The 57671-nt window shown below is 40.1% G+C and carries 52 protein-coding genes (2 of these 52 cut by a window edge); 28 read left to right on the forward strand and 24 right to left on the reverse strand.

Translation table 11 applies throughout. The features are described 5' to 3' along the window. The 3 genes in view from GFH32_RS09830 to GFH32_RS09840 are tightly spaced (at most 17 nt apart) and all read right to left on the reverse strand, a layout consistent with a single transcriptional unit that may run on beyond the window. Window positions 1–258 carry the beginning of a precorrin-2 dehydrogenase/sirohydrochlorin ferrochelatase family protein gene (locus GFH32_RS09830; RefSeq protein WP_153511446.1) on the reverse strand. 336 nt of this gene lie to the left of the window's left edge, so 258 of the gene's 594 nt are visible here — the first part of the coding sequence; the start codon lies at window positions 256–258; its stop codon lies beyond the left edge, outside the window. Window positions 259–260: 2 nt separating this feature from the next. Further along, a complete protein-coding gene (cobA, locus tag GFH32_RS09835) occupies window positions 261–1034 on the reverse strand; it encodes a uroporphyrinogen-III C-methyltransferase (protein WP_153511447.1) in 774 nt (257 codons plus the stop codon). A gap of 17 nt (window positions 1035–1051) precedes the next feature. Continuing rightward, window positions 1052–3157: a HEPN domain-containing protein gene (locus tag GFH32_RS09840; protein WP_153511448.1), complete on the reverse strand. Its 2106-nt coding sequence runs from the start codon at window positions 3155–3157 to the stop codon at window positions 1052–1054. 171 nt (window positions 3158–3328) lie between these two features. On the opposite strand from GFH32_RS09840, the gene GFH32_RS09845 reads away from it, so the two are divergent. From GFH32_RS09845 to GFH32_RS09860, 4 genes are read left to right on the forward strand one after another with little or no spacing between them, the layout of a single operon-like run. Further along, complete coding sequence (locus GFH32_RS09845) at window positions 3329–4324, forward strand: PstS family phosphate ABC transporter substrate-binding protein (RefSeq protein ID WP_153511449.1); 996 nt, start codon at window positions 3329–3331, stop codon at window positions 4322–4324. After that, window positions 4299–5186: a phosphate ABC transporter permease subunit PstC gene (gene pstC, locus GFH32_RS09850; RefSeq protein WP_153511450.1), complete on the forward strand. Its 888-nt coding sequence runs from the start codon at window positions 4299–4301 to the stop codon at window positions 5184–5186. The genes GFH32_RS09845 and pstC overlap by 26 nt, the downstream gene beginning before the upstream one ends. A 1-nt stretch (window position 5187) precedes the next feature. Further along, complete coding sequence (locus tag GFH32_RS09855) at window positions 5188–6042, forward strand: PstA family ABC transporter permease (protein WP_153511451.1); 855 nt, start codon at window positions 5188–5190, stop codon at window positions 6040–6042. Beyond that, entirely contained in the window at window positions 5997–6806 is an 810-nt protein-coding gene (locus GFH32_RS09860; RefSeq protein ID WP_153511452.1) for a phosphate ABC transporter ATP-binding protein, read from the forward strand. Before GFH32_RS09855 ends, GFH32_RS09860 begins: the two co-directional genes overlap by 46 nt. A gap of 70 nt (window positions 6807–6876) precedes the next feature. Here the strand turns inward: GFH32_RS09860 and GFH32_RS09865 are convergent, their stop codons facing one another. Beyond that, window positions 6877–8373, reverse strand: coding sequence for a dicarboxylate/amino acid:cation symporter (locus GFH32_RS09865; protein ID WP_153511453.1), 1497 nt, complete (start codon window positions 8371–8373; stop codon window positions 6877–6879). Window positions 8374–8916: 543 nt separating this feature from the next. Here GFH32_RS09865 and GFH32_RS09870 point away from each other — a divergent pair. After that, the gene (locus tag GFH32_RS09870; protein WP_228384104.1) at window positions 8917–9993 is read left to right on the forward strand and encodes an IS110 family RNA-guided transposase; all 1077 of its coding nucleotides are present in this window, start codon (window positions 8917–8919) and stop codon (window positions 9991–9993) included. Between the two features lie 306 nt (window positions 9994–10299). Here the strand turns inward: GFH32_RS09870 and GFH32_RS09875 are convergent, their stop codons facing one another. Continuing rightward, window positions 10300–10650, reverse strand: a complete 351-nt coding sequence (locus GFH32_RS09875; RefSeq protein ID WP_153511454.1) for a 4Fe-4S dicluster domain-containing protein — start codon at window positions 10648–10650, stop codon at window positions 10300–10302. Window positions 10651–10810: 160 nt separating this feature from the next. Here GFH32_RS09875 and GFH32_RS09880 point away from each other — a divergent pair, with 160 nt between their 5' ends. The 5 genes from GFH32_RS09880 to dnaJ all read left to right on the forward strand — a co-directional run bounded on the left by GFH32_RS09880 (window position 10811) and on the right by dnaJ (window position 14605). Then, entirely contained in the window at window positions 10811–11824 is a 1014-nt protein-coding gene (locus GFH32_RS09880; RefSeq protein ID WP_153511455.1) for an acyl-CoA reductase, read from the forward strand. A gap of 59 nt (window positions 11825–11883) precedes the next feature. Beyond that, complete coding sequence (locus GFH32_RS09885; protein ID WP_153511456.1) at window positions 11884–12087, forward strand: fructose-6-phosphate aldolase; 204 nt, start codon at window positions 11884–11886, stop codon at window positions 12085–12087. 6 nt (window positions 12088–12093) lie between these two features. Further along, the gene (locus GFH32_RS09890) at window positions 12094–12774 is read left to right on the forward strand and encodes a cell division ATP-binding protein FtsE (protein ID WP_153511457.1); all 681 of its coding nucleotides are present in this window, start codon (window positions 12094–12096) and stop codon (window positions 12772–12774) included. A 129-nt stretch (window positions 12775–12903) separates the two neighbouring features. Then, the gene (locus GFH32_RS09895) at window positions 12904–13440 is read left to right on the forward strand and encodes a nucleotide exchange factor GrpE (RefSeq protein ID WP_228384105.1); all 537 of its coding nucleotides are present in this window, start codon (window positions 12904–12906) and stop codon (window positions 13438–13440) included. 10 nt (window positions 13441–13450) lie between these two features. Further along, window positions 13451–14605, forward strand: coding sequence for a molecular chaperone DnaJ (gene dnaJ / locus GFH32_RS09900; protein WP_153511458.1), 1155 nt, complete (start codon window positions 13451–13453; stop codon window positions 14603–14605). Between the two features lie 117 nt (window positions 14606–14722). Here dnaJ and kdsA read toward each other — a convergent pair whose 3' ends face one another. Together kdsA and recQ are read right to left on the reverse strand one after the other, a co-directional pair. Then, window positions 14723–15538, reverse strand: coding sequence for a 3-deoxy-8-phosphooctulonate synthase (gene kdsA / locus GFH32_RS09905; RefSeq protein ID WP_153511459.1), 816 nt, complete (start codon window positions 15536–15538; stop codon window positions 14723–14725). 9 nt (window positions 15539–15547) lie between these two features. Further along, the gene (gene recQ, locus GFH32_RS09910; RefSeq protein WP_153511460.1) at window positions 15548–17737 is read right to left on the reverse strand and encodes a DNA helicase RecQ; all 2190 of its coding nucleotides are present in this window, start codon (window positions 17735–17737) and stop codon (window positions 15548–15550) included. A 104-nt stretch (window positions 17738–17841) separates the two neighbouring features. On the opposite strand from recQ, the gene GFH32_RS09915 reads away from it, so the two are divergent. The 4 genes from GFH32_RS09915 to GFH32_RS09930 all read left to right on the forward strand — a co-directional run bounded on the left by GFH32_RS09915 (window position 17842) and on the right by GFH32_RS09930 (window position 21452). Further along, the gene (locus tag GFH32_RS09915) at window positions 17842–18807 is read left to right on the forward strand and encodes a KpsF/GutQ family sugar-phosphate isomerase (RefSeq protein ID WP_153511461.1); all 966 of its coding nucleotides are present in this window, start codon (window positions 17842–17844) and stop codon (window positions 18805–18807) included. Window positions 18808–18927: 120 nt separating this feature from the next. Further along, window positions 18928–19302, forward strand: a complete 375-nt coding sequence (locus GFH32_RS09920) for a DUF1573 domain-containing protein (protein ID WP_153511462.1) — start codon at window positions 18928–18930, stop codon at window positions 19300–19302. Between the two features lie 120 nt (window positions 19303–19422). After that, on the forward strand, window positions 19423–20616 hold the full coding sequence (locus tag GFH32_RS09925) for a pyridoxal phosphate-dependent aminotransferase (protein ID WP_153511463.1): 1194 nt from the start codon (window positions 19423–19425) through the stop codon (window positions 20614–20616). 542 nt (window positions 20617–21158) lie between these two features. Continuing rightward, on the forward strand, window positions 21159–21452 hold the full coding sequence (locus tag GFH32_RS09930) for a hypothetical protein (RefSeq protein WP_153511464.1): 294 nt from the start codon (window positions 21159–21161) through the stop codon (window positions 21450–21452). A 183-nt stretch (window positions 21453–21635) separates the two neighbouring features. Here the strand turns inward: GFH32_RS09930 and GFH32_RS09935 are convergent, their stop codons facing one another. The 7 genes from GFH32_RS09935 to yihA form a co-directional block, all read right to left on the reverse strand. Next, entirely contained in the window at window positions 21636–24224 is a 2589-nt protein-coding gene (locus tag GFH32_RS09935; protein WP_160366892.1) for a TonB-dependent receptor, read from the reverse strand. A 59-nt stretch (window positions 24225–24283) separates the two neighbouring features. Next, window positions 24284–25102 (reverse strand): GLPGLI family protein, encoded by an 819-nt coding sequence (locus tag GFH32_RS09940; protein WP_160366891.1) that lies wholly within the window; start codon window positions 25100–25102, stop codon window positions 24284–24286. Window positions 25103–25986: 884 nt separating this feature from the next. Further along, on the reverse strand, window positions 25987–26670 hold the full coding sequence (gene cmk, locus GFH32_RS09945; protein WP_153511467.1) for a (d)CMP kinase: 684 nt from the start codon (window positions 26668–26670) through the stop codon (window positions 25987–25989). Next, on the reverse strand, window positions 26670–27083 hold the full coding sequence (locus tag GFH32_RS09950) for a hypothetical protein (protein ID WP_153511468.1): 414 nt from the start codon (window positions 27081–27083) through the stop codon (window positions 26670–26672). The genes cmk and GFH32_RS09950 overlap by 1 nt, the downstream gene beginning before the upstream one ends. Window positions 27084–27086: 3 nt before the next feature. Continuing rightward, window positions 27087–29468 (reverse strand): type I DNA topoisomerase, encoded by a 2382-nt coding sequence (topA, locus tag GFH32_RS09955; RefSeq protein ID WP_153511469.1) that lies wholly within the window; start codon window positions 29466–29468, stop codon window positions 27087–27089. A gap of 96 nt (window positions 29469–29564) precedes the next feature. Then, complete coding sequence (locus tag GFH32_RS09960) at window positions 29565–30416, reverse strand: UbiA-like polyprenyltransferase (RefSeq protein WP_153511470.1); 852 nt, start codon at window positions 30414–30416, stop codon at window positions 29565–29567. A gap of 3 nt (window positions 30417–30419) precedes the next feature. Then, window positions 30420–31031: a ribosome biogenesis GTP-binding protein YihA/YsxC gene (gene yihA / locus GFH32_RS09965; protein WP_153511471.1), complete on the reverse strand. Its 612-nt coding sequence runs from the start codon at window positions 31029–31031 to the stop codon at window positions 30420–30422. A 113-nt stretch (window positions 31032–31144) separates the two neighbouring features. On the opposite strand from yihA, the gene GFH32_RS09970 reads away from it, so the two are divergent. The 3 genes from GFH32_RS09970 to nhaA all read left to right on the forward strand — a co-directional run bounded on the left by GFH32_RS09970 (window position 31145) and on the right by nhaA (window position 34765). Beyond that, on the forward strand, window positions 31145–32053 hold the full coding sequence (locus GFH32_RS09970) for an ABC transporter ATP-binding protein (RefSeq protein ID WP_153511472.1): 909 nt from the start codon (window positions 31145–31147) through the stop codon (window positions 32051–32053). A 15-nt stretch (window positions 32054–32068) separates the two neighbouring features. Beyond that, complete coding sequence (locus GFH32_RS09975; protein WP_153511473.1) at window positions 32069–33385, forward strand: ABC transporter permease; 1317 nt, start codon at window positions 32069–32071, stop codon at window positions 33383–33385. 201 nt (window positions 33386–33586) lie between these two features. Continuing rightward, window positions 33587–34765, forward strand: coding sequence for a Na+/H+ antiporter NhaA (nhaA, locus tag GFH32_RS09980; protein WP_153511474.1), 1179 nt, complete (start codon window positions 33587–33589; stop codon window positions 34763–34765). Window positions 34766–34873: 108 nt separating this feature from the next. Here nhaA and GFH32_RS09985 read toward each other — a convergent pair whose 3' ends face one another. Together GFH32_RS09985 and GFH32_RS09990 are read right to left on the reverse strand one after the other, a co-directional pair. Beyond that, the gene (locus GFH32_RS09985) at window positions 34874–35233 is read right to left on the reverse strand and encodes a hypothetical protein (protein WP_153511475.1); all 360 of its coding nucleotides are present in this window, start codon (window positions 35231–35233) and stop codon (window positions 34874–34876) included. Between the two features lie 55 nt (window positions 35234–35288). Further along, a complete protein-coding gene (locus GFH32_RS09990) occupies window positions 35289–35432 on the reverse strand; it encodes a hypothetical protein (protein WP_153511476.1) in 144 nt (47 codons plus the stop codon). A gap of 128 nt (window positions 35433–35560) precedes the next feature. Between GFH32_RS09990 and GFH32_RS09995 the strand changes: the two genes are divergently transcribed. Further along, window positions 35561–37705: a right-handed parallel beta-helix repeat-containing protein gene (locus tag GFH32_RS09995; RefSeq protein WP_153511477.1), complete on the forward strand. Its 2145-nt coding sequence runs from the start codon at window positions 35561–35563 to the stop codon at window positions 37703–37705. 31 nt (window positions 37706–37736) lie between these two features. Here the strand turns inward: GFH32_RS09995 and GFH32_RS10000 are convergent, their stop codons facing one another. The 3 genes from GFH32_RS10000 to GFH32_RS10010 all read right to left on the reverse strand — a co-directional run bounded on the left by GFH32_RS10000 (window position 37737) and on the right by GFH32_RS10010 (window position 39782). Beyond that, window positions 37737–38354 carry an alpha/beta hydrolase gene (locus GFH32_RS10000; protein ID WP_153511478.1) on the reverse strand — a complete coding sequence of 206 codons (618 nt, stop codon included), beginning with the start codon at window positions 38352–38354 and terminating at the stop codon, window positions 37737–37739. A gap of 15 nt (window positions 38355–38369) precedes the next feature. After that, the gene (locus GFH32_RS10005) at window positions 38370–39308 is read right to left on the reverse strand and encodes a ring-cleaving dioxygenase (protein WP_153511479.1); all 939 of its coding nucleotides are present in this window, start codon (window positions 39306–39308) and stop codon (window positions 38370–38372) included. Between the two features lie 138 nt (window positions 39309–39446). Then, a complete protein-coding gene (locus GFH32_RS10010; RefSeq protein ID WP_153511480.1) occupies window positions 39447–39782 on the reverse strand; it encodes a LytR/AlgR family response regulator transcription factor in 336 nt (111 codons plus the stop codon). Window positions 39783–40232: 450 nt separating this feature from the next. Here GFH32_RS10010 and GFH32_RS10015 point away from each other — a divergent pair, with 450 nt between their 5' ends. After that, window positions 40233–41015, forward strand: coding sequence for a GLPGLI family protein (locus GFH32_RS10015; protein ID WP_153511481.1), 783 nt, complete (start codon window positions 40233–40235; stop codon window positions 41013–41015). A gap of 67 nt (window positions 41016–41082) precedes the next feature. Beyond that, window positions 41083–43701 (forward strand): hypothetical protein, encoded by a 2619-nt coding sequence (locus GFH32_RS10020; protein WP_153511482.1) that lies wholly within the window; start codon window positions 41083–41085, stop codon window positions 43699–43701. Window positions 43702–43705: 4 nt separating this feature from the next. On the opposite strand, the gene GFH32_RS10025 is transcribed toward GFH32_RS10020, so the two are convergent. The 3 genes from GFH32_RS10025 to metA all read right to left on the reverse strand — a co-directional run bounded on the left by GFH32_RS10025 (window position 43706) and on the right by metA (window position 46765). Further along, a complete protein-coding gene (locus tag GFH32_RS10025; protein WP_153511483.1) occupies window positions 43706–44365 on the reverse strand; it encodes a DUF6266 family protein in 660 nt (219 codons plus the stop codon). 227 nt (window positions 44366–44592) lie between these two features. Beyond that, window positions 44593–45411 carry a class I SAM-dependent methyltransferase gene (locus tag GFH32_RS10030; protein ID WP_153511484.1) on the reverse strand — a complete coding sequence of 273 codons (819 nt, stop codon included), beginning with the start codon at window positions 45409–45411 and terminating at the stop codon, window positions 44593–44595. A 409-nt stretch (window positions 45412–45820) separates the two neighbouring features. Then, on the reverse strand, window positions 45821–46765 hold the full coding sequence (gene metA / locus GFH32_RS10035; protein ID WP_153511485.1) for a homoserine O-acetyltransferase MetA: 945 nt from the start codon (window positions 46763–46765) through the stop codon (window positions 45821–45823). A 177-nt stretch (window positions 46766–46942) separates the two neighbouring features. Between metA and gdhA the strand changes: the two genes are divergently transcribed. Together gdhA and GFH32_RS10045 are read left to right on the forward strand one after the other, a co-directional pair. Next, on the forward strand, window positions 46943–48277 hold the full coding sequence (gene gdhA / locus GFH32_RS10040) for an NADP-specific glutamate dehydrogenase (protein ID WP_153511486.1): 1335 nt from the start codon (window positions 46943–46945) through the stop codon (window positions 48275–48277). A 74-nt stretch (window positions 48278–48351) separates the two neighbouring features. Next, entirely contained in the window at window positions 48352–48597 is a 246-nt protein-coding gene (locus GFH32_RS10045; RefSeq protein WP_153511487.1) for a hypothetical protein, read from the forward strand. A 187-nt stretch (window positions 48598–48784) separates the two neighbouring features. Here the strand turns inward: GFH32_RS10045 and GFH32_RS10050 are convergent, their stop codons facing one another. Both GFH32_RS10050 and GFH32_RS10055 read right to left on the reverse strand, forming a co-directional pair. Further along, window positions 48785–49468: an SIR2 family NAD-dependent protein deacylase gene (locus tag GFH32_RS10050; protein ID WP_153511488.1), complete on the reverse strand. Its 684-nt coding sequence runs from the start codon at window positions 49466–49468 to the stop codon at window positions 48785–48787. Between the two features lie 96 nt (window positions 49469–49564). Next, window positions 49565–49858 (reverse strand): YgaP family membrane protein, encoded by a 294-nt coding sequence (locus tag GFH32_RS10055; protein WP_153511489.1) that lies wholly within the window; start codon window positions 49856–49858, stop codon window positions 49565–49567. A gap of 122 nt (window positions 49859–49980) precedes the next feature. On the opposite strand from GFH32_RS10055, the gene GFH32_RS10060 reads away from it, so the two are divergent. The 6 genes from GFH32_RS10060 to bglX form a co-directional block, all read left to right on the forward strand. Further along, entirely contained in the window at window positions 49981–50826 is an 846-nt protein-coding gene (locus tag GFH32_RS10060) for an ATP cone domain-containing protein (RefSeq protein ID WP_153511490.1), read from the forward strand. Next, the gene (locus tag GFH32_RS10065) at window positions 50816–51550 is read left to right on the forward strand and encodes an LOG family protein (protein ID WP_153511491.1); all 735 of its coding nucleotides are present in this window, start codon (window positions 50816–50818) and stop codon (window positions 51548–51550) included. The genes GFH32_RS10060 and GFH32_RS10065 overlap by 11 nt, the downstream gene beginning before the upstream one ends. Before the next feature lie 328 nt (window positions 51551–51878). Further along, window positions 51879–52685 (forward strand): 4-(cytidine 5'-diphospho)-2-C-methyl-D-erythritol kinase, encoded by an 807-nt coding sequence (gene ispE / locus GFH32_RS10070; protein WP_153511492.1) that lies wholly within the window; start codon window positions 51879–51881, stop codon window positions 52683–52685. Window positions 52686–52729: 44 nt separating this feature from the next. Continuing rightward, complete coding sequence (locus tag GFH32_RS10075) at window positions 52730–55588, forward strand: triple tyrosine motif-containing protein (RefSeq protein ID WP_153511493.1); 2859 nt, start codon at window positions 52730–52732, stop codon at window positions 55586–55588. Between the two features lie 317 nt (window positions 55589–55905). Further along, complete coding sequence (locus tag GFH32_RS10080; RefSeq protein WP_153511494.1) at window positions 55906–57279, forward strand: glucoamylase family protein; 1374 nt, start codon at window positions 55906–55908, stop codon at window positions 57277–57279. A gap of 7 nt (window positions 57280–57286) precedes the next feature. Continuing rightward, window positions 57287–57671 carry the beginning of a beta-glucosidase BglX gene (gene bglX / locus GFH32_RS10085; protein ID WP_153511495.1) on the forward strand. Its footprint extends 1898 nt past the window's final position, so 385 of the gene's 2283 nt are visible here — the first part of the coding sequence; the start codon lies at window positions 57287–57289; its stop codon lies off the right edge, out of view.

Below are 57671 nucleotides of genomic sequence, written 5' to 3' on the forward strand. Positions count from 1 at the left end.
GTTATTGGTAGCCATAATCAGCAAATCAATGCCCGTTAAATCAGACTCTACAAAGCTTCTGACTTCCAAGGATAAGCGTGAATTCGTATCAACGAGCGCCACAATTGCATCAGACACCTCTCGCGCAACAATCTTAATATTCGCCTTCGGTGAGTTATTTAGCATGGCTTGTAACTTTTCCAAACCAACAGCTCCCCCGCCAATCAACAAGGTGTTGATCTGGTCAAGTTTGACGTATATTGGGAATAAAGTATTCATGCTTAATATGCGGTATTTAACGTGGCAACTTCTTGTTTAACAGCTTCAAATTCGAGATGTTTGGCAACGACTTCACCTAGTACAATAATTGCTGGCACCCCAACCAAACTACGCTCAGCCTCTTGAATAATATTATCAATTCGACCTAATACCACACGCTCGTTCGGCAATGAACCATTCTGAATCAATGCAATTGGTAACTCAGACTTTCCATACGATTGGTATAGTGCAACAATTTCACGAAGCTTCGAGAAGCCCATTAATACGACGACAGTCGCATTGGTTTCTACAGCCTTATACAAGTCATTTGATAAATTTCCATCGCTTGTCGAGCCAGTAATCACCCAAAATGATTCAGAGATACCACGATAAGTCAATGGAATCTGTTGCAAGCCTGTTAAACCTACCGACGATGAAATACCCGGCACAACGGCTGTAGGTATATCAAATTGTCTAACGAAGTCTAACTCTTCACCACCTCGCCCAAAAACAAAAGGATCTCCACCTTTTAATCGTACAACATGACCATGTGTTAAAGCATAATCAACCAGTAGCTGATTAATATGATCTTGTGAAGTCGACAAGCGTTCTGCACGCTTTCCAACGTATATCTTTGTGCAATCTTGGCTAGCATAGTCTAGTAAACTTTCGTTAACTAGCGCGTCGTATAAAATAACGTCTGCTGCTTCAATTGCTTTAATTCCTTTTAGTGTAATGAGGTCAGGATCTCCAGGTCCTGCACCAACTAGCGTCACTTTCGGTCTAATTTCTTTCATTCTTTTCCCCTCCCTAATTATTGATTTACCGATTTTAGTTCTTCACGACGTTCAGCACCTTCTAAACTAAATGCAGTCGCTTGGATTAAAAAAGTCTCGGCGAATTCCTTCGACGGTTCGTATTTATTGATTTGCAACACGCGATCAGCGAAGCTTGTCGGGAAAGTAAATAATCCTTCATTCACATAATGATTATCAAATTCCTGAATCACGCCAGATTGCGTAGATGAATTAATGCCTTTATCCAACAATAAAGCTTTTGCGGTCCATACAAATGAACTGTATGCATGATAGATTGAATCCGCATATTGTCCGTTCTCTAAAGCTAAACGCGCTAAGTCCAATTTCTCTTCAGCTTCCAATAATAAAGTTGCTACAAGGTCAATCACAACACCAGCACATTCACCAACACCAATTGCTGTCGCAAAGGTCTCTTCATGCCCCCAGTCGATATGCTCATCTGCCGTTAAAGTTGTTAAATCCGCAAGCGGCTTTAATAAGCGGTAGAAATAGTCTTTTGTTTGTTGATCATAATAGTCATGGAAGTTCTGATCAGCCGTCTTATTCGCCTTAAAATCAGTAAAAAGAACATCGACTACTTGTAACACGCGTTTTGTAGGAACTTTAATCACACGCTCAGCCACACGACCCTTACCGTCTCCGATCGTTCCGCCTGCTAACATCACTTGCGCCGCTGGAACAACTGCTCCACCCGCTTTTACTGAGCTACCATGGAACCCGATATGTGCCAAACCATGCTGACCACATGAGTTCATACATCCTGATATCTTAATCTTCAACTGTTGTTCGAATACAAAATCCGTATGGAATTCATGGATATAGTTTTCCAATACTCGCGCCATTTCCGTTGAGTTGGAAATACCAAGATTACAGGTATCCGTACCAGGACAAGTGGTGATATCTGCTGTACTGTTATGTCCAGGTTTTGAAAAACCTAAAGAATCTAACACATTGTAAATATGAGCGATCGACTCTTCTCTCACGTATTTGAACAGTAAATTCTGATCTTGAGTAATACGAATATCGTCAGCAATATGACCACGCAAGCCTTCAACTAAAACTCTCGCTTTTTCGGTAGCAATATCACCTGTTTGAATATTCGCGTATACACCGTAGAAGCCAGCTTGCTTTTGTTCAAAGACATTCGTCTGTTTCCAGATTTCAAAAGCAACAGCATTTATAGGTTCTTCAGGAAGCACATCCGCAGTCGGCGCTGCCGGTTGTTGAATCAGGTTACGATCAACGATTACCTTCTTGGTTTTAATCGCAATCTTCTCTTCTTCAATTAATGCTAATACAGATTCTAAACCAAGTTTTTGAATCAAATATTTGAAACGAGCCTTATTACGGTTATTTCTTTCGCCATGGCGATCAAAGACACGAAGTGTAGCTTCGATATACGGTATGAAGTCATCTTCACCCAAGAAATCAAAGATCTCATAAGCTAAAATTGGTTGAGCGCCAAGACCACCACCTAACATCACTTTAAAACCGCGTTGCTCGACGTTATCAACGATTTTTACTTTGGGAATAAAACCAAAGTCATGGATATATGAAAATGCAGAATCCTTCTCACTTGAAGAGAAAGACATCTTAATTTTACGGCCCATTTCTGCACAAACAGGATTTCGCAGAAAGTATTCAAATGTTTTCTGTGCATAAGGCGAAACATCGAACAACTCGTCTGGATCGATACCCGCAGTCGCTGAAGCCGTCACATTACGAACGGTATTTCCACAAGCCTCGCGCAAGGTAATATCATCCTCTGCTAATTTTGCCCATAATTCAGGCGTTTTATCGAGGCTCACAAAGTGAATCTGAATATCTTGACGTGTTGTTAAATGCAGGTTCTTGCTCGCATACTCATCGGAGATATCCGCAATCTTTAGCAATTGTTTAAAAGTAACTTTCCCAAAAGGTAATTTAATGCGCACCATCTGCACTCCAGGCTGACGCTGACCATAAACTCCCCTTGCCAATCTTAATGAGCGAAACTTTTCATCAGGGATCTCCCCTTTCCGATAACTCCTAATCTTTCTCTCCAGCTCGATTATCTCTTGTTCTACGACTGGATTCTCTAATTCCGTGCGAAAACTCTGCATGTTACAACTCTCTTAGTATTATAAATAATTCAATATACCCGATCTTATTTTATTGTATTGTTAAGATTCAATGGACAAATGTATAAATTTTCTGTATAAATAATATATAATATCTAGTGATTTAGTATATATTTGTAGAAATATTACAAATACAAAGCATAACACAAGTCCATGAAACAAGGTAAATCCGTATTATTCAGTCTTTTAGCTATACTTTCTTTGCAAGGTTGTGCGCCAAAGGTTTCTGAAGGGTACGATGCAGAGCGCGGATATATTGGTAATATTTCAATTTCTGGAGCCTTTGCGCTCTATCCATTAGCTGTATTATGGAGTGAGGATTTCAAAAAAGAGAATCCCGATGTACGCTTCAACATTTCGGCAGGTGGCGCGGGAAAAGGAATCGCAGACGTGTTAACAAATATGGTAGATATCGGTTTGGTATCACGCGATTTACACCCGCAGGAATTAGAGAAAGGTGCATTTCCAATTCTCGTAGCGAATGATGCTGTGATTGGAACCATCAATACAGAGCACCCAAACTTTAAGTTAATTCGAGAGCGTGGTCTTACGCAGGACGAGCTTAAAGGTATTTTCCTCGGCGGGAAGTACAAGTTATGGTCGGATATAGATCCCCGCTTTGTGAAGAAATCAATAGAAGTCTATGTCCGTTCGGATGCTGCCGGTGCAGCAGAAACTTGGGCTAAGTTCTTTAAATCAAACCAAGAAGACCTGAAAGGTATCGGGATATTTGGCGACCCTGGACTTGCGCAAGCCATTAAAGATAATGAACTCGCTATAGGTTTCAATAATATCAACTATGTCTACGATCTAAAGACAAAGAAAACAAGCGCGAACATTGCGGCCTTGCCGATAGATCTTAATAAGAACGGTAAAATTGATGCGGATGAGAACTTTTACGACAATATCGATCAACTAACGTCGGCAGTAGCGCAACAAAAATATCCATCACCTCCCGCACGTGAGCTGATGTTTGTAGTACGAAACGATAAACAAACCAAACTCTTAAAAGCATTTATTGAGTTTGTATTGGAAGAAAAACAACAAGCCTACCTATTAGAAAATGGCTATGTTCCCTTGGAGAAAAATATAATTGCAGAACAACTACAAAAATTAAGTAGCAGTGATAAACAGATTAGTAAAAGATAAAATAGCGCAGAGGCTATCGCAGGGCTTATTGGGGATTACTAGCTTAGTCATTGTACTGATTGTCGTTGGCTTAGTATGGAAAGCCTTACCACTATTGTCGGAGTTTTCCATTGGATCCATTCTGACAGAAAGTGTGTGGGCACCTTTAAAAGGAAAATTCGGCTTTCTATCTTTTATTTTGGGAACCATATGGGTGACGTTATTGTCCCTCATTATCGCTGTTCCCCTATGTATTCTCGCGTCGGTCTACCTTGTAGAATACGCTTCTGATCGTTTACGCAATATGGTATTGCCTTTGGTCAATGTGCTCGCGGCAATCCCACCTGTACTTTACGGTGTTTGGGGCGTACTATTCGTTGTTCCGTTATTAGGCACCTATATAGCGCCAATATTTGGCATCAGCAGCACCGGTTACTCAGTATTCGCTGGCGGAATAGTCTTGGCGGTAATGATCTTTCCAATTATGGTGAGCATCATGGTAGAAGTGTTGAATACAATTCCCTATGAACTACGCGCCGTATCGTTAAGTTTAGGAGCTACTCGTTGGGAAACCATCAAACATGTGATTCTTAAAAAGGCAAAGCCTGGCATCTTTGCTGCCGTTGTTCTTGCGATTTCTAGAGCATTCGGAGAAACTGTCGCCGTCTTAATGGTCTGCGGTAATATTCCCCAGATCCCGAAATCTATATTCGACGCAGGCTATCCTATTCCTGCACTGATTGCAAATAACTTCGGCGAAATGATGTCAATACCATTATACGACTCGGCTTTAATGTTCGCCGCATTACTACTATTCGTAATCATTTTCGGATTTAACTTGATATCCCGATTGATCTTAAACAAACTGGAGGCAAAATATTAATATGAGAAGTGTTAAATCAAGATTATTGCAGGAAAAAATAGCGAAGTTGCTGATGCAGTTGTCGGGAATTATTATCACCGGCTCGCTATTCTTTATTGTCGGCACCATTCTATATAAGGGCTTACCATACCTTAGCTGGGATATGATCAGTAAAGTCCCTCAAGGCGGATTCTATATCGGAAAAGAAGGCGGTATTCTCAATGCTATTCTAGGGTCACTATACCTAGCATCGGCATCGACCTTGCTAGCAACCCTAATTGGGATTCCCATTGCACTATACTTGAATATCTACGTCAAGAAAGGCTCTTCCTTAGCGCGCAGTGCTAAGTTATTGTTCGATGTTTTGTTCGGGATTCCATCCATTGTTTATGGCGCAATAGCCTTCAGTATCATGGTATTCCTGGGTATTAGAGCCTCACTATTGGGTGGTATAATTACGATTACTCTGTTAACTATCCCTATCGTAGTCAGAACCTTAGACGAACTGATCTCTACTATTCCTCAAGATCTAAGACATGTTACGGCATCACTTGGCGCAACGCGCTGGGAAACTGCACGTGTCATGATAAAATATATTAAACCCGGACTCTTTACAGCGATTCTATTGGCTTTTGGTCGTGCAATCGGTGATGTTGCAGGCGTCTTATTGACAACTGGATTTAGTGACAATCTGCCTAAATACATTGATGAACCTACAGCAACCCTGCCATTAGCCATCTTTTTTCAGCTGAGTAGTCCTATTCCAGAAGTTCAAGGCCGTGCTTATGCCTCTGCCTTAGTTTTAACAAGTATTATCTTAATTATCGTTTTATGCTCACATATCCTAGCGTCGAAGCAGAAAAAGCACAAGATCTAAGCTCCATTGTACTGCCCAAGATTCAAATTAAAGATTTGAATGTAACAGTCGATGGTAAACAGATTTTGAAAAATATTAGTTTAGACATCCCCAATAACTCGATTACTTCGATTATCGGGCCTTCGGGATGTGGCAAAACGACCTTATTGAAAACCTTAAATAGGCTTCTCGACGACCAGAAAGATGTAGAAGTTAGCGGATCGGTCTTAGTAAACAATGAGGATATCTATGCACCAGGTGCTGAAGTAACGCATATCCGCAAGAAAATGGGACTGCTGTCGCAAAAACCATTTCCCTTACCGATGTCTATCTTCGACAATATAGCCTACGGTCCAAAGATTCATGGCATACGCGATAAAAAGACCTTACGTGCGATTGTGGAGCAGCAACTAGTCAATGTCGGACTATGGGAAGAAGTGAAAGATCGTTTAGACTCGTCTGCGACACGCTTATCAATTGGACAACAACAACGCCTATGTCTTGCGCGTGGGCTCGCTGTAGAGCCTGAAATTATCCTTGGTGACGAATCTACTTCCGCATTGGATCCGATATCGACACAAACCATCGAAAACCTACTCGTGCAGCTTAAAGAAGACTATACAATTGTGCTGGTTACTCATATTCTACGTCAAGCGAGACGCGTATCCGACTATATTCTCTTTTTATACAATGGGGAGATTGTTGAGTTTGGAAAAACAGATGATATTTTGCTGAACCCGCAGAATGAAATTACCAAACAATATGTCAAGGGCTACATATCTTAATTTGCGCAATTAATAATTCATATATTCAAAACGAAGGGGATGTTCTATTGAACATCCCCTCTCTATTTTGTTATACTTTTGTTTCGCCTTCCGGTCCCTCTTCGATGACCTCTGCGATTTCTTTAATGCCATCTTCATCCGAGTCCGTCCTGAATGGGGCGGCCTCGTCAAATTCACCCTCCCATTTAGCGACCACGACAGTTGCCAAACAGTTACCTATCACATTTACCGACGTTCTCGCCATATCCATTAACTCATCGATACCCAATATAGCAGCGATCACGAATACCGGCAATCCGAATTGATCTGCCGTAGCAATTAAGACGATTAAGGAAGCACGAGGTACGGCTGCTACACCTTTTGACGTAATCATCAAGGTGAAGGCAATTGCTAATTGCTGACCAAAAGACAAGTGTATACCTGCTGCCTGCGCAACAAATATGGAGGCCAATGATAAATAAAGTGATGTTCCATCCAAGTTAAAGCTATATCCAGTTGGAATAACGAAAGATACAATACGACGTGGTACACCGAATTTCTCCATCGCACTCATCGCTTTTGGAAGCGCTGCATCTGAGCTTGTTGTTGCAAAAGCAATAGAAACAGGTTCTTTAATAGCGTTCACAAACTGTTTCACCGGAATTTTTAAGTATAATGCAACCGGTAATAACACTAATAATAAGAACAAAATCAATGCTAAATACAATGTCGCTAGGAGCATAAATAAGTTCTTGAGGATATCGACGCCGAGGTGCCCGACCGTATAAGCCATCGCCGCTCCCACACCAATAGGTGCAAAGAGCATCACCAAGTTCGTGAACTTAAACATCGCCTCCGAGAGACTCTCTGTAAAGTCTACCAGCGGCTTTCGCTTCTTCTCTTCGACCATCGCCAATCCAATACCAAAAATGACCGCAAACACAACGATTTGCAATACCTTATTCTCATAGATTGATTTCACAATGTTCTCTGGGAAGGTATCTCTAAAGAATGTAGAGAACTTAAATAACCAATGTGCACTCTCATCAATATGATCCAATGCGACTTGATCCGCATCGCTAATTGCTGAGGTCTTTGGCAGTTCCTCATGTGGCATATGCTCGATATCGATTCCTACACCAGCTCTTGTTAAGTTAATCGCGCCTAATCCAATGAAAATAGCACAAGTTGTTGCTAAAAAGAAATACAACATTGACTTCCAGGCCATACGACCCACCTGCTTCAAATCGGAATGACCTGCGATACCAAATACCAAGGTTGAGAATAAAATTGGACCAACTATCGTCTTCACCAATTTAATAAAGCCTTGACTTAGCGGCTGTAATGCACGCGCCGCATTGGGCAAATCCAAACCAATGAATATACCGAGGATCATACAGGTTAAGATCCATGTTGTTAGGTTTCTACGCACCAAGGCGTTAAGCACTAATACGGCAGCAGTAACCCAACGTACAACGACCATTACGGTATTCGGAATAGCAACAAGATCGAATTCGTAGAGTAAGGTAATTATAGAGGCTAATGCAATCGTGATTAGTAGAATATATCCCGTTGTTTTCTTAGACATGTATTTAATTTAGGGGTTATTTTTTCCGTTATTTGAAGTTTACTGACCGACAAAAATAAAAAAAATGGCGTGTTTAGCAAATAAATTAAGCAAATGAGCGATGTATAGCGACAACATCAGTCCCGATTTCTACGCTTTCCAAGGCCATCTATTGAAGCCCCGAATCTAAAACGATTCTTACTGCCAGTTTTATGCAATTTGCAGCCCTTAAGCCTTCTATCTACACTATTTTTTTAGCTTGATGCACGCAACAGTGAGTGAAACGGCAACGCTTTCAAACAAAACGTTCATGATACATCGGGTATCACCAACAGCCATGAAAGTCACGGGCTCATAGTCCCAATAGGCATTTAGCCAAAACGGTATCTTAGTACCAATAAATATAAGACCTATGGCTGTCAGCGGATTACCCTTTATTCTTGACCGTGGTTGTGGACTGGATGTCCACAAAGACACAGTAGTTGCTACCATTAAAGGTAGTGATTTTGATACAGAGACAAAAACCTTCTTAACTTTTACGGATGACTTGTACAATTTAGTGGAATGGCTCCAGGCCCATTCCATTACACAGGTTGCCATGGAAGCACTGGGGTTTACTGGCGACCGGTTTACGCGGTTCTGGAAGACTATTTTCACATCCTACTGGTCAATGCCCGGCATATCAAAAATGTTCCGGGACAGAAGACCGACAAGAAGGATAGCGAATGGATCACTAAACTGCTTCTTTCCGGTTTACTGAAGGGGAGCTTCATCCCACCACAACATATCCGGGAGCTCAGGGAACTTTTCCGACATAGACGTAAGCTTATCGCTATGCGGACCGCAGAAAAGAACCGGTTACAGAACATCCTTGAATCCGCCAACATCAAACTGAGGAGCGTAGTCAGCGACGTATTTGGGGTAAGCGCCATGGAAATGGTCCGGGCCATGGCCAAAGGTCAACTCGATCCTTTGCTATTGGCAAGCATGGCCAAGGGTTCGCTGGTCAAGAAACACGCAGAGCTACTTAAGGCACTTACTGGCAAGATCACGGATCATCACCGCTTCATGTTGAACCTAATACTGCAATCCATCGATCATATCAATCTACAAATAGCACAATCAGAGGCTCAGATGGAACAGTACGCAAGGATCATGCACAAGGAGCTGGAACTACTGGAATCTATCCCTGGAGTATCTTCCAGGGTGGCACTGGGAATCGTTTCAGAAATCGGTACGGACATGGCTCAATTTGCAACACATCAGAACCTTTCTTCATGGGCTGGGGTTTGCCCAGGCAACAATGAGAGTGCAGGAAAGAAGTACTCCTCGAAAATAACACGTGGAAACAAGTATCTCAAGACGACGCTCGTGGAGGCAGCATGGGTGGCCTCTAGATCCAAGGCAAATCCATTACTTGCGGTCAAGCATCATCAAATCGCTGCACGACGAAGAGGTCAGAAGAAGGCTACAATAGCCATCGCACATAAGATCTTGATTGCAGCATACCATGTCCTGAGGGACAATGAAGCCTATCAATTGCATCCACAGGATAAGAAAATACTTGAAAATAGACGACTTAAAAGAATTGACAGATTACAGAAACAATTGAGTACCCTTAAAAACACGTCTTACAAATAAAAGATCGACCTTTTTTTGGTGGTTAGACTCCCCGGAAATAAAACTGATATCAGACGTTAAGAACCAACAGTTGATGCCTTTAGAGCTCGTAGAAAAAATTATACTCTTGTTTTTATTAATCAAGTCATTTCATCATAAATAATAATACACAAGAAACAGAAACAAAATTATCCGGACAAAAAGAATAGACCCTTGAATAATCACTGGTCTAACATTTTATTGGATTACTAAAAAAAACAATAATAACTTTCAGAAAAAAAAGAGCCTGTCGATTGACAGGCTCTTTTTTCGTATATATTTTGATGCTTATTCAGCGTGTAACCAAGCTTTCTTCGCTAGTAACTCATCGTTCGATTCACGAACGTCTTCATCATCCACACAACAATCTACTGGACATACTGCCGCACATTGTGGTTCGTCATGGAATCCAACACATTCTGTACACTTATCCGAAACAATATAATAAACCTCGTTAGAAACTGCTTCTTGAGACTCATTAGCGTCCAATGTAACACCGTCGCCAAAATCAATAACGCCATCCAACGCTGTACCGTCCGAGAACTTCCAAGTTACACCCGCATCATAAATTGCGTTGTTTGGGCATTCTGGTTCGCAAGCCCCACAATTTATACATTCATCAGTAATTTTAATTGCCATTTATGTCCTTACAATAAAATAATAAACTAATTTTGCACTTGTCAAAGGTAACATTAAAATTATACTACATAAAAATAAAGTATATCAATTTAATAGTTATTGACTTTGATGTGGCAAATATAAGAGAAAAATAATAGAGAATTATTCTAAATAGTAAGTTTTGATACAAGAACAACGCATTCAAGCATTCAGTAAGTTAGGAACCTTTTTGAGCTCAAACGATGAATCCATTCAATCGATTTTAGAACTTGCCGAACGTCGGAACCCTTGGTACAGTAAATCCTTTGTACAACAACAATTTCTAGCCTTTGGAAAGCAGCTAAATCAAGAAAATCTAACCAAATGGCTCGCCAATAGTCCCGATACTGAAAGTGAAAAGGTTGTTGGTCTCGTACTTGCCGGTAATCTTCCCCTAGTTGGCTTTCATGATATCCTATCGGTATTAATTAGTGGTTTCAAAGCGCAAATTAAGACATCATCTGATGATGCTGGACTAACACAATTTGTATTAGACAAGCTCGTCGAAATAGAGCCCGCCTTTGCTGCACGTTTTACGATAGTTGATATATTAAGAGATTACGATTTGGTTATTGCAACTGGAAGCAATAATTCTGCGCGCTATTTTGAACACTATTTTGGAAAGAAACCCCATATCATCCGCAAGAATAGAAATTCCATTGCTGTATTAAATGGTGAGGAAACAAACGAGCAATTAATGAAATTGGGACATGACATTTTTGATTTCTATGGCTTAGGCTGTCGTTCGGTATCCAAGATTTATATTCCCGAAGATTACGATATCGCGCGTTTCTTTGAATCCATTGAATCCTTCAACTGGATACAGAACCATCATAAATACAATAATAACTACGACTTTAACAAATCCATCTACCTGATCAATAAGAATCAGCACTATGACAATGGCTTCTTATTGTTGAAGGAAGATGAAAGCATGACCTCTCCCCTGGCCGTTGTTCACTATGAACGGTATCGGGACATCTTCGTAGTTGAGGCCTACCTTAACCGTCAATCCGAGAACATACAGTGCGTAAGTTCCGAAATTGCTTTAGCCATCGAATCGCCTGTCTTTCCAATGGGTTCTAGTCAGGCACCCGCTTTGGATGATTATGCCGATCAGGTGAATACTTTAGAATTTCTAAAAGCGAACCAATAAAAGGTAAATTGTAGCGTTAATATAACTGTGTATTAATAAAAAATTATAATTTTGTTTACATGTATGTTATCAAAGTAAAGGGAGTTGCGAAGATCCCCGATTATGTTCAATTGCGGGATGACGCATTTACGCTGTTAGCATACTTTCGAGTAGATCGACCCGATAAATCCCTGGATAAAATTGGCTTAGCTGATAAACTGGATTATATCATGGATATAGTTCGAGAATTGCCATTTGGGCAGATAAAAAAAATTGACTTATAGAAAGACATGAGAGAAAATACGGTTATAAAACTTAAGAACGTAGATATATATCAACAAAAGCACCTGGTTCTATCGAACGTTAATTTAGATATTGCGCAAGGTGAATTCCTATACTTAATCGGTCAATCTGGTTCTGGTAAGAGTAGTTTATTGAAAATCATCTACGGTGACTTGTATATCGCAAACGGCGAAGGCATGATCGCCGGCTTCGACCTCAAGAAGCTTCATGAGAATGATGTGCCTTTCTTACGTAGAAAATTAGGGATCGTATTCCAAGATTTCCACTTGTTGAACGACCGTACAGTCGAGAAAAATCTAGAATTTGCACTTCGTGCAACAGGATGGAAAGAGAAAGGATTAATTGAGAACCGTATGCTCGACGTTTTAGAGAAAGTTGGTTTACGTTCGAAATTAAAGAAAATGCCACATGAGCTTTCCGGTGGTGAGCAGCAACGTGTTGTTATTGCTCGTGCCTTATTAAATAATCCAGAGATTATCCTTGCCGATGAGCCTACTGGAAACTTAGACCCTGCAACTTCTGAAGAAATTGTCTTGTTATTACGCGATATCGCTTCCTCGGGAACCGCGGTATTGATGGCAACGCATGACTATCAAATTATTAAGAATATGCCCGCACGTATCCTCCGCACGGCGGACGGCGCCCTGCATGACAATGTTAGCATCTAAAAACTGACATTAATCTGAAAAATCCGACATTTTGCAAGTGCCCTTCTAGGAAACACTGACAGGCTGTCGGATTTTTTTTGTTGGCAATAAAATTGATTATACGAATAACTAGAATAAACATTAACGGTGATGATGACAGATAACGATAATATTCAAGACGAAAACTTAAATACCGAAGAGAACAACACTACGGAAAATGTAGAAACTCCTGAAGTGGATGAGCTAGCTAATTTGAACGACAAACTCGCAGAGTCAAACGACAGATATGCTCGTTTAGTTGCAGAATTTGATAACTATAAGAAGCGTACATCCAAAGAGAAACTTGATTTAATGCAATCGGCCGGAAAAGATGTATTAATCAAACTATTACCTGTTTTAGATGATTTTGATCGTTCGATGTCTTTTATGAAAGATATTCCAAATGATGATAGCGTAAAACAAGGTGTTGACCTAGTAAATACGAAGTTCCGCAAAACCATGGAGCAATTAGGTCTGAAAGAAATGGACGTAATAGGTAAACCATTTGACCCAGAATATCAGGAGGCGATTACATCTATTCCTGCTCCTACAGACGATTTGAAGAATAAAGTAATTGATGTTATTGAGAAGGGTTATTTCTTAAATGACAGTGTGATTCGTTTTGCTAAGGTGGTAGTAGGTCAATAAGAAGAAGAAGATGTCAAAAAGAGATTATTACGATATCCTAGGAGTTACGCGCACAGCGGAAGTAACTGAGATTAAGACTGCCTATCGTAAATTGGCGATTAAATTTCACCCGGATAAGAATCCTGGGGATAAGGAAGCCGAAGATAAATTTAAAGAAGCTGCTGAGGCTTATGAAATCCTAAGTAATACGGAGAAGCGTGCACGCTATGATCAATTTGGTCATGCGGGTAATTCTGCTTCTGGTGGTTACGGAGGTGGCGGAATGAACATGGACGATATCTTTAGCCAGTTTGGCGATATCTTCGGTGGCGGTAATCCGTTTGAGAGTTTCTTTGGCGGCGGCGGCGGTGGCTCTCGTGGCGGACGTCGTGTTCAACGCGGAAGTAACTTACGTATTAAGGTTAAATTAACTTTAGAGGAGATTGCCAAAGGCGTTGAGAAGAAGGTTAAAGTCAACAAACAAGTTGTTTGCCATACCTGTAGCGGTACTGGCGCTAAAGACAAAAGCTCTTACCATACCTGTAATACTTGTGGTGGTAGCGGATCTGTGCGTCGTGTAACCAATACGATTTTAGGTCAAATGCAAACCACCAGTACCTGTCCTACCTGTAATGGTGAGGGTGTGGAGATTACCGCGAAGTGTACTACCTGTAAAGGTGAAGGCTTAGAGCGTGGCGAAGAAACAATCGCAATCAATATCCCTGCAGGTGTAAGTGAAGGAATGCAACTGTCGATGAGTGGTAAAGGTAATGCTGCTCCACGCGGTGGTATCCCTGGCGATTTGATTATTTTGGTGGAAGAAGTTCCGCACGAAACATTAAAACGTGATGGCATTAATGTCATTTATGATTTATATATCAACTTTGCAGATGCTGCTTTAGGTACGAGTGTAGAAATTCCAACCATAGACGGGAAAGCGAAAATTAAAATTGATCCAGGAACACAAGGCGGTAAAATCCTTCGTTTAAAAGGAAAAGGTTTGCCGGAAGTGAATTCTTACCATAAAGGTGATCAATTGGTGTATGTCAATGTATGGACACCGAAAACAGTATCGAAGGAAGAGAAAGAATTGCTAGAGAAATTAAAGAGCTCAGCAAACTTTAAACCTCAGCCTGGAAAGAGCGAGAAGTCATTCTTCGAGCGTATTAAAGAATACTTTGAATAAATTTGTATTATTATAATCAAAAAAAAGTCTGAACAATTTGTTCAGACTTTTTTTTATGTGTTGATCGAAGCCTAATCGCCCGATTGCATACGCAATTCAAGCGCTCCGAAAGAATTCTTAAAGAATTGCTTGTCTTACGCGGATTAACTTTTCCATTAAGCCTTCCAATAAATCTAAATGTAACATGTTTGCGCCATCTGATTTTGCATTAGCAGGATCTGGATGTGTTTCAATAAATAAACCGTCAGCACCTACTGCAATAGCAGCCTTAGCAATCGTTTCGATCAGTTCTGGCTTTCCGCCTGTTACCCCCGAAGTTTGATTTGGCTGTTGCAAGGAATGCGTACAATCCATTACTGTCGGTACGTTAAAGTTACGCATCGCTGGAATACCGCGAAAGTCAACAATTAGATCTTGGTAACCGAATGTGTTTCCACGGTCTGTTAAAAATACTTTATCATTTCCCGAGTCTTTTACCTTATCCACTGCAAACTTCATTGACTCTGCAGAAAGGAATTGCCCCTTCTTAATATTGACAACCTTTCCAGTCTCTGCAGCAGCAACTAATAACTCCGTTTGACGACATAGAAATGCTGGGATTTGCAAGACGTCAACATAAGCAGCAGCCATCGCCGCTTCATGACTTTCATGGATATCCGTGACAGTCGGAACACCGAAGGTCTTCCCTACTTTCTCTAATATCTTCAATGCTTTCTCATCACCAATTCCTGTAAATGAATCTACTCTCGAGCGATTCGCCTTGCGGTATGAGCCTTTGAAAATATACGGGATGTTGTATTTATCGGTAATCGTTACGATACGTTCGGCAATACGAAGTGCGATCTCTTCTCCTTCGATTGCACATGGGCCTGCCATTAAGAAGAAAGCGTTTGAGTCCGCATTCTTAATATTTGGCAAATAAGTATGGATCATATGGTATTATTAATTTCCTAATTCTGATATAAATTTGATACGCATCAGCTGAATGTCTTCGAAAGAGTAATCCTCCTCACCTAGCTCATTCAATGCGCCATCAATGCTGTCGTTCTCGGCAGACTTAAAGTAATCGTAAACCTCATCTTGACGATCGGGATCAATCATTTCATCGACAAAATATCCGATATTCAACTTCGTTCCCGAATTAACAATAGATTCGACCTCCTTCAGCATGTCTTCATAGCTAATTCCCTTCGAGGAGGCAATATCTTCCAAGCTGATTTTCCGGTCAATATTCTGAATGATAGACACCTTAAGTGCCGATTTGTTTGCGGTACTTTTGATGATTAAGTCCTGTGGTCTATCGATGTCGTTATCCTCAACATACTTCTTGATCAATTCCACAAATGGAGCACCAAACTTCATGGCTTTTCCAGACCCTACCCCTTGGATTTTCTTAAGCTCTTCCGTCGATACCGGATAATGCGTACACATTTCCTCTAAAGAAGGGTCTTGAAAGATAACAAATGGGGGAAGTGACTTCTGCTTAGCGATCTTCTTGCGAAGATCCTTCAACATTTTCAATAACTCCGCGTCCAGCGTACTCGACTGACCTAAAGTGTCCTCTGAACCATCAGAGCTCGCTTTCTCCATCGGACGATTAATAATGTACTTAATCGGATATGGATTATTGATATATTTTTTACCTCCTTCGGTCAATTGCAATAGCCCGTAGTGATCGATATCCTTTTTGATAAAATCGGATAACTCCGCTTGACGGATCAAAGAATTCCAATAGTTGACTCCTAATTCTTTACCAGAGCCATATAATGGATGGCTATCATGCTTATAAGAAGATATCGGTTGATTATTTTGACCTATCATCACATTGATAATATGCTGATCATCAAACTTATCGCCTTGCTCTTTAATAAAACCTAATACTTGAAGAAGGGATGCTTCGGCATCAAAGTATGTTTTCGCCGAACGACAATTGTCGCACATGCTGTTACAGCCTGTTTCATCAAATTTCTCACCGAAATAATGTAGAATTTGTTTTCTGCGACAAACAGCAGATTCAGAGTAATCGATTACTTCCTTTAAGATTTGCGTACCTATTTCTTTCTCCGAAACAGGCTTATCTTTCATAAATTTAGTAAGCTTCTCAACGTCCTTCTCTGAGTAGAATGCCAAACAAAAGCCATCTCCTCCATCGCGACCTGCACGTCCAGTTTCCTGGTAGTAACCTTCCATTGACTTCGGAATATCATGGTGAATGACATAGCGCACATCAGGCTTGTCAATACCCATCCCGAAAGCAATAGTCGCCACAATGACTTCGCAATCTTCCATTAAGAATTTATCTTGAGTCTCCGCACGAGTTTTCGCATCTAAGCCAGCATGATAAGGAAGCGCCTTGATACCATTGATGGTCAAAACCTCCGCTATCTCCTCGACTTTCTTACGGCTTAAACAGTATACAATACCGGCCTTACCTGCATTACTCTTGATGAAACGCACAATCTCCTTAATCACATCCTGCTTCGGACGCACCTCATAATAGAGGTTAGTACGATTGAATGATGATTTGAATAATTGTGCATCAGTCATCTGCAAGTTCTTCCGAATATCAGACTGTACTTTGGGAGTAGCCGTAGCGGTTAAAGCGATGATGGGGATATTATCGCCAACCTCATTAATCACTTGACGTATCTTACGGTATTCCGGACGGAAGTCATGCCCCCATTCTGAAATACAGTGAGCCTCATCAACAGCAACAAACGATACCGTAATGCTCTTTAAAAACGCGAGATTGTCCTCTTTTGCCAAAGATTCCGGTGCCACATAGAGCAACTTGGTTTTACCCTCCGTTACGTCCTGCTTCACACGAAGAATCTCATTCTTGGTTAATGAGGAATTCAAAAAGTGCGCAATGCTGTCTCTTCCACCGAAGGCTCTCAGCTGATCTACTTGGTTTTTCATAAGTGCAATCAATGGTGAGATAACGATAGCCGTTCCTTCACTCATCAATGCCGGGAGCTGATAGCAGATAGACTTGCCACCACCCGTTGGCATAATTACAAAGGTATCTTTCCGATTAAGCACATTCGTGATAATCGCTTCCTGATCTCCTTTGAAATTATCAAACCCGAAAAAATCCTGTAAATTGTCAAATAGTGATTTTTCTATTTCCATTCACCTACGATAATAAATTAGATGACTTGATACAACACTAGGAATACGCCCTAAATAATGTATTTTTGTGTGTAAATTGAAGAATAAAAATAGGTAAATTTTACGTGAAAAACAACATAGATATCAAAAAGGTTGCCATCGACACCTTCGAATTAGAAGCGAAAAATATACTTTCGCTTTCAGAAAGAATTGATGATGATTTCGTTAAGGTTGTTGAATCAATCCTTAGTTTAAATGGTCGTGTGATTATTACAGGTATTGGAAAGAGTGCAATTATCGCTCAAAAGATTGTCGCAACCCTAAATTCGACAGGAACACCGTCCATTTTCATGCATGCCGCCGACGCTATTCATGGCGATTTAGGGATTATACAACAGGAAGATTTGATTATCGCGATTTCCAAAAGTGGCAATACGCCAGAGATCAAAGTCCTTGTTCCTTTCCTAAAACAAACAAACAATAAGCTGGTGGCGATCGTTGGAAATCGTAACTCCTTCTTAGCTGAACAAGCGGATTATATCCTAGACACTACAATCACTCGCGAGGCATGTCCCAATAATTTGGCGCCAACAACCAGCACTACAGTGCAATTGGCTATGGGTGACGCTATCGCGGTTGCTTTACAAACTAAAAGACAGTTCTCCGATAGAGACTTCGCAAAATATCATCCAGGTGGCGCATTGGGTAAACAGCTTTATCTACGTGTCGGAGACTTATCCGACAACAACGGCTTACCAGTCGTAGAACCTTCAAAAGATATTCGTAGCGTAATTATTTCTATTACTCAGTTTCGACTAGGTGCAACAATCGTATTGGATGACGAAAAAATATTGGGAATTATCACAGATGGTGATATTCGTCGAATGTTGGAGAAATATGAGGATATCGCTAATTTAACTGCAAAGGATATCATGAGCTTGAATCCAAAGACAATCGACCGAAACGAGTTGGCAGTTAATGCATTACATACTATGCGTCAATTTAGTATATCCCAATTGGTGGTAACCAATGAGGGTAATTACGCAGGAATAATCCATATACAAGACATCTTAAAAGAGGGAATCATCTAATATTTTTGTGTAATATTATTGTTGAATTAAGCAATTCTATTTTCAATAAGTCTATTTTTAATAAAATTGGTCTTAGATTTGATTGACAGAACTAAATAGAAACAAAACAAAATTGAAGCAATGAAAAAAATTACAAGTATTTGTGCGGTGGTAATTGCATTTATCAGTTTAACAGCAATGACATTATTTACAGCGGAGTTTAAGTTTGAAAAAGAAACGCATGATTTCGGGAAGATTCCTGCAGGTAAGCCAGTTTCTTACGAGTACAAATTTAATAATGCTGGTGATGAGCCGATCATTCTTGCTGATGTTCAACCTACTTGTGGCTGTTCAGTTGCTGAGTTTACAAAAACACCCGTAAAACCAGGAGATGCAGGAACAATCAAGGTGACTTTCAATGCGGAAACTAAAGGTCCATTCACCAAGTCCTTTATCGTGAAGTCGAACACGAAAACCCCTGTAAAAACATTGACCATTAAAGGTATTGTTGAATAATACCAGCACAAGAATAAAATATAGTAAGCCGTTTCCTTTGGGGAACGGCTTTGTTATTTATATGCAATCCTTCGAAGATTATTCGTAAATTTGTGCCAATAAAAACGAAAACAAATTATAATGCCAACAATCTCTAAAAAAGGCATACAGATGCCTGCGTCTCCCATTAGAAAGCTTACGCCATTTGCCGATCAAGCCAAAAGAGAGGGTAAAAAGATCTATCATTTAAATATTGGTCAACCGGATATTGAAACACCGGAAGTAATGTTAAATGCTTTAAAGAATATAGATTTCAAGGTATGGGCATATACGCCATCGGAAGGAACCCTATCCTATCGTACGAAGTTGGCAGAATATTACAACAAAATAAACTATAACATCAGCCCGAGCGACATTTTGGTTACCAATGGTGGCTCTGAAGCCATTACGATCGCGATGCAAGCCTGCTTAAACCCAGGTGAAGAGGTAATTATCCCAGAGCCGTTCTACGCAAACTATAATGGTTTTGCTTGTTCCGCGGATATTATCGTGAAACCAATTATGTCGTATATCGACAATGGCTTTGCTTTACCGTCAATCGCTGAGTTCGAAAAAGTGATTACTGAGAAAACAAAAGCAATTGCTATCTGTAATCCTAACAACCCGACCGGTTACTTATACTCACGTGAAGAATTAGAAGCACTACGCGAATTATGTTTGAAATATGACCTATATCTATTTTCTGACGAAGCTTATCGTGAGTTTTGCTATGATGGACGCGAGTTCCTATCGCCAATGCATTTGGAAGGATTAGAAAACAATGTAGTTGTATTTGATACCGTATCAAAGCGCTATTCGGCCTGTGGAGCACGAATTGGTTGCATTATCACAAAGAATAATGAATTATATCAAACTTGTTTAAAGTTTGCACAAGCACGTTTGAGCCCATCGTTAGAAGGACAAATTGCTGGTGAAGCAGCAGTAGATACTCCGGACAGCTATTTCGAAGCCGTTTCTAAAGAATATACAGCAAGAAGAGATGTTTTAGTTGCAGGATTAAACAGCATTGACGGTGTATTCTGTCCTAATCCAGGCGGTGCATTCTACGTCGTAGCTAAATTACCGATTGACAATGCCGACAAGTTCTGTCAATGGATACTAGAAGAGTTCGATTACAACAATGAAACAGTTATGATGGCGCCTGCAACAGGATTCTATTCAACACCTGGCGCTGGACAAAACGAAGTTCGTTTAGCCTATGTCTTAAATCAAGATGACTTGAAAAAAGCATTAAAATGCCTTGAAGAAGCTTTGAAAGCTTATTCTTTACGCTAGCCGGCATTAGATATAAGATGTTAGATATGAGATGTTAGACATCTAAAAATGGTTTAGGGATTAGATTTCCTAAACCATTTTTTTATTAATCATCAACTCGTCTCCAAAATGACACTAACAAATTCCAAAAATCTAATTTCTGACATCTAAAATCTAATATCTAATAAATTATTGTCGAAGTTTATGGGAGATCTTCTGTTAGGCCACTAAGAGCCAGAGAAGGTCGGTTGGAAAAGGGACGTGGAATAAAGCGGAGCGTAGCGAGCATTTATGCCGCGAAAGCCCTTTTCGAATCGATACCTTCGGCGGCTATCTTTGCAGCAACAGACGATATCTTCAAACTACAACTAAACTCCCTTTAATATCCATTATCTAATCTACACTTTCCTGCATCTTACGTCTAAAATCTGATATCCCCCATCCATTATCCAATCTACTACCCAACATACATCTAAAATCTAATATCTATTATCTCCTATCTAAAAAAACAATTTTCAATTTCAGACGTTTAATATATAGTATACACTAATGAATAAGAATTTATGGATAAATTAAAGAAGTTTGAATTAATGGAGAAAATATCCAGGGAATTGGAGGACATTAGAAATAGTCAGCAGGCAGTTTTAGAGAAAATTGCTAAGGTAGAGATCGATAATATTGAATTAGGCGATAAAACTATCGAGACGAAGATCCCTGAAATATATCAGCGAACAGCTGATAACTCCGAGGCCATACGGGAAATTCTGGATGCTTTCCAGACGAAGACCGACGATTTTGGTGAGAAAAACAATATTGACAAGCTTCGTGAACAAAACGAAATTGACAATATGAAATAGGAAGAAAAACGCAAGCCTCACAGATGAAAGTGATTTATTAATCCACATTGAATACGAAACTGCGGAAATGGAGTAGAAAGCATTAGTTTTCTACTCCATTTTTTATTTACTTTAAAGCGTGTATTCTATTATTAATCACTATATTAACAAGTAACTTTAACAAACCATTACCCTACTTCTCAATTAAAAATTATAATACACTGAACAAAGATAATTTGCGGGACGCAAGCTATAATATACCGAATTGATAGAAGCGTCCGTAAACTGTGTATGCCCAAACGAACGTTCATTAAGAATATTTGACCCCTTCAAATCCAATTCCAGATTATGTCGCCACTTGAAGCGCGCACCAAAATCCAAAAATTGTTGCTGCACTCGACTATCTTTGTCAATTTCATTGTGTAGGTATTCATAACTAGTATACAACCGAATTTTCGAAGAAGGGATACAAGTCAACGTCAGACTATTTATCCAAGACAAGCTGGGATCCGCCTGCCAGCCATTGGCAGTGCCAAAACGACGATACGACAGCTTCCCGCTATAATCTAGACTTGACCATGAAAACGGTGCAGTCGTTAATATCGGGTTAAAATAAATAGAGCGCAAAGACTGCCGTAGCATTTGCCCATTCTGTTCAAATGTTGAACTATTTGAAGAATACTGAACCTGCAGCGATACAGACGTATTGGACTCAAAAAAACCTTTGCCAATCTTACCTGAAATATTAAACATGGATCCCCTATTACTACTTAAAAAGAATTCCCGCACGACAATCGGACCCTCAAAGCGATTCGCGGAAAGTAAACCGTTAGTATTATTCGCATATCTCATGTTAACATGGCCAAAAATTGCCGCTATTGGATCGCGATAACTCAACCCAAGCGAAGAGCTCAGACGGCGATTCCGTGCGATGGAATCACTCCCAGAAGTAAAGAACCGATAATTACGCAAAATTGGCTCGTCAAGGTATTGTATCGGGTCGGAAACAACTTCGTTGTCCATCGAAGCGCGCAAGTGCAGTGTCAGCCCTGTGGTCAAATCTCGACTATAGCTGATCGAGGGCTCAGCCAATAGAAAGGCCTCATGATGGCGACCCAGGCTATTTTTCCGCCTCATTGCGACCGAAGAATAACGTAAGGGGAATTGAATGCGCATGTTACTACCCTCTTTCTTTAATGCCAAAATTCCTTCGTAATAGAGATCCGTAAGATTTAAACTTAGTTCATTGATATAATGCCCTTGCTTTGCACCAATCATACCGATAACTCCTTCGAGATCAGAGTCCATATCCTGAAAGTTCAATTTTACCCCCAGCTTATTTTCAAAAGACCAACCTTTCAATGGCAAAATAGTGCCTACCGAAGCATCTTGGTAAAAGGAATTTCTCTTCGCCTTCTGTGAAATGGCGCTAATCTCAGGGTATGAAACCGACCCTCTTAAACTATATAAATCAAGTAAAGACGAAGACCGAACCTTCCATTTTTGCCCTGCAAATTGTTTGATAAAATCAAAGTCATTACTAATTTGGTAACGTCTAATATTTCCTTCCTGTTCATTCGTTGTAGTTCCCCCTATACCAACATCCATACCTTCTTTTTGCAGGCTAACAGAGAGCGTATTATCTAGGAATTGCTTCTCAATGTTACTGTTGAGGTTAAAAGAAAGTCGGAAGCTGTTGGGTGTTGAGCGATGTGTCGAATGCTCCAAAAAATGAAAAATGCTATCAGTCGCTAGGTATGTCCTCGATGCAGCCATTTTGTTCTCCAGCTCGTCACGTGTAAACTCAATAGTAGCCTTTGCCGTCAAGTCCTTTTTCAAATCCCAAATTGATTTGGAATTTGCCAATACAGATTCGTTGAAATAATAACGGGATTCTCGTAGGTTTGGCGGCGTGAACTGCATCTGTAAGGGATCCGCCCATGTCGGAAACTTCCCTTTACTATCTATTAGGTCTTCTACACTAAACTGTTTGACTTCCTTCGTTATATTCGTTCCTGAGTTATTAGCCTTTAGCGTATTGATCGATTGCCAGTCTGCCGAAACGTTCAGCGTATGCGTAGACATGTCCCCTAACAGTGGGCTAAACCCTAAACCTGCAGAAACGTTGCCGATCCATTTCATCTTTGATTTATCCTTCAACTTGATATTGATGGCCGCACGATCAGAGCCGTAGATATCTTCCAACACTTTAACCGGTTGATGGTTCTCTAAAACCTCCACTTGGTTAACGTCTGAAAAATTGATGTTCTCAACCGCCAATCCATATTGATTGTCCAGAAGGTTCTTACCTTCTATATAAAAACGATTAATTGCCACACCGTTATACATGATCTGCCCGTTATCACTGACCTCTATACCGGGCAGCTTTTTTAGCACATCACCAATCGAACGATCCATTCCTCCAGCAAACTGATCAACTTGATAGCGTATCGTATCTTTCGTATGCGTTATTTTCGGAAGTTTAATTTTAATTTCTTGGAGACTAATTACCTCCTTTTCTAGGAAAATCACACTTGCTATTGCCGAATGCTCAAGGCTTATAGTCTGCGTGGCATACCCCAACAGTGAAAACTTAATTCTCACCTTTAGACCATGCGGTATACGCATATGATATTTACCTTCAACATCCGATGTAGCATAGGCGAGCACCTGAACCGGATCATCAAGATAGGCGGTAACAATCACTCCGATGAGAGGTTCTATGCTTATTGCATCCCGAATCCTACCACCGATATCCACTTTTTTATCCTGTCCATGACCAATTATGGGCACAAGAAAAACTAGAACGCAAAATAAACTAAGGGTTCGCATTGGAAAAATCTGTTAAGAGATTAGTTCAACTCCATAGGATTGTATGGACGTACTTTATCAAAATTTGCCTTAGCAGCATCGTCCAGCGGCTTAATCTGTATCCCCATCTGTGTCCTCAAATACTCGTAGGGTTTTCTATTTAAACGATCTTGCCGCTTGAGAAACTCCAGTTTGTTAATTTCCGTGACCTTTTTTTCAGGAATATTCAGCGTTTTGACCGGGTTCAAAGACTGAAAGCCTGTCAATTCGAACGAAAACTCATTCTTTGAATCGTTTATTTTCAAGATAAGTCCAGGAAGCCCGCCGAATTTCCAAGGACCATTATCGAAAGCAATTGCTGGTGCATACCAAGCTTCGTAATCGCGACCAGAAAATGAACAAACTGCTTTCCTGACCTCATAACCCAACAAGTTAGAATTTTCATTTAGAATCTCCCATTTCATTGCATGTAAAGGTTCTTCATACTTAAAATTTTGAATAGCGAGTTTATCCACTGTAATAGTTTTTGCCAAGCGCTTATCTTTAAATATTTGGTAATCTACACCCTTTCTACCATATTTAGAATGGCTGGCCAACATTTCCATAGCCGGTACACCATGAGCTAAGTCACTTTTAATAGCGGAATCAACTCGAAAGGTATGGTAACTATAAAATGCCGAAGATGTAGGCCCCATTTCCAATATCATGAAATCTTCGGTTTTCTTTGCTACCTGATTAGGATCGTTACTATAGCTCAACTTATACGTGCATCTATAGTTGGCAGTCCCAAGCTCTTGTGCGTGAATCCGCAACGAATGGATGCCAAATAGCAGGAGAACGGAAAAAAAGATACTTTTCATGTTTATCATATTTAGTAAATAAAAGAGACATACCTATATCGCATAGGTATGTCTGGGAATTAATTGGTACTATATATTAAGGACATTAAAATTCAATAATATACTTTTTTGTTACCGGTGACTTATCAGACGGTTTTTAATACTCCATTGGAAACTTAACTGTACTAACTCACCAATTTTTGATAACAAAGTCGTTCACAGAAATCCATCTTTCAAAATAGTTGGATTATGCTCGAACTAGCGTTTCTGAATAAAAAGCATATTTAATCTTTAGATAACACAAGCATCATTTCAACTACACTAAATTAATCTTTTATTTATTTAACTAATTATAAAGAACCGTTATTGACGATATAACATTAATATTGTCGATATGTTTCGACAATATTAATCTAAACGATACTTATACGACATTATTTAAACCAAAGGAGATCTGCCGTTTGAAACACTTCGAATAACGATCTTTAATCTTTTGAATCAAACAGGTATTTCATTCCGCTCGGCAAGGTTCCGCACATTGAAGCACAGTATATGCTTGTAGATGAATGGAATACTGATAATTCAGGAAATAATCTTCATATGGTAGAATCATTTCCAACTTGGCGTTTCCGACAAGTATTTATCAAAGCGATAAATACGCGTAAATAACTAATAAAGATTGATTATGGAATAGGATGCTTTGTAATGGCTACTTCGCTATCGCGGCTTATAAGGAAATAATTTCAGGCTTTAAAAAAAATCTAGCGGAAAGTTCTAGTAGAGATTTGAAAACAGCAGGTGCTGTTTATTGAGGTATATTGTTATTAACTCAGCAATGTTTATATAATAAAGCAGGCACATTAGTTGTGACTTTTTCCGCCTTGCGCCGATGTGCCCGCCTTTATTTATACTTTCTCCATTCGCGATTTGACTAAGTCAACCACAAATGCGAGTTGTTCTTCTTGATTCAGTTCACTATTATCCAGCACTATAGCATCTTCCGCTTGGCGCAGTGGACTCTCTTCACGTGTGCTATCAATATGATCACGATGTGCTAGATTATCTTTCACCTCTTCCATTGTCAATTGCTCGCCCTTTGCGGTAAGCTCTGCAAAGCGACGCTCTGCACGAACCTGTGGACTTGCAGTCATAAAGATCTTTAAATCCGCATGTGGAAAGACGGTGGTACCAATATCACGACCATCCATAACTATATTACGCTTAGCACCTAATGCTTGCTGCTGCTTCACCATAGCTTTGCGCACAGCCTTTATAGCACTCACCTCGCTAACGTACTCGGAAACCTCCATTGTACGGATAGCATCAGATATATCCTCACCGTTCAATAGTACTTGAATCTTATCCGCTTGCGGCACTAAATCGATGTGAATATCTTGAATTGCTTGTGCGATGGCAGCATCATCTGTTAAACTAATCTGATGGCGTTGAAAGTAAAGCGTCACTGCCCGATACATCGCACCACTATCAACAAATACAAAGTTTAACTGCTTTGCTAATGCCTTCGCAACGGTACTTTTGCCACAAGATGAGAAGCCATCAATTGCAATGACAAAATTGCCCTTCTTCATTAGTTTGTTCCTCCGATCATTACTCCAGGTTTATTTACCAATGGAATCTTAATCAGATTCTCATCGACAATACTATCTGGAAGGAAAATATATTTTTTATCATAAATAACCCCGTCGATATAATAGCTTAGCCAATATTCATTGGTAAGTCCAAATACTTGAATATCGATTGCTTCGATTTTCTGGGTGGAATGTGCTGCCACATCGCCAATAAAATGACGCAGGGTTGTTGTTTTTACCTTTTTGCCGTCCTTATCGCCATAGCCCTTAGAAGATACCAATACATTCGCTAATGCGGCACTCTTCTCATTTATCAAATATACGTTCCATATTTTTGACGTTGGGGATTCCGATTCTAATACAATCGCAATGGATATATCTTCAACTATATTTAAAGGTAAGTCTTTTTTCATGCCTTACTTCTTCTTTGCTCGAGCTGCTGGTTTTGCCGCCTTTGTTGTTTTTGTTGCTCTCGTTGTCTTCTTTCCAGTGGAACCTTTACTATCCTCTTCTGCCCATTTCAAGACATCCGCATAGCTGATGTTTTCCACTTCCGTGCCCTTAGGAATCTTTAGATTTTGCTTCCCGAAACGTACAAATGGACCCCATCTTCCGTTCTCAATTCTTGCTTCATCATTCTCTTCGAAGACTCTGATAATCTTATCCTTATCCTTTTGACGCTTCTCGACAATAATCTCAATCGCCTGCTCTTCCGTTACATCCAATGGATCCACTCCTTTTGGTAAGGAATAGAAGCTGCTGTTATGACGAATATATGGCCCAAAACGACCAATTGCAACAGTCATCTCTTTCTCTTCGAATGCACCTACTTTCTTCGGCAGATTAAATAGGTCTAATGCTTCTTCAAAAGTGATGGTCTCAATCATTTGACCTTTACGGAGCGATGCAAAACGTGGTTTTTCTTCATCATCTGCAGATCCAATTTGAACCAATGGTCCAAAACGTCCTACACGAACAGAGATAGGCTTACCTGAAACAGGATCTACACCTAGTTCACGCTCATGTGTCGCACGATCGGCATTCTCTAAAGTATCTTGCACTTCCGAGTGGAAAGGTCCATAGAAATTTGACAGCATATCTGTCCACTCCTTATAACCTTGTGCAATCTCATCAAATTCCTTCTCTACGGTAGCCGTAAAGTTGTAATCAACGATATCTTTAAAGTGTTGAACTAAGAAGTCGTTCACCAAGACACCAATGTCTGTTGGGAATAGCTTGCTGCGTTCAGCACCAGTAATTTCTGTCTTCTTTACACTAGAGACTAAGCCATTTTCTAAGCTTATCACCTCATAAATGCGCTCTTTACCATCACGGTCTTCTTTAACCACGTAGCCTCTATTTTGAATCGTAGAGATCGTTGGCGCATAAGTAGAAGGTCTACCAATACCCAATTCCTCTAGTTTCTTAACCAAAGAAGCCTCAGTAAAACGTGCTGAAGCACGTGAGAAACGTTCTGTCGCTTGCATATTCTTCAATTGCAAGTCTTGACCAACGCTTAATGGAGGTAATAACTTGTTATCCGAATCCGCGTCATCAAATCCTTCTTGATCCTCATCATCGGTAGACTCCATGTAAACTTTTAAGAAACCATCAAATTTCAAAACCTCTCCAGTCGCTACAAAATCTTCCGAACGCGTAGAAACATTGATCTTTGCGGTTGTTTTCTCAAACTCTGCTTCACTCATTTGAGACGCAATCGAACGCTTCCAGATTAACTCATATAATCTACGCTCTGAATTATCGCCTTCAATAGAGTGCTCATTGAAGTATGTTGGACGAATCGCCTCGTGGGCCTCTTGGGCTCCTGCGCTCTTCGTACGGTATTGTCTTTGTTTATGGTAATGATCCCCATACGCACTAGTAATCTCCGCTCTCGCAGCTTGTAATGCCGTGTCTGAGAGGTTCACAGAGTCTGTACGCATATAGGTAATACGTCCTGCCTCATATAAACGTTGTGCGACTTGCATCGTACGCGCTACAGAAAAGCCTAGCTTTCTGCTGGCTTCCTGCTGTAATGTAGAAGTGGTGAATGGAGCAGCAGGCGTTCTTTTTGAAGGCTTTGTTTCTAAGTTTCCTACCTTAAAGTTCGCAGAAACGCAGTCCTTAAGAAATTGCTCTGCTTCTGCTGATGTTTGGAAACGCTGCGGCAATTCTGCTTTTAATTGCTCTTTTCCTTTACCTGTATTAAATATAGCGACAACTTTATAAGATGCCTCTGCTTCAAATCTATTTATTTCGCGCTCGCGCTCAACGATTAATCGAACGGCAACAGATTGCACACGACCCGCTGATAAAGACGGTTTTACCTTTTTCCAAAGAACTGGAGAAAGCTCAAAACCTACTAATCTATCTAATACACGGCGTGCTTGTTGTGCGTTTACTAAGTTATAATCTATCTTTCTAGGCGATTCAATGGCTTTTAAAATCGCTGGCTTGGTAATCTCATGAAATACAATACGCTTGGTATTCTCATCTTTAAGACCTAAGGTCTCAAAGAGGTGCCATGATATCGCTTCCCCCTCGCGGTCCTCATCGGACGCTAACCATACTGTCTCTGCAGATTTCGCTAATTTCTTCAATTCACTGACAATCGCTTTCTTGTCGGCAGGCACTTCATACTTCTGCTGAAAGTTGTTATCCGTATCAATCGCATCATCAGTCTTTACCAAATCTCTGATATGACCATAGCTGGATTTCACTAGAAAATCCTTCCCTAAATACCCCTCAATTGTTTTTGCTTTTGCCGGAGACTCGACTATCAATAGATTTTTCGCCATTTATTTTTAATAGATTTCATGCAAAGAAAATGATTTCAAAATGGAATGCAAATAAAAATTTACGTCCATTTATCAAAAAGTGCGTAATATCATCCTTTATATAAAGGTAATATCAAGTAAATAAAAGACCATAAAAACCACTGAGGCAATACCATTCGTCGTCATAAACGCCCGATCTACCCTACTTAAATCAGTAGGACTCACTATTCGATGTTGGTAGATCAATAAACTACCATAAAATACTAATCCTATATAATAGAACCATCCGGTAGGCATAAAAAATACAGGAAGGCTCACAAATATAAACGATAGCACATGCAGCCCTTCAGAGATTCGTAGCGCCTTTGCGCCACCGAAATTCGCAGGAATAGAATTTAACCCATTCTCCCGATCGAACTCCTCATCTTGTAAGGCATAAATAATATCAAAACCACTCACCCAAGTCAATACCGCTAATCCATAAAAAATTGGTACTATACTAAATTGACCTGTAACAGCGAGGTAAGCACCAACTGGTGCCAAGCCCAATCCTAAACCCAATACCAAATGGCAGAGCGGTGATATCCGCTTCATATAGGAATAGAATAAAACTACAAACAGCGCTACTGGTGCTAACACCAAACACATTGCATTAATAAAATAACAAGCAACCATGAATATCAAGCAGTTGATAATCGTAAATGTCAATGCTTGTTTAGCGGAAATACGACCGGCTGGAATATCCCGAACGGCCGTACGGGGATTCAACGCATCGATATCACGATCTAAATATCGGTTAAATGCCATGGCAGCATTACGTGCCGTCACCATACAAACCAACATTAAAGCGAAAAGCTTCCAGTCGAACTTATAGGCTGTCGTTGTAATAGCTAAGAAAAAACCGATAATAGCAAATGGAAGTGCAAAAATACTGTGTGCAAATAGCACTAAGGACATATACTTCTTCATGAATTACTCTATCGGCGATACAAATTGTTGATTAATATTCTCGATATTCGATAGCACTAGTTCACAACCTAATTTGGATTCTGCGGAGGTTAAGAAGTGAACTGGCAATTCTTCAAACCATTTCTTTAACGCTCTTCGGAACTTCGCTATATTTTGATCTGATTTTACACCCGACTGTTTATCCGCTTTGGTAAATACCAATTGGAAAGGGATCCCCTGCTCGCCTAGCCAGAACACAAAGTCTAAGTCATTCTTTTGTGGCTCTAATCGACTATCAATCAATACAAATACACATTGTAAATTAGCGCGATTGATGAGGTAGGCGCGAATAAATTTCTCCCAAATACCGCGATTCTTCTTCGATGTCTGCGCGAATCCATAACCCGGTAAATCGACTAAATACCAATTCTTATTGATCAAAAAATGGTTAATTAATTGCGTTTTCCCAGGTTTCTGTGATGTCTTCGCTAAACCTTTTCGAGACGTCATCGCATTGATTAACGAGGACTTCCCTACATTGGAACGGCCGATAAATGCATATTCCGGAAGATTAGCGATTGGAAGTTTATCGATTTCTGTATTACTACATATAAATTCTGCGTCTTTTACGATCATGCTACAAAGGTACGATTTCTAATATCTTTTTTCAGTTTTCTCCTTTTTAAAGAATTAGTTTCATGTTATCTGCATTTTAACTAATTTAACCACAAAATAAATTAACCAACCATATGCTAGATATTCGAAACATCGTAAAGCAGTATGCAAACCATCGCGCTTTAGACGATGTGTCCTTGTTCATTCCAAAAGGTAAGATATTTGGACTTCTGGGCCCCAATGGTGCTGGGAAAACATCCCTCATCCGTATTATCAATCAGATCACAGCTCCTGACGCTGGCGAAATCTACTTCGATGGACAGCTGCTATCACCCGAGCATGTCGAACGTATCGGCTATCTCCCTGAAGAAAGAGGCTTGTATAAGAAAATGCAAATCGGCGAGCAAATGATCTACCTCGCACAGCTGAAAGGCTTGTCGAAGTCCGATGCCAAACAAAGACTGAAATACTGGTTTGAGAAATTACAAATTGAATCTTGGTGGGATAAAAAAGTTGAAGACCTTAGTAAAGGTATGCAGCAGAAAGTGCAATTTGTAGCAACCGTACTGCATGAACCCGATTTAATTATCCTAGATGAGCCCTTCTCGGGCTTTGACCCAGTGAATGCGCAGATTATTCAAGATGAAATTCTGGAACTCAATAAAAAAGGTGCAACCATTATCTACTCCACACACCGTATGGAATCTGTTGAGGCACTATGTGATAATATCGCGCTGATTAATAAATCAAAGAAAATATTAGACGGTTCAGTTCGCGAAATTAAAAATGAGTATAGAAATCAAACTTATACGATTACCTATACCTCCGAAAGCCACGGCCCAATTCCACAGGATGAACTCTATCATATTATAGGGCATGAAAAGCTGGAAGAAGAGCAAAAACTAACCGTACGTATTAACGAGAACAAAAGCCTTAACGATGTGCTTAGCTTTCTCATCCCGCAAGTGGAGATTCATCAAATCTTTGAAATCATCCCTTCCATGAATGATATATTTATCAGCCGAGTGACTCAACATAACTAATATAACGCGCTATTTATGAACAAGATATTATTAATTGTACAAAGAGAATATTTAAGTCGCGTTAAGAAGAAATCCTTCTTATTGACCACCTTCTTAGTGCCTTTATTTTTTATTGGCCTCTATGTCGGCACTTTCCTGTTGACCCAAAAGAGTTTTGAAGATTCCAAAGCACTAGTCTATGTGCTGGATCATACCGATTCTGTTCAGCAGCAATTGAAGTCCAATACGCAAATCACCTATGCGACGTCCAGTGAGGAATTACAACGGCAATTGAAGGACGTCAAAGAAAAAGGCGATAAAACAAGTTTGTTGGTTATTCCAAAGGATTTCTTCAGCAGCAAGAAGATCGAATTTCTTTCTGCTGGCAAGCCGAATATTAAGATTCAATCGGAAATCGAAGATGAACTCGAGAAAATTCTATTGGCACATGCGTATAAGGAGTTGAATATTGACGCGGAAAAGATAAAAAATATCGATACCAAGGTCGAAACCTCAGCGAAAGAGATTACAGAAACTGGCGATACCAAAGAAAGCGACACCCGAATTGCGATGGGCATTGCGATGGGACTCTCCATTTTAATCTATCTATCCCTATTCTTGTACGGTGCACAGGTGATGCGCGGCATTATCGAGGAGAAATCATCGCGAATTGTCGAAGTCATTATTTCCTCCGTAAAGCCTTTTCAGTTAATGATGGGTAAGATTATTGGAATAGGTTTAGTCGGTATCACACAGTTTATCCTATGGATTGTCCTAACCTTCAGTCTATTTACAATTGCCACACAGACGCTGATTGATAAAAAGGATCTTCAAAACCAAATGATGGGGCAATCTAACATGAAAACTGCCGAATTATCGCAGTCTAGCGCCATTGCAATAGATATACAAACAGCCTTAGCAGGCGTTAACTTACCGGAATTGTTAACCTGCTTTTTCCTATTCTTTTTATTAGGCTATATGTTGTACAGCGCGCTATTCGCCGCTGTAGGTTCCGCTGTAGACAGCGAAACCGAAGCAAACCAATTTACCATGCCGATTACTATGCCCTTGTTATTAGCGTATATGTTATCGTTTGGCGTGCTGATCAATGATCCACATGGAAGCATTGCCACATGGCTAAGTTTTATACCCCTAACGTCACCAATCGCGATGCTAGTGCGCATACCATTCGGTGTACCGACATGGCAAATTATTCTATCCCTCGTACTCTTATTCGGCGGATTCTTGTTCACCACCTGGGCAGCAGCAAGAATATACCGCGTCGGAATATTAATGTATGGTAAAAAGGCGAGTATCAAAGAATTGATTAAATGGTTTAATTACAAGGATTAACCCTCAATAGAAAAAATACATAAACGACGGCTAAGACACTTCTAAACAGTGATATTAGCCGTCGTTTTCTATTAAAACCCAAGCTTCGATATAGCTTTGTTACCCGATTAACGCCGATTTATCAAGGGCAATCCCTTTAATTTTCATATATTTACAGCTTTAATTTTCACATCCCTAGAGAACTATTATTCAAAAAAAATAATGGCAAAACTGATTAATCTAACTGTATTTAAGCGATTCCTTTCGTCGAACTATGCTGGCGGTATCCTCCTTTTTTCTTGTGTTATCGTATCCTTAATTATTGCAAATTCCCCTTTATCCGAAGCCTTCAATCAATTTTTTCAACAGGTCATCGGTTATGAAAGCGAAAGTATACAACTTAAATACTCCCTAAAGCAATGGATTGACGACGGCTTAATGGCTATTTTCTTTCTATTGGTCGGCTTAGAAATCAAACGCGAATTGGTTGAGGGTGAACTATCTTCTCCAAAAAAGGCTGCATTGCCTATTCTCGCAGCGATCGGTGGCGCTTTAGTACCAGCAGGAATCTATGCGGCACTCAACTTTAGCGAGCCCACACATCATGGCTGGGGAATCCCAATGGCAACAGATATTGCTTTTGCACTTGCAATTATCACCTTATTAGGCAAACGTGTACCTGCAAGCTTGAAGATCTTTCTTGCTGCATTGGCCATTGTAGATGATCTATTAGCCATTTTGGTGATTGCCATCTTCTACTCTTCCGAATTACACTTAACCTACTTAATGTATGCAGGTGCAATCTTACTGATGCTGGTTGCTTTTAACCGTTTTGGCGTCAAGAATATCTGGGCTTACTTGATTCCGGGCCTCTTTATCTGGTATTTTGTACATCATTCAGGCATACATGCAACGATTGCTGGCGTATTGGTAGCGATGACCTTACCAACAACACCTGATGCAACAGAATCACCGCTAGAGAAGCTGGAGCATGCATTAGTAAACCCAGTGAACTTTATTATTATCCCATTATTTGCGCTAGTCAACACCAACATCACCTTGCATCAAGAGATGATCGGCGGATTGACGTCACCACTAGGTTTAGGTATCATCCTAGGTTTATTCCTCGGGAAAACTATCGGGATTTTTACGACTTCGTATATCTGCGTAAAATCAAAACTGGCAAACCTCCCTGAGGAAGCCAGCTGGAAACACATGATCGGTGTGGGTATGCTCGGCGGTATTGGATTTACCATGTCGATCTTTATATCGATGCTTTCGTTTAAAGATCCGTTGTTTATCGAAGAAGCCAAATTTGCTGTATTAATTGGCTCACTGATTTCCGGCTTATGTGGATACTTATTCCTCTCTTCCCTTGCGAAAAAGAAGATCAAATCATAAGACAAAGGGCAATAAATCCCTTCGATTCCCTAAGGTGCTATAAATCTTAAAAGCCAGGAGTATATCCTGGCTTTTTATTGTTGTAGTGTAACTGATTGTCCCTTTTTACTAGATCTTCAACGGTGCTTCTTTGTATTTCTTCGTACAAGAATTGTAAATCAACGTGATAGTTCCAACATCACTAAACTTTTCAATAGTTACTTTCTCCCCTGCACAGGTATAACCTTCCGCAGGCGCGACTGTACTACAGGTCGGACACATCGTCATCGGAAAGAAAATAGTTTTCCCTTGATATAAGGCGCTGTAAAGATTTACCTCCATTGAATTCTGTTTCGTACATTTCAAAACTTTTTCGAAACGTTCCTTCATCTCTTTATAACAACTTGGAACATTTGGATTATCCTTATCCTTGCTGCATGCACACATAAAAATTAGCATGAATATTAAAATTGGATTTAAATTTTTCATAATGGCTATGTTAGTATGTATATATTACGAGCAGAAGGAATTAGACGCTACAGGACTAAACAATCAAAATAATAGATTCGCTTCCACCTCCATCCTTCCAGAGCGCTTGAACTCCGAAGCAGTCTCGAAGAAAAGCCGCAAAAGAACATGCCTCGTATAGGATTTCATCCGCAATAGCCCAGAATTTTACATTTCCCATCAACCCTATTGCTAAAACTATATAGCAATCAATAAACTGTCTTTTAAATTTGACTATGCGCAATAAAATCCCTATTTTCATAGCACGTTACTCAAACACTTAAACCTATTTAATTAACCAGTTTCTTCATGAAAAGATACTTGCTTACATTCCTTCTGCTGATTGCCTTAACGGCTGCCAAGGCTGATATCGTTTTATACGTAGCACCCGATGGCGACAATAATAACGCTGGGACGCTCGAAAAACCATTAAAATCCATCGAATTCGCACTTCAAAAAGCAAAAGAGCTCAAACGAACACAAGCTGACGAAGCCATCAAAATCTTCCTCCGCGCTGGCGAATATCCCTTTACAAGAACCGCACGCATTGACAAAGCATTGTCTGGAACTCCCAATAAACCTACGCTAATTGCTGCTTATCAGAATGAAAAAGTCGTATTTACTGGCGCAATCAAACTTCAGGGTAGCGATTTTTCACCCGTACGCGATAGTAAAGTACGCGGATATTTACATAAAGACGCGGCTAGCAAGATTCTGACAGCAAAAATTGACCCGAGCCTTGGTACAATCGACAATGATCTTTTTCCGCATGGCTTCGGATATAGCCCTGAAGAACTTAGCACGGCAAGCAGCATGCTGTTTATCGATAATCAAGCTTTCGAACTGGGAAGATGGCCCAATGCTGGGGAACCGATCGTTAAGATTGGCGAAGTCCTCGACAAAGGCTCCATCGCGCGATATGGCAAGGTCGATAATCCTTGGGGAGCAAAATTCAAATTCCATGATGCCATTAAAAACTGGAAGCAGAAAGATAATATCTGGATATACGGATATTTCGCTTATGGGTATTCCGACGATAATGTGCGCATCAAGGAAATCGATCACAAAAACAAACTGATTACAACCGATCATCCGCATATCTACGGCTTTCATGCCAGCGCCGATACCTCCGATTGGGGATTAAAGCATTCGCATAAGATCCGTGGTTTTCACTTCTACAATATTTTGGAAGAGGTTGATCAGCCCGGTGAATACTACCTTGATCGACAAGCAAACCAACTCTATATCCATCCTTCTGCGCCGATTAATGCACAGAGCGATATTCGTTTGACGCAGTTTGCCGAGCCTTTCTTGATGGTCGAAGGAGCCAACTACATCAATATTCAGCACATAGATTTTAAGTATGCACGTGGATTGGGAATTTACTTAGGCTATGTGAGCCATATCAATATTCAAAACTGTCGCTTTGAGAATCTTGGTGGTCGTGCCATCTCTCTTGGCGATACTTATCCGAGCAAGCAAAAGATCGAGACTGAAAATCAGAACTTCAATAGTTACGTCAAAGTAGAAAACTGCTATATCAATAATATGGGCTCTGGAGGCATTTATATCAACGGTGGCGATAGTAGAGCGTTAGTTTCAGGTAACAACCTCGTACAAAACTGTGAGATCTCCAATTTTAATCTCTTCAATAAAACCTATGCTCCTGCAATCCGTGTCACAGGTGTGGGGCATACTGTAAGACATTGCTATATACATTCAGCACCCCATATGGCGATCGCCTTTCAAGGGAATCAGTTGCTATTTGAATACAATAAAATCGCCAATGTTTGTCAAAATGCTTCCGATATGGGCGCCATTTACACCGGTCGAAATCAGGCAGAACAGCAAAATACAATCCGTTATAACTATTTTGAGAACGTCTATAAAGACGAAGAAAATCGCGTATGTGCCGTTTATCTAGACGATGGAACCGTTGGTCACCAGGTATATGGCAATATCTTTAACCGCTGTGGCAACCCGACAGATAAAGGTTCTTTTGGTGCGGTACATGTTAATGGTGGGTATAATAACTACTTCAGCAATAATATTTTTATCAACTGTAAGCAAGCCCTTGGAAATAGCCCTTGGACCAATGAAAAGTGGAAAACCGACCTGATGGCCACCGACCTGCAAAATAAGCTCACACAACGCGTCGATATCCGTTCTGAAGCCTATCAAGATGCCTACCCTGATCTACATAGTATTCTCGATACCTCCATTACGCCGATGCGCTACAACTATACCGACAATAATATCGCATTCCTCTGCGGAAACTTCGCTGCCGGAAATTTCATTAATTCCAATATGATATTTCTCAAAGACAGCGAAAAAGCAGACCCATTTGTCGACTATAAAAACAAAAACTTCAACCTCAAAGACAGTATTCGCATCAAAGAAGTGCTCCCTAATTTTAAAACAATCCCTTGGGATAGAATTGGTTTGGTGGAGTAGAATTTAGATGTTAGATATTAGATGTTAGACACTAACCTCCACCAAGCACCAAATTCGCCTGATCAATCTCATCTTGAACAATCGTATGAGGCATTCCCGGATAAATCTTCTCTGTCACTTGAGCACCCATGCTTTCCAGAATCTGTGTGCTTTCATGCACGCGGCTTACGGGCACATGGAAATCAGGATCACTGCTACCGATAAATACAGGGGTGTCATAGAAATTGCCGCTGTAATTATTCTGATAAATCTGATCGCCGATTAATCCGCCGGTGAACGCTATTGCACCGCCATAGCGCTTCGCGTGACGTGTAACGTATTCCAAGGTAAGACAGGCACCTTGCGAAAATCCGAGGAAGTAGATATGCTCTTCCTGGATGCCTTTCGCTAAGGCTTCTTGAACTGTATCGCCAACCAATGCTAAAGCCGAATCTAAATAGGGCTGATTGGAATCTATCTCTGCCATAAAGCTATGTGGATACCAGGTACTGTTCGTCGCTTGTGGGGCGAGCAACAGAAAATCTTCAACCTGAAGAAGATCGGCAAGGGATAAAATATCCTGTGCCGAACCGCCTCTACCGTGGAGCATAATTAAAGCTTTTGTAGCATTGCTGGTATTGCCAGCTTGTAATATATTCTTTGTATGCATAAACGTTCCTTTCCCTTAACCTTCTAACTTTGGTAATACTTTCTCAATCTCTGCACGACTACCCTCATACTGTCTAGGTAATTTTAATGCCGTACCTAAAGATGCTAATGGTTCATCGACATCGAATCCCGGATTTTCAGTCGCAATTTCAAACAATACACCACCTGGTTCACGGAAGTACAAAGAGTGGAAGTAATCTCTATCAATTTGAGGTGTAATTTGTAATCCAGCACTCATTATTTTCTCACGTAATTCCATCTGATCCGCATCGTCTTTAACGCGGAAGGCAACATGATGATTCGTACCCGCTGTATTGACTCCACGTGCAGTATTCGCATCAATTAACACATCAATTGTATTTGCAGTATCGATGGTATCGGTCGCAAAGCGATAACGATTCCCCTCTTGCGCTACTTGCTGATAACCTAATAAATCCGTTAAAACCTTCGCTGTTGGATCCAATTCACGTAAAGTCAAAGTCGTATTGTGAAAACCCTTAGTAGCTACATTCTGAGCCACATCTGTTGTTGTCCAACCCGTTCTGCTATCGCCCGCTTTTGGTATAACTAACGACAAGTTCAATCCATCAGGATCTAGAAATGGGTAATATACCTCACCAAAACGCTCTACCGGATCTCCAGTTAATACGTTGTTTTCACCAAAACGTGCTTTCCAAAAGTCAACACTACCCTCAGGAACAGCATAAGCAATTTCTGTAGCCATCCCAGCACCGTTTCGTCCCTTTCCGATACCTTCCCATGGGAAGAAGGTTAAGATGGTCCCTGCAGAACCATGCTCATCGCCATAATAAAAATGGTAGGTTCCCGGATCATCAAAGTTCACCGTTTTCTTAACCATACGCAAACCCAATACTTTGGTGTAAAAATCATAATTACGCTGTGCAAGATTCGCAATAGCCGTAATATGATGTAATCCTAATACTTTATTTTCCATGATTTCTCCTTTTCTATTTAACCAAAAAACAACACTATTGTTGTGATTTGTATTACAAATGTGCAGAGAAAAGAATACCCAATTATTGATGTATGTTAAGAAGTGATAAAGAACAAATTATTTTTAGAAATAATCCGCTTAATGATTAACCAATTTAGCTTGCACCATTGCATAAACATCAGCTCGATAGCTGTTGCCCAGCGCTAATTTATTACCATTCAGCAAAGTTATCGTCCCAGAATAGATGGATAAGACGTACCTTAAATTCACAATAGCAGATCTAGAAACACGTAAAAAATGGCTATCTTCTTGTAATCTATGCTCCAAATTCTTCAATGTCGAATACGTTATCAAGACTTGATCTGTTAAATAAATCTTAACATAGTTTGACATCCCCTCGACGAAAACGATTTTATCCAAATCAACTCTAATAAATTCATTCCTTCGACTACCTCTAATAAATATTGAATTCATACTCTTTTGTTACTTAAGGGGCTAATTACTGAAATCTCAGGCCTAATCTAAATCGAATCATTTTTCCTATCAGCTTCTAAAAAAGAAAGCAAAATAGAACCAAATAGCAAGTTCAATCTATCCAGACGTATATATCGTTTTAACAAAATGTATTATACATAAATATATTTCGTCTCTGTTAATACAGAATGAATTTTTACATTTTTATGGTGAACTCACCTTAACAACGAAACCTTTTAATTCCTCAACTGACAAATAGAATTTCCCCGAATGTAGGCTCAGTATTATGAGCTTATTAAGCAATTAACCGAACATGGAAGCCATTCATATAAGCATAGATATAGTTCGTGTAAATACTTTTAAAGAAAATACATTTTCATATATATTCGGACCAACGATTTAACCAATACTTTATTTTGAATCACCGATCTCTACAATAAACGGCTTCATATGATATACCTTAATCTACTCCTATTATTTAGCGGAACAAACGCATACGCAACAACAGATACGAAACAAGATACTGCTCTCTTTCAAGTGGCTTATCGAATGATCCATATCGAGGATAGTACTCGTAAAAATGACCCTGTTATTTCCGAGATGATACTCTATATGGGAACAGATGAATCCTTATTCCGGATGCTTGCCGATGAAGAATCTATGCTCCTACTCCATATATCCAAAGGAGGTACGGAAGCAACGTTCAACCTAAACGAAGCCTGCTCTAGCCAGATTACATCGAATGGAAAAAGCATTCAAACAGAACGTATCGTAGATAATATGTATCAAATCGTCGAAGAGACACCTCAAATACAGTGGCAATTGACCGACGAGACCAAACATATTGATCAATATCGCGTGCAGAAAGCTATCGGTAAATTCCGCGGAAGAACTTATAGAGTATGGTTCTCGCCTGATATCCCGCTTCCCTATGGACCATGGAAATTGAATGGACTACCTGGACTAATTCTTGAAGCAAAAGATGAACGGGCAGAAATTATATTTGAATTCGGTGGCATCGAACGCCTCAACAAGCATGTACGTATTGAGCAGCCAAAAAGCTTCAAAATCAAACTCCTCAACCTAAATGAATACCAAAAGATTTATCGTCGGTTTCGCAAAGATCCCATAGCCTTTATGCAGGGTAGCTTAGGCGTTTCCAGAAACCAGATTAATACAAATGAGGACAGATCAGCCGCACAGTTTAATAATCCGCTTGAAAAGGAAATTTAAAAGCCACCTTTCATTTCACTTGTGTCTAGGGATCTTTTTACTGATAAGCCATACGCTATATGCGCAGATGCAAAACTTACAAGGTACTTTGCATAGCGACGGGATGCCGGTCGCTTCCGCGAATGTAAGTATACTGAAGGATAACATGATTATCGCCTTTTCAAGAAGTGATACGAAGGGCAATTTCCAAATCAATCTCAAGCAAGAAATCCCGCCCGATCAAGTATATCTACAAGTCAGACACCTCGCCTTCAACCGCTTATATATACGCCTAGACAGTGCTATTGCAAGCCAGTTGAGGATTGAATTACTAGCAAAATCCAAGCAGATCGACGCTATTGAAATAAAAGGACAGCGTAGGATACAGCGTACTGGCGACACCTTGACCTATCAAGTCTCCACCTTTGCCAGGGTTGAAGACCGAAAAATCGCAGATGTACTAGCGCGTATGCCGGGTATCCGTATCGATGATCGTGGTAAGATCTCCTTCAATGGTAAAGAAATCAGTTCCCTTTATGTTGACGGAACAGATATACTTGCCGAACAATACAGCCTCGCTGGAAAAACCATTCCACATGATATAATTCAAAAAGTCGACGTACTTCAAAATCATCAGCACCAACGCGTACGACAAAAAAATGAAATCAGCAATAGCGTCGCCTTAAACTTGGTCGTAAATGACAGTGCTAAAACCAATATTATTGGACAAGTAGATGCTGGTATAGCTGTTCCTGCTCAATACCAAGCAAAGATCAACAGCATGACCTTCTCTTCACGCTTTAAGATGCTACAATCTTTGACGTCCAAAACCATGGCTGAACAACTAAGTAATCATTATATTGCACAAGGCAGGCCAGATCGACAAAGCAGAACGATTAGTCCATTGCCAGAACGACATCTTCAAGCAAGCACTTTATTAGAGCCTCCAATTGCAGCCCACCTCTATCTAAACAATAATGGTCAGCTGTTATCCTCTAACAATGTATTCCGAATCAATGACAGTACCAGCTGGCGTTTACAAGTAAACCAACTATTTGATCGCAACAAACGACAAAACCAAGGCCTTACCGAAATCTACGGATCCGATCAGGTTTACACGTTTACCGAAAACAATCTAACAAAGAACATAATGCGTGGCACGGCAATCGCATCTTATCTCGAAGTCAATAAACAAAATTTCTTTTTCAGCCATAATCTGAGCACCCATTTCAATCGAAGTCGTGATAAAACTGATCTAGAAAACAGAACCGATAATATAAATCAGCAGATTCGGGCCATTAACGATGGTGTAAAACAAGCTTTACATGGGAAAATCAAGCTCCCAAACAGCAATTTACTTGAACTGGCCTGGGATCTCAGCTATCAAGCGCGCGAAGAAAATTTAACCATTCATCGAGACGGTAAATTTCAACCCAATACGCCACAAGAGGACAATAAAGCATTTCAAAAATTGAAAACTCCCATCTTTAGCAACAAATTAAGCGGCAGCTATCGTTTCAACAAAGGATTTATCAAACATCGCTATCAGTTGAGCCTCCTCAATCAATCGCATAAGCTACTGTCGAATTTAGACTTGACAGAAGCCGCAAAATCCAATTATCTAAATCTCGATTCACTAGCGGCAGCCTCTCTCCAGAATCGGATCCTTTGGAAAAACAGGGAACTCAATTTCACAAGCAGTTTGGAAACCAAATTCAATCGTTGGGAAATCGCTTGCCATTTACCAGTAAGTCTACAAAAAGTGCAAATAGAAGATCCTTTACAATCAAGTAAATCAATTCCCTCACGTGTATTCTTTAACCCACAGCTTTCTTCAAAGTATGAACTAAACGCCAACGATTTCATGCAATTCAATTACCTACATCAACAACAGATCGCAAATGTATTTGACTACTACCAAAATCCGATTTTAATCAATTTTCGAGAACTGAGACGAAATCAACAACAAACACAGGAGCAGCATAGAAATCAATTCAACCTCAGCTACAATATACAACGTCCAAATGCCCTGTTTTTTGGAAATGTCGCCGCCAACTATGGCCGAACCCATGCCCTAAGCATGACAACCCTCGCAGTAACTGACCTAATTAAAATCAGAGAAAACACAGCCCAAGAAAATACCATAGATCGTTACGAATTGTCCATCTACGCAAGCAAATACATCCCTTTTCTTCGCGGAACGATACACAACAGCATTTCAAGAACAAGCCAAAAATCCGAAATATGGATCAATCAACATCGACGCCCAATGTCAAGCGAGCTCATTTATTTTAATCTTGATTTAGACATCAAACTTAGACCAACAATTGGTATCCTTTATAATTTGCAGTACACACATGATAAGAGCAGCATTAACGATGCTGGCAATAGCACGCAGAAAATAAAAAATTCAAATCTCAAACAAGTACTCAACTTGTCCTATAGCCCCAATCCAAGACTATTTTTACAATCTCATGCGAACCATTATCAAAATCAATTACCCAACGAAACCAAAAACTATTTCTTTATTGATTTCAGTTCTCGTTGGCAACCCAAAAAAACAAAATTGGACCTGGAAATATTATTGTCAAATACCCTAAACATCAAATATTATCAAACGCGTCATATTACGGCAAACGAATTAATCAACGCACAGTATCACCTTCGCGGTAGAATGCTCTCCTCGAAATGTACCTTCTATTTCTAAGGCCTTATCGAATGATCATCCCTATATAGATCGAATTTGTAGTCGTCATCTTATGCATAGCAGAAACAAAAGCCAAATAAACATGATAGCGCTCTTCGGAATGCAATTCATCGACCGACAATTCCTGAAAACCCACTTCTATTGCATTGCCATACAACAAGCCCGCACATGCAGTATAATCCACATTTTCTGGACAGCAAAGCAGCATACACTTTAAATGCTGGTGTTTAAAATCATCAATAAAAGCCGACGGAATCTGCCATTCGACGTGGATGCGCCTCTCTTCTACATCATAATAACAGGAAACAGCATCAAATTTAAATTCCAGCCCACGACTAAAACTAAATTTGCTCCAGTCCATCTCTATCCCGTTTGCATGCTCTTTGATCGCATGCCGTAAATTAAAGGACATCGCCGAGTTATATGCCGTATGCGCTTCGGAAACCCCTTCAAATCCAACACGCGCATAAGGAAGGATCTTAATAAGATGCTGCTGCACTAACTTAAACCTCGACTGAGATGCCTTGATCTTCGCACTCACCTCCCCTTTTTTACGTTGCACCGGCAAAGCTCGAACATAAGCCTTGCCCTTCCAATTACATATCACCACGTTCCCAACCTTACCCTGCGCTAATCCAATAATCTTCTTGCTAAATATTGCCATAACCAATTAATATTTCCCTAAACATAAAAACATTAACCCACACAGCGGATAGATATTAGGTTATCAAACTGTTACTAGTTTATTAGATTAGCCCTTCAATTCCGCCTTTAATAGTCTTTTCTAAGGCTGAGCAAGGGCTCAAGTAGGCCTCAGGTCCTTACCAAGTACATAAAAAAAGACGCCATACCAGCGTCTCAATAAATATTTATCATAAGGCTTAAACAAAACTACTTCCGGGCAGCGATCATCATATGCGGACTCAAGGCAAGCAAGGAATCATCGTTTTCTGTAATCTTGGTTAACGCATCCAAGTTCTTACGCTTCTTCGCGTTTAACATGCTCTCGAAGTAATGCTTATCCAACCAGGTAATTCCTTCAACCGCATAGAGTTTATCGTATTGAAAACCTGCAGCCTCAAATTCGGCCTTCAGTTGTCCCGGTTTATGGTAGAAAGATTCCGCCATTACCCAAGGTAAATCCGACGGTGCATTGTGAATACCGGTGGCAAGCTCTGACTTGCACATCTCCAAAAATGAAGGCCCATGGATCAATCCATTCATCAAACCGACAATGGTTGATGCCGAATAGTTAATCGCAAATCCAAGCACCACACCTCCTGGCTTCAAGACACGCTTCGCCTCCAAAATAGCACGCATACGCGCCTCCTCATGTTGCAAGTGATATAGTGGTCCATGCATCACAACAACATCCGCAAAATTATCCTTAAAATCCAAATGCTGAGCTTCACCCTTTATCACCCGAAACGGCGTCTTTAGCTTATCAGCACGCTTCTGCGCCAACTTCAAGTGCTTATCCAAAGGCTCCACAAGATGCACGTCATACCCCGCCTTAGCCAACCACTCCGAATACTTCCCTGTACCCCCACCAACATCAACAACAACTCCCGTACGAGGCAAATAATGAGATATCAATACTTTAATCCGCTCAAATTCAAAAATCCCCAATCCTTTACTTAAGCGATCCTCCTCAGACGCCTTATTGTAAAAGTCCTCAATCTTTGTGCTTACGAGTTTTTTAGTGGTCATGGAGATTAGATTTTAGTATTTAGTAGTTAGATGTGAGATATTAGACATTAGATGTGAGATATTAGACATTAGATATTAGATTTTAGACGTTAGACGCATCATGCATTATCTGAAATAATGAATGTTGGACCTCAGTTTTATAGAAGATTTTTGATGAGAGTTATCCACTATTGTTCCTCCAAATTCCGATGTCCTTGATATCTAAACATGCATTTGCAATCTTTATTTATAGCCTCTTACCTATTAAAACAACAAATATAAAAACAAAAAATCTGAGTCCAAAAAAATCGGACTGACACTTATGCCAAACCGATCTGTATTTTATGACGCCATGCATCTAATATCTAATGTCTAATATCTAATATCTAAATTCTAATATCTCACATCTAAATTCTAATATCTAAAAAACCTACCCCTTAATCTTTATATCTCCCAGATTAGGTACTTCTTTCAGATTGTATGGAGTTTCTTGGTAGACATAATAGTTTAACCAGTTATTGAATAGCAGATTGGCGTGTCCAGACCAGCGTACTACAGGACCAAGTTCAGGTTGGTCATCTTGATAGTAATTTGCGGGCACATCAATTTCAAGGCCTTTCTCTCTATCGCGGGTATATTCTTCGTGCAAGGTCAATGGCGCGTATTCGGAGTGTCCTGTGAGGTAGAGCTCGCGTCCGCCACGGGTTGAAAGAATCGCTAATCCAGCTTCTTTAGAAGCGGAAAGAACAGTAATATCTTCTTTGGCAGCAATATCCTCTGCCAGAATTGTGGTATGTCGGCTATGCGGAATATAGAATTCATCATCAAAGCCGCGGAATAAAGGATCCTTTTTATCCCATGCGGTATGTTTAAATACACCGAATAGCTTTTTGTCGAGAGGTTTCTTTTCAACGCCATAGAAATGGTATAGGGCAGCTTGGGAAGCCCAACAGATATATAGCGTGGAGAACACGTGCTTACGTGCCCAATCGAAAATCTTTGTCACTTCAGGCCAGTAGGTTACTTGTTCAAATGGCAACATTTCCACGGGAGCACCAGTTACAATCATCCCATCGTACATATTTTCGTTAATATCCTCGAAGTTCTTGTAAAATAGCTCTAAGTGTTCCTCCGGCGTATTCTTTGGATTATGCGTGGTTAGGCGCAAGAAGTCCAATTCTACTTGTAAGGCATTATTCGATAATAAACGGATAAAGTCAGTCTCGGTAGAAATCTTTAGAGGCATTAAGTTGAGTACGAGTAATTTCATCGGTCGAATATCCTGTGTTTCGGCACGTAAATCACTCATCACAAAGATGTTCTCCTTTTTAAGGAGTTCTATCGCAGGTAAATTATCTGGTATCTTAACTGGCATAAAAATTCTCTTCTTTTCAATCTAAGTTGACAAATGTACAAATTGAAAAACTAAATTCTTAATAGAGCCGAAGAATTTGACGCCCAATACACGTTGAAAACAATTTATGTATAAAACTGGCATTTAAACTTAATTTTCGCTAATATTGTGCAACATAAAATAAAATATCATCAATAAATGTCCCTAATCCTTAAGAATTTTATCAAGAACGTCGAGCTCCGTAATCCGAACGAGCCAGAATTCCTACAGGCAGTAACAGAAGTAGTCGAAGATTTAATCCCCTACATCAATGAACACAGACCAGATTTCGCAGATTTGAGAATCCTGGAACGTATGGTTGAGCCAGAGCGTGCTTTATCATTTCGTGTAGCCTGGTTAGATGACAACAATCAAGTGCAAATCAATAGAGGTTATCGTGTACAAATGAACTCTGCCATCGGCCCGTACAAAGGTGGCTTACGCTTCGCTCCCGATGTAAACCTGAGCATTTTAAAATTCTTAGCCTTCGAACAGGTCTTTAAAAACAGCTTAACAAGCTTACCTATCGGTGGTGGAAAAGGTGGTTCTGATTTTGACCCGAAAGGTAAATCTGATAATGAGATCATGCGTTTCTGCCAAAGCTTTATGACAGAGTTATACCGTCATATCGGTGCTGAAACGGACGTTCCTGCAGGAGATATCGGCGTAGGATCAAGAGAGATTGGTTATTTATTTGGACAATACAAGCGTATTCAAAATAACTTTACCGGCGTGTTAACTGGTAAAGGACCGCAATGGGGAGGATCATATATCCGTCCAGAAGCAACAGGATATGGCTTATTGTATTTTGTTCAATGTGTATTAGACTACAACGAAGAATCTATTGAAGGTAAAGTAATCAGTATTTCTGGTGCTGGTAATGTGGCCTATTACGCTGCTGAAAAAGCAATTCATTTAGGTGCGAAAGTAATTACGCTATCCAATAGTACCGGTACTTTATACGATAAAGAAGGATTGACACTCGAGAAGTTAAGCTATATCGCCACTTTAGGTCGCGATTTGGCGAAATTCACGAAGAAGTTCCCTTCTGCTACTTTCCATGCGAAAGAAAATCCTTGGCAGTTTAAATGTGATATCGCATTACCGTGCGCAACACAGAACGAAGTCAATGAGGCTGATGCAAAGAAATTAGTGAAGAATGGTTGTAAGATTGTTGCAGAGGGCGCTAATATGCCATCGACAGCGGAGGCTATCAAAGTTTACGACACAGCGAAGATTCACTTTGGCCCAGGGAAAGCAGCAAATGCTGGTGGCGTCGCAGTTTCAGGTTTAGAGATGTCCCAAAATGCAATTGGACAGCAATGGAGCCATGAGAAAGTAGATCACCGTTTGAAATTGATTATGGAGAACATTCATAAAACCTGTGTTCGTTATGGCAAGGAACCAAATGGTTTCGTTAATTACCTAAAAGGCGCAAATATCGGTGGCTTTATCAAAGTTGCTGAAGCGATGAAAGCCCAAGGCGTGGTTTAACCTAATTTATTTATATCTATATTTGTAAGGTTCCGACAGTGTCGGAACTTTTTTTATGATTTAATTCAAGACTCATGCGCGTATTAGCCGAACTACCACATAAGGATTGTAAGATTACAATCTTTGGAATGAACCAAAAGTATATTATCAAATTCGAACAAGGAACGCTTGAACAATCGTACAAGCTCGCCGAAGCGGATGTCGTTGGCGGTGTAAATGGCATCTTCGAAATGCTCGATGAAGATTTTATACAAAACGTTGTAGCGCTATTTGCCGACATGAGAAAGGCAATTATTACAACTTACGACAAATATCAATAGATTATTCATGTAACATACATAACTATTTGATAGTTATAATCATAAAAACAAAAAACCTCTAATACAAAATTATATTTTGTGTCAGAGGTTTTTTTATGCACTCAGCATTTCCACCAAAGAAACAATTAATTAAACTTGTTATACATAACTAATTGATTCATTATTTATTATATAAACGTAAAAAATATTATTTGGTAAGTAATTCCGCCAAATATGTGATACCTTTACTTGCATTTTCCGCAATTTTATACACATTTGCTGGAATAGGTACTTGCTTCGCATTCGGGTCGATCAGGATAATTTGACACCCTGCTTTACAATCAAACAACAGGTTCGCTGCCGGATAAACTTGCAGCGATGTCCCGATAATAATAAACACATCAGCCTGCTCCACCATACTTGATGCCACCGCCATATTTGGCACCGCCTCCCCGAACCAAACAACATGCGGGCGCAACTGCGACCCCAATTCACAAAGCGCACCCATCGGTAGATCATCCCCCTGAATATCATAAACAAGATTTGCATTTCTAGACGATTGCGATTTCCGAATCTGCCCATGCAAATGGAGCACCTTGGTACTACCAGCCCGTTCATGTAAGTCATCTATATTCTGGGTAATAATTTGAACGTCGTAGTTCTTTTCTAAGTCCGCAAGGTAGGCATGCGCCGCATTGGGTTCAACACGCAAGCAATCCCGACGACGTAAATTATAAAACCGCTGCACCAGCTCTGGATTCCGCTGCCATGCTTCCGGTGTCGCTACTTCCTCGATACGATGTCCTTCCCAAAGACCATCGCTGCCGCGAAAAGTTGGAAGACCACTCTCCACAGATATCCCTGCGCCTGTAAATACTACTATCTTCTTCATAAAAATTGTTTGATCCCTATTATTTTGATGCCTAAAAATAAGAAAAGGCATCTAAGAATATAGATGCCTTGACTTTGGTTGTAATAAATAATCGTACTATTTCACGAAATAGCGATGTTCGATAACGGTAGCCTCTGGCTCTTTGGGTTCGATCGAATCTTTAATCGGGCAATAACCTGTAACGCCACGATAAATTAATGCACCCCCCAAGGTAATGCCAGAAAAGGCAGTCATCGGGTGCTTTACAATAGATTTAATCCCTCTTCCTAGTAGAAATCCGCCAGCGACTACGGATAATATTCGCTCTGATGTTCCAACATTGCCATCATGACAACTCGCATCAAGCTTGTTCTTTAGCTTATCAAAGGCATAATTTAATATTCCGCTCATGTTATTCAAATTTATAAGACTATTAATAAAACGATTAATTCTGTTTTTTGTTTCGGATTAGGTATAAATTTTGATTGCCTAGGCTATTATTCGTACTTTCATCCTCATTAAAACTAGAAACTATGCTGGTAAAGAAATATTCGGGCGATTTAGTCCCCTTCGATGAATCAAGCTTAAGACGCTCTTTAATGCGCTCCGGAGCAACAGATACTGAAGTGCAGATGGTCTATGCTAAGATTAAAGACCAGTTATACGATGGCATTAGCACCCGAGAACTTTACGAGTTGGCATTCGATGCTTTAAAATCAAAGAAAAACTCCTACGCCGCGCGCTATAGCCTAAAACGTGCGTTACGTGAATTAGGCCCAGAGGGTTTCTACTTTGAAAAATGGGTAGCACGCCTATTCCAAGAAGATGGCTATGAGGCCATCACCGGTCAAACCGTACAAGGACATGCTGTAACACATGAGATCGATGTGGTTGCTGCCAAAGGTGATGTGATGCTGGCCATCGAGTGTAAATTCCGTAATGACGAGGAAGCGAAGATATCGGTAACCACACCAATGTACTTTAAATCGCGTGTAACTGACGTCACTGGAATCGAATATCCATTTTTCAACGCCCATAGACAATTTACAGATGGCTGGTTAGTAACAAATGCTTATTTGACGACCGACTCCATCAAGTTTGGGGAGTACTATAAGATGAATTTGTTGTCTTGGGATTACCCAAAGGGCACAAGCATCAAGGCACGCGTGGATGAAACTGGTGAATATCCAATTACCTGCTTAACGAACTTGACCACGCAAGATAAAGGTATGCTCTTGAAGAATCAATGTATCTGTGTTAAAGATTTACTTAAAGACCCTAAAGTCCTTAACAACATTCAGATACCATCTGACAAGCAAACCCTAATTTTACGAGAAGCACAAGAATTAATCAACAGTCCAATATCGCATGAGCAATAAGTTTGTCAGAGAAGAGATCAGTTTTTTTAAAGGAGCACGGAGCCGCTGGAATGAGCTAAAATATGTTCTCGGTGTCTTCTTTCAATTTATGAAAGGCTTCCGTACCCTACATTTTGTCGGACCCTGTGTTACCGTTTTCGGATCGGCACGCTTTGACGAGAACCATACCTATTATAAACAAGCCCGTAGCGTATCGGCAAAACTTGCCGAGCAAGGCTATACCATTATGACGGGTGGAGGCCCTGGAATTATGGAGGCTGCAAATCGTGGTGCTAAGGATGTAGATGGAACTTCGGTAGGCTGTAATATCGTATTGCCACATGAGCAAAAGCATAATCCGTATATGGATAAGTTTGTCAATATTGAGTATTTCTTCGTCCGCAAGGAACTCCTTAGAAAATACTCCTTCGCCTTCGTCATTATGCCCGGTGGATTCGGAACGCTCGATGAGTTCTTCGAAACACTAACACTTATACAAACAAAAAAATTATCGCAATTTCCAATTGTCGTAATGGGTCTAGACTACCATCAAGGTATAATCGACCATGTCAACGAGATGAAAGTAGCCGGAACAATCAGTCCCGAAGATCAAGATCTACTCCTGTTTACTGATGATATAAACGAAGCCGTCGAGCATATCAAACAATACGCCGACAGAAACAGAATCATTAATCTACAAGACCAAAAACCAAGCTGGATATTGGGAGAAAAGAAAGCAGTGTAATTTTAGATGTTAGGTATTAGATGTTAGATTTTAGATATTAGACGTTAGATATTAGATATTAAACGTTAGATTTTAGATATTAGACCTTAGATATTAGATGATAGACATTTGTCCCTCCCTTTATCTTTAACAATCATATTTAAGATTCGAAATCTATTTTTAAAAATCTGAATGTCAATAGCTAAATTATTTAAAATCCATTTTTAAAAGATCTCGCAAACGCATCTAATATCTTACAGCCGACGCCTTATATCTAATGTCTAATATCTTACATCTAATGTCTAACGAACATCTAATGTCTAAAATCTAATGTCTAAGATCTAATACAATGTTAAAATTCGCTAACGCAAAAATCAATATTGGGTTACACGTAACTGAGCGTCGTGCCGACGGATATCATAATCTGGAGACTATATTTTACCCGGTTAAAATTTACGATGCTGTAGAGATACAGTCGGCGGAGGAATTGGGGATGGAAATCCATGGTTCGGAATTAAAGGCTGACGATGATAATCTTTGTCTACGGGCGTATCGACTGTTGGCAACTGATTTTGATCTTCCACCTGTTAAAATACATTTATTGAAGCGCATTCCAATTGGCGCAGGACTAGGAGGCGGTTCTTCGGATGCGAGTGCGACATTACAACTCTTAAACGATCAGTTTAAGCTGGGTCTGACCGATACGCAACTGGAGACTTATGCTGCGCAGTTAGGTGCTGATTGTCCGTTTTTTATACAGAACAAGGCAACCTACGCCGAAGATATTGGCACTAAGCTCTCTCCGATTGATCTTGATCTTTCAGCTTACTATATTGTTTTGTTAAAACCCGATTTACACATCTCCACAGCTGAGGCGTATAAGAACGTCATTCCTTTGACACCACAGGTCGATTTAAGGCGCGCTGTTCAACTTCCAATACAAGAGTGGAAGCTTATTATCAAAAATGATTTTGAAACCGGCTTATTCGAATTGTATCCGCAAATCGCAGAAATTAAACGTCGGTTCTATGAGCTGGGAGCAATCTATTCTTCGATGACTGGATCCGGATCGGCAGTATTTGCCATCTTTGAGCAAGAAACCGATGTCTCTGAGTTGAATGCACTGGGTCAGGTGTTCTTACCGATGGATTTATAAGCTATCGGCTGCATTTAGCTGTACGCAATTATTATATTTGTTAAATGATGCCATTTAAGTCCTTTCTATTTATTGTTTTTTTGATTTGCAACATCGGTGCAACACTTGGGCAAAACATCCCTCGTGTAGGCTCGCCCTATGTGCAACAATACAATAAATCGACTTATCAAGCTGGCAATCAGAATTGGGGTATTGCCGTTAGCAAAGAAGGTTTTATTTATGTTGCCAATACCGAAGGACTATTGAGCTTCGATGGGCAGGAATGGCGTTTACATAAATCAAAGAACCAGCGCAGCTTACGTAGCGTCAATATCGACACTGAAGGACGCATACTCGTTGGCGGCTCGGGCGAATTTGGATTCTGGAAGCGCAGTCAGTTCGGCAAAATGGAATACAACAACCTGTCGGCGCTCGTCAAAGATCAAAACGCGCTGAAGAACGATGAGATTTGGCGTATCTATACGCTCGGAAAACGTATCTTCTTCCATAGCTTCTCCAAATGCTACATTTACGAGAACAATGAGATAAAAACATTAACTGCAAACGGAGAACCTTTCCTATTCAGCCACCAAGTTGGCAATCGAATGTTCTTTGAACAACTCCCTTCAGGCCTATTTGAATTAGTGAATAATAGCCTTGTTCAACTACGCGGTGCCGCAGTATTAAAAGATAAGAATATCCTAAGTATGTTGCCATTGGATAAGGATCAGGTATTGATTGCCAGTTCCAATCACGGTCTCTATAAGATGGATAAGAATGGTCATATATCCGAATGGCAAAATCAAGTACAGCAACAACTTATACGCTATCAAGTAAACAATGGCGTTAAGTTATTTGGCGACCAATTTGCCTTTGGGACCATTCAGAATGGGGTTTATATCCTCAATAGCAAAGGAGAATTGGTGCAACATATCAATAAGAACAATGGTCTTCAAAACAATACCGTATTGAGCATGACCGTAGATCAGCAGTCGAACCTTTGGGTAGGCCTTGACAATGGTGTTGATCGTATTGATATCAATAGTCCACTCTATTATTACGCGGATCTAACAGGCAAAATTGGTACGGTCTACTCCTCTATTATCTTTCAGAACAAAATCTATTTAGGCACCAATCAGGGATTATTTGTTAGCGAATGGCATGGCGTTAATGATTATACGAATCTTGAGTTTACAATTATCCCCAATTCACATGGTCAGGTTTGGCAATTGGTGAACATGAACGGACAGCTGGTTTGCGGACATAATAACGGAACTTTCTTAGTCGATGGAAATCGAATGACAAAGATTTCCTCTATTACCGGGGCATGGAACTTTATGGAGGTTACCAACAGCAAATATTGGCTCCAAGGAAACTATACTGGAATTGGACTAATGGAAGCTGCTTCTACGCCTCGCTTTATCCGACAGTTTAACCAAGTCAAAGAGCCTATTCGTAGCATTCTACAACGCAGCAACACGGAATTTTGGGCACTGAATCAGCAGAATGTTTATAGCGTGAAGCTCAAACCAGATCTCCAGGATATGCAATCGATTAGCCCGGTACAGGCAGGTTTACCTAAAAACACCATGCTACATGGGGTTTATAATCTAGCAAACAATATTGTATTTGCTACCGATTCTGGCTTCTACCAATATGACAACATCGTAAACTCCTTTAAACCCTATACTGAGTTGAATGAGCAGTTAGAAGGCTTCTATTCGGCCAATAAGATTATCCCGATTAAAAACAACCAATATTGGTTTGTAAAGAAGTCACATATAGCGCGTGTAGAGATTTTACCTGAAGGAAAAATTCAAATCGATTCTTCCTCTTGGAACTCCTTACGAGGGAAGATGATGAACTATTATGAGCGCATTTTCAATGTGGATGATCAGGTCTCAATTATTGGAATGGATAATGGCTTTGCCATTTATTTCAACCAGCTAAGTAGCAAAGAAAAAATACCTAAGCCTTATATTACCCAAGTTTGGAATACAACCAATGGAGCCGTACCAATCTACGATGATTTATCAGTATCCTATAGCGAGAACAATCTGCGTTTTGCATATGCTAGTCCCTGGTACTCCTCCTCGAATATTAAATATGCTTATTGGCTGGAGGGATATACCCAGAACTGGTCAAATTGGGAAGATGTGACCTTTAAAGATTTCACAAACCTACCTAATGGCGATTATACCTTTCATGTGCGCGCAATGGCTCCGAACGGAACGATCTCTGAAGTGACAAGCTTAGTGCTTGAAATCCGCCCACCATGGTATAAGCACTGGTTTGCCATACTGGTTTATATTGCCTTACTGACTGCCCTGTACTTCATTGGACGCAATTACTATGAGAAACGCCTCAACGAGCAGCAAAAGAAACTTAAGGCGAAAATGTTGGCGGACCAAGAAGCCCGTTTAGCAAAAGAAGCGGAAGTTAACGAACGGAAGTTAATGGCCTTGAAAAATCATCAGCTCGAACAAGAGTTAGCTATTAAAAATAGAGAGCTGGCAAATACCGCGATGAACATTGTTTACAAAAACGAGATGCTGAACAATCTACATCATGAACTAACCAACCTGAACGATTCGAACGGTAACAAGCTAAGTTCTGATCAGTTACGTAAGGTAAGTAAACTAATTGATGAGGCGCATTCTGATGATCGCGATTGGGATTTATTCGAAAAGAGTTTTAATGAAGCGCATGAGAACTTCTTCAAAAAACTGAAGAGTGATTACCCTGCACTTGTACCTAATGATTTAAAACTATGTGCTTATCTACGCTTAAATATGTCTAGTAAAGAGATTGCTTCTTTGCTAAATATCAGTACACGCGGTGTAGAGATTCGAAGGTATAGACTTCGCAAGAAGCTGAATATTCCGACAGAGAAGAACTTAACGGAATTCTTATTGGAGTTATAATCCTGCATATTCCCCTGATTTTTAATACATCATTTCCTCAGCAATTCAAAAGTGTACTATTTACACCATTCTTATTATTTGTTGTAGCCCTTCATTGCGATAAACAACCCATATTCAGACGAATAACAGCATTTAGTGAAAACGATGAGCAGGTAAATATTCCCTGTAGTAGTAATGAGTACATGGAAAATTTCCGTTTCAAACGAATAGATGACATCTTTGTTTATTGAATAACCTGGACTTAAATCTCGGTCGACAGTAAATTCAATTTATGAAATTGCTTCAATTTGAAGCCTAACAATTCTACCACATAAACTATGACGATTAAAACACTCACGTTTACCGGAATCCTCTTGACGGCCTTTCATCTGCAGTCCTGCCAAGTTAAGCAGAACAAGCATACGGAAGACACAACTGTCATTAAGGATAGTTTGGTCTTAGAAAATGATTCCCTACTAACCAAAATACAGAAACAAACTTTTCAATACTTCTGGGAAGGCGCCGAGCCTATTACGGGTTTAGCACGCGAGCGGATACATATCGATGGAGAGTATCCTCAGAATGATCGCAATGTTGTCACCATTGGTGGTAGTGGCTTTGGATTAATGAGTCTACTAGTTGGTATCGAACGCGGCTTTATCTCGAAAAGTGAAGGTGAAGAACGTTTGCACCGCATTTTAGACTATTTAACGCGTATTCCTCGCTTTCAAGGAGCTTGGGCACATTGGTATCATGGCAATGTTGGTGAAGTGAAGGCATTTAGTGAAAAAGATAATGGTGGAGATATTGTAGAGACGGCATTCCTAGCCCAGGGATTATTAGTCGTTCGCGAATATTTTAAGAACGGAACGGAAATTCAAAAGGAAATTGCAAATAAAGCAGATAATTTATGGCGTGGAATCAATTGGAAGCACTATACCAATGGACAAAACGTCTTATTCTGGCATTGGAGTCCTGTTTATGAATTTGGAATGAATCATGCTATTCAGGGCTATGATGAATGCTTAATTAGCTATGTATTAGCGGCCTCCTCGCCTACGCATGCGATTGATTCGGCAGTGTATTATCAAGGATGGGCTAGAAACGGAACGATTAAAACAGATATCAAGAAGTTTGATATCCCGACCATTGTGAAGCATAATGCAAAAGAAGGTGAAGTTGGTCCTTTATTCTGGGCGCACTATTCTTTCCTAGGTTTAGATCCCAATGGCTTGGAGGATAAGTATGTTTCCTATGGAGACGCAGTTGTTAACCATGCAAAAATCAATATCGCATACGCAGATGCTAATCCAAAGCAATTCATCGGTTATGGACATGATAAAGCTTGGGGTTGGACAGCAAGCTACTCTGTAACGGGTTACGATGCACATCATCCAGATAATGATAAGTCGGTCGTATCGCCAACAGCAGCATTAGCCTCGATGCCTTATACACCCAAAGAAAGTATCGCTTTTGCCAATTACCTATTTAATAACCTAGGGGATAAAGTTTGGGGACCTTATGGCTTTTACGATGCCTTCAGTGAAACAAAGAACTGGTATCCGAAGCGTTATCTAGCCATTGATCAAGGCCCTATTGTGGTGATGATTGAAAACTATAGAACAGGCTTGATTTGGAACCTATTTATGAATGCGCCAGAAATTCGACTAGGTTTAAAGAAGTTAGGTTTTACAAGTCCACACTTAAAGTAATACATCCATGAATATTCGTAAAAGTATACTATCCTGTGGTTTAATCCTATCAGCTACTTTCAGTTTTGCGCAGGATCAACAGAAGATGGATCAGTTTATTGATGGTTTATTATCAAAGATGACCGTCGAAGAAAAGATAGGACAACTCAACTTGGTAACGGGCGGCGAAGCGACAACAGGCTCTGTGGTGTCAACCGATGTCGAGTCAAAGATAAAAGCTGGAAATATTGGTGGAATCTTTTCCATGAGCTCTCCAGCGAAGATCAGAAAGGCGCAGGAGCTCGCTGTTAAGCATTCTCGCTTAGGTATTCCCATTATCTTCGGTATGGATGTCATTCATGGTTATAAAACGGCATTTCCGATTCCTTTAGGACTTGCGGCAACATGGGATA

Origin of the sequence: Sphingobacteruim zhuxiongii (assembly GCF_009557615.1) — a bacterium.
Taxonomy (GTDB): domain Bacteria; phylum Bacteroidota; class Bacteroidia; order Sphingobacteriales; family Sphingobacteriaceae; genus Sphingobacterium; species Sphingobacterium zhuxiongii.

Coding starts and splice junctions, on each gene's coding strand:
- topA (WP_153511469.1), bottom strand. CDS start 29,468: ATGGCGAAAAATCTATTGATAGTCGAGTCTCCGGCAAAAGCAAAAACA.
- GFH32_RS09895 (WP_228384105.1), top strand. CDS start 12,904: ATGATGACAGATAACGATAATATTCAAGACGAAAACTTAAATACCGAA.
- GFH32_RS09885 (WP_153511456.1), top strand. CDS start 11,884: ATGTATGTTATCAAAGTAAAGGGAGTTGCGAAGATCCCCGATTATGTT.
- ispE (WP_153511492.1), top strand. CDS start 51,879: ATGTTAAAATTCGCTAACGCAAAAATCAATATTGGGTTACACGTAACT.
- GFH32_RS10075 (WP_153511493.1), top strand. CDS start 52,730: ATGATGCCATTTAAGTCCTTTCTATTTATTGTTTTTTTGATTTGCAAC.
- recQ (WP_153511460.1), bottom strand. CDS start 17,737: ATGGAAATAGAAAAATCACTATTTGACAATTTACAGGATTTTTTCGGG.
- kdsA (WP_153511459.1), bottom strand. CDS start 15,538: ATGATCCATACTTATTTGCCAAATATTAAGAATGCGGACTCAAACGCT.
- GFH32_RS10045 (WP_153511487.1), top strand. CDS start 48,352: ATGCGCGTATTAGCCGAACTACCACATAAGGATTGTAAGATTACAATC.
- gdhA (WP_153511486.1), top strand. CDS start 46,943: ATGTCCCTAATCCTTAAGAATTTTATCAAGAACGTCGAGCTCCGTAAT.
- GFH32_RS09970 (WP_153511472.1), top strand. CDS start 31,145: ATGCTAGATATTCGAAACATCGTAAAGCAGTATGCAAACCATCGCGCT.
- GFH32_RS10000 (WP_153511478.1), bottom strand. CDS start 38,354: ATGCATACAAAGAATATATTACAAGCTGGCAATACCAGCAATGCTACA.
- GFH32_RS10030 (WP_153511484.1), bottom strand. CDS start 45,411: ATGACCACTAAAAAACTCGTAAGCACAAAGATTGAGGACTTTTACAAT.
- GFH32_RS10050 (WP_153511488.1), bottom strand. CDS start 49,468: ATGAAGAAGATAGTAGTATTTACAGGCGCAGGGATATCTGTGGAGAGT.
- GFH32_RS10060 (WP_153511490.1), top strand. CDS start 49,981: ATGCTGGTAAAGAAATATTCGGGCGATTTAGTCCCCTTCGATGAATCA.
- GFH32_RS09870 (WP_228384104.1), top strand. CDS start 8,917: ATGGCTCCAGGCCCATTCCATTACACAGGTTGCCATGGAAGCACTGGG.
- GFH32_RS09985 (WP_153511475.1), bottom strand. CDS start 35,233: ATGAAAAATTTAAATCCAATTTTAATATTCATGCTAATTTTTATGTGT.
- GFH32_RS09920 (WP_153511462.1), top strand. CDS start 18,928: ATGAAAAAAATTACAAGTATTTGTGCGGTGGTAATTGCATTTATCAGT.
- GFH32_RS09925 (WP_153511463.1), top strand. CDS start 19,423: ATGCCAACAATCTCTAAAAAAGGCATACAGATGCCTGCGTCTCCCATT.
- GFH32_RS09975 (WP_153511473.1), top strand. CDS start 32,069: ATGAACAAGATATTATTAATTGTACAAAGAGAATATTTAAGTCGCGTT.
- GFH32_RS09990 (WP_153511476.1), bottom strand. CDS start 35,432: ATGGGAAATGTAAAATTCTGGGCTATTGCGGATGAAATCCTATACGAG.
- GFH32_RS10005 (WP_153511479.1), bottom strand. CDS start 39,308: ATGGAAAATAAAGTATTAGGATTACATCATATTACGGCTATTGCGAAT.
- GFH32_RS09995 (WP_153511477.1), top strand. CDS start 35,561: ATGAAAAGATACTTGCTTACATTCCTTCTGCTGATTGCCTTAACGGCT.
- GFH32_RS09890 (WP_153511457.1), top strand. CDS start 12,094: ATGAGAGAAAATACGGTTATAAAACTTAAGAACGTAGATATATATCAA.
- cobA (WP_153511447.1), bottom strand. CDS start 1,034: ATGAAAGAAATTAGACCGAAAGTGACGCTAGTTGGTGCAGGACCTGGA.
- GFH32_RS09930 (WP_153511464.1), top strand. CDS start 21,159: ATGGATAAATTAAAGAAGTTTGAATTAATGGAGAAAATATCCAGGGAA.
- GFH32_RS09875 (WP_153511454.1), bottom strand. CDS start 10,650: ATGGCAATTAAAATTACTGATGAATGTATAAATTGTGGGGCTTGCGAA.
- GFH32_RS09855 (WP_153511451.1), top strand. CDS start 5,188: ATGAGAAGTGTTAAATCAAGATTATTGCAGGAAAAAATAGCGAAGTTG.
- GFH32_RS09865 (WP_153511453.1), bottom strand. CDS start 8,373: ATGTCTAAGAAAACAACGGGATATATTCTACTAATCACGATTGCATTA.
- yihA (WP_153511471.1), bottom strand. CDS start 31,031: ATGATCGTAAAAGACGCAGAATTTATATGTAGTAATACAGAAATCGAT.
- GFH32_RS10020 (WP_153511482.1), top strand. CDS start 41,083: ATGCAAAACTTACAAGGTACTTTGCATAGCGACGGGATGCCGGTCGCT.
- GFH32_RS09950 (WP_153511468.1), bottom strand. CDS start 27,083: ATGAAAAAAGACTTACCTTTAAATATAGTTGAAGATATATCCATTGCG.
- GFH32_RS09845 (WP_153511449.1), top strand. CDS start 3,329: ATGAAACAAGGTAAATCCGTATTATTCAGTCTTTTAGCTATACTTTCT.
- GFH32_RS10055 (WP_153511489.1), bottom strand. CDS start 49,858: ATGAGCGGAATATTAAATTATGCCTTTGATAAGCTAAAGAACAAGCTT.
- GFH32_RS10015 (WP_153511481.1), top strand. CDS start 40,233: ATGATATACCTTAATCTACTCCTATTATTTAGCGGAACAAACGCATAC.
- GFH32_RS10080 (WP_153511494.1), top strand. CDS start 55,906: ATGACGATTAAAACACTCACGTTTACCGGAATCCTCTTGACGGCCTTT.
- cmk (WP_153511467.1), bottom strand. CDS start 26,670: ATGAAGAAGGGCAATTTTGTCATTGCAATTGATGGCTTCTCATCTTGT.
- GFH32_RS09840 (WP_153511448.1), bottom strand. CDS start 3,157: ATGCAGAGTTTTCGCACGGAATTAGAGAATCCAGTCGTAGAACAAGAG.
- dnaJ (WP_153511458.1), top strand. CDS start 13,451: ATGTCAAAAAGAGATTATTACGATATCCTAGGAGTTACGCGCACAGCG.
- GFH32_RS09860 (WP_153511452.1), top strand. CDS start 5,997: ATGCTCACATATCCTAGCGTCGAAGCAGAAAAAGCACAAGATCTAAGC.
- GFH32_RS09960 (WP_153511470.1), bottom strand. CDS start 30,416: ATGAAGAAGTATATGTCCTTAGTGCTATTTGCACACAGTATTTTTGCA.
- GFH32_RS10010 (WP_153511480.1), bottom strand. CDS start 39,782: ATGAATTCAATATTTATTAGAGGTAGTCGAAGGAATGAATTTATTAGA.
- GFH32_RS10065 (WP_153511491.1), top strand. CDS start 50,816: ATGAGCAATAAGTTTGTCAGAGAAGAGATCAGTTTTTTTAAAGGAGCA.
- nhaA (WP_153511474.1), top strand. CDS start 33,587: ATGGCAAAACTGATTAATCTAACTGTATTTAAGCGATTCCTTTCGTCG.
- GFH32_RS10025 (WP_153511483.1), bottom strand. CDS start 44,365: ATGGCAATATTTAGCAAGAAGATTATTGGATTAGCGCAGGGTAAGGTT.
- metA (WP_153511485.1), bottom strand. CDS start 46,765: ATGCCAGTTAAGATACCAGATAATTTACCTGCGATAGAACTCCTTAAA.
- GFH32_RS09940 (WP_160366891.1), bottom strand. CDS start 25,102: ATGAAAAGTATCTTTTTTTCCGTTCTCCTGCTATTTGGCATCCATTCG.